General features: G+C 68.7%; 54 protein-coding genes and 1 pseudogene (1 of these 55 cut by a window edge). 29 read left to right on the top strand and 26 right to left on the bottom strand.

Annotation, left to right across the window (positions count from 1 at the left end; genetic code table 11):
- Positions 1-81: 81 nt before the first annotated feature.
- The 5 genes from gap to AR539_RS14170 all read left to right on the top strand — a co-directional run bounded on the left by gap (position 82) and on the right by AR539_RS14170 (position 4,031).
- Complete coding sequence (gene gap, locus AR539_RS14190; protein WP_066438138.1) at positions 82-1,092, top strand: type I glyceraldehyde-3-phosphate dehydrogenase; 1,011 nt, start codon at positions 82-84, stop codon at positions 1,090-1,092.
- A gap of 10 nt (positions 1,093-1,102) precedes the next feature.
- Positions 1,103-2,329, top strand: coding sequence for a phosphoglycerate kinase (locus AR539_RS14185; RefSeq protein ID WP_066438135.1), 1,227 nt, complete (start codon positions 1,103-1,105; stop codon positions 2,327-2,329).
- Positions 2,330-2,411: 82 nt separating this feature from the next.
- Complete coding sequence (gene tpiA / locus AR539_RS14180; protein ID WP_066438133.1) at positions 2,412-3,227, top strand: triose-phosphate isomerase; 816 nt, start codon at positions 2,412-2,414, stop codon at positions 3,225-3,227.
- A 48-nt stretch (positions 3,228-3,275) separates the two neighbouring features.
- Positions 3,276-3,533 (top strand): preprotein translocase subunit SecG, encoded by a 258-nt coding sequence (secG, locus tag AR539_RS14175; protein ID WP_066438132.1) that lies wholly within the window; start codon positions 3,276-3,278, stop codon positions 3,531-3,533.
- A gap of 117 nt (positions 3,534-3,650) precedes the next feature.
- Entirely contained in the window at positions 3,651-4,031 is a 381-nt protein-coding gene (locus AR539_RS14170; protein WP_066438131.1) for an RNA polymerase-binding protein RbpA, read from the top strand.
- Between the two features lie 51 nt (positions 4,032-4,082).
- Here the strand turns inward: AR539_RS14170 and pgl are convergent, their stop codons facing one another.
- From pgl to tkt, 6 genes are all read right to left on the bottom strand, one after another.
- Positions 4,083-4,889, bottom strand: a complete 807-nt coding sequence (gene pgl, locus AR539_RS14165) for a 6-phosphogluconolactonase (RefSeq protein WP_066438128.1) — start codon at positions 4,887-4,889, stop codon at positions 4,083-4,085.
- Entirely contained in the window at positions 4,879-5,820 is a 942-nt protein-coding gene (locus AR539_RS14160) for a glucose-6-phosphate dehydrogenase assembly protein OpcA (protein ID WP_066438124.1), read from the bottom strand. The genes pgl and AR539_RS14160 overlap by 11 nt, the downstream gene beginning before the upstream one ends.
- Entirely contained in the window at positions 5,817-7,391 is a 1,575-nt protein-coding gene (gene zwf / locus AR539_RS14155) for a glucose-6-phosphate dehydrogenase (RefSeq protein WP_066438121.1), read from the bottom strand. Before zwf ends, AR539_RS14160 begins: the two co-directional genes overlap by 4 nt.
- A 15-nt stretch (positions 7,392-7,406) precedes the next feature.
- The gene (locus tag AR539_RS14150) at positions 7,407-9,041 is read right to left on the bottom strand and encodes a glucose-6-phosphate isomerase (RefSeq protein ID WP_066438118.1); all 1,635 of its coding nucleotides are present in this window, start codon (positions 9,039-9,041) and stop codon (positions 7,407-7,409) included.
- 5 nt (positions 9,042-9,046) lie between these two features.
- Entirely contained in the window at positions 9,047-10,177 is a 1,131-nt protein-coding gene (gene tal, locus AR539_RS14145) for a transaldolase (RefSeq protein WP_066438110.1), read from the bottom strand.
- A 67-nt stretch (positions 10,178-10,244) separates the two neighbouring features.
- Positions 10,245-12,362: a transketolase gene (gene tkt / locus AR539_RS14140; RefSeq protein WP_066438109.1), complete on the bottom strand. Its 2,118-nt coding sequence runs from the start codon at positions 12,360-12,362 to the stop codon at positions 10,245-10,247.
- A gap of 591 nt (positions 12,363-12,953) precedes the next feature.
- Between tkt and AR539_RS14135 the strand changes: the two genes are divergently transcribed.
- On the top strand, positions 12,954-13,916 hold the full coding sequence (locus AR539_RS14135) for a heme o synthase (protein ID WP_066438108.1): 963 nt from the start codon (positions 12,954-12,956) through the stop codon (positions 13,914-13,916).
- 630 nt (positions 13,917-14,546) lie between these two features.
- On the opposite strand, the gene AR539_RS14130 is transcribed toward AR539_RS14135, so the two are convergent.
- The 3 genes from AR539_RS14130 to AR539_RS14120 are packed head-to-tail and all read right to left on the bottom strand — an operon-like array spanning position 14,547 to position 17,273.
- Entirely contained in the window at positions 14,547-15,491 is a 945-nt protein-coding gene (locus AR539_RS14130; protein WP_066438106.1) for a COX15/CtaA family protein, read from the bottom strand.
- A gap of 7 nt (positions 15,492-15,498) precedes the next feature.
- A complete protein-coding gene (locus AR539_RS14125; protein WP_082699373.1) occupies positions 15,499-16,308 on the bottom strand; it encodes an ABC transporter permease in 810 nt (269 codons plus the stop codon).
- Positions 16,305-17,273 carry an ABC transporter ATP-binding protein gene (locus AR539_RS14120; protein WP_066438105.1) on the bottom strand — a complete coding sequence of 323 codons (969 nt, stop codon included), beginning with the start codon at positions 17,271-17,273 and terminating at the stop codon, positions 16,305-16,307. Before AR539_RS14120 ends, AR539_RS14125 begins: the two co-directional genes overlap by 4 nt.
- Positions 17,274-17,546: 273 nt before the next feature.
- On the opposite strand from AR539_RS14120, the gene AR539_RS14115 reads away from it, so the two are divergent.
- The 6 genes from AR539_RS14115 (at position 17,547) to AR539_RS14090 (ending at position 22,673) form a co-directional block, all read left to right on the top strand.
- Positions 17,547-18,299 (top strand): helix-turn-helix transcriptional regulator, encoded by a 753-nt coding sequence (locus tag AR539_RS14115; protein WP_231728661.1) that lies wholly within the window; start codon positions 17,547-17,549, stop codon positions 18,297-18,299.
- Positions 18,299-19,762, top strand: a complete 1,464-nt coding sequence (gene sufB, locus AR539_RS14110) for a Fe-S cluster assembly protein SufB (protein WP_066438098.1) — start codon at positions 18,299-18,301, stop codon at positions 19,760-19,762. Before AR539_RS14115 ends, sufB begins: the two co-directional genes overlap by 1 nt.
- Complete coding sequence (gene sufD, locus AR539_RS14105) at positions 19,762-21,048, top strand: Fe-S cluster assembly protein SufD (RefSeq protein WP_066438095.1); 1,287 nt, start codon at positions 19,762-19,764, stop codon at positions 21,046-21,048. The genes sufB and sufD overlap by 1 nt, the downstream gene beginning before the upstream one ends.
- A gap of 32 nt (positions 21,049-21,080) precedes the next feature.
- The gene (locus AR539_RS14100) at positions 21,081-21,440 is read left to right on the top strand and encodes a non-heme iron oxygenase ferredoxin subunit (RefSeq protein ID WP_066438092.1); all 360 of its coding nucleotides are present in this window, start codon (positions 21,081-21,083) and stop codon (positions 21,438-21,440) included.
- 89 nt (positions 21,441-21,529) lie between these two features.
- On the top strand, positions 21,530-22,327 hold the full coding sequence (sufC, locus tag AR539_RS14095) for a Fe-S cluster assembly ATPase SufC (RefSeq protein ID WP_066438090.1): 798 nt from the start codon (positions 21,530-21,532) through the stop codon (positions 22,325-22,327).
- Between the two features lie 13 nt (positions 22,328-22,340).
- Positions 22,341-22,673, top strand: a complete 333-nt coding sequence (locus AR539_RS14090) for a metal-sulfur cluster assembly factor (protein WP_066438088.1) — start codon at positions 22,341-22,343, stop codon at positions 22,671-22,673.
- 42 nt (positions 22,674-22,715) lie between these two features.
- On the opposite strand, the pseudogene ypfJ reads toward AR539_RS14090, so the two are convergent.
- A pseudogene (gene ypfJ, locus AR539_RS19090) lies at positions 22,716-23,588 on the bottom strand (KPN_02809 family neutral zinc metallopeptidase); the annotation flags it as partial.
- A 58-nt stretch (positions 23,589-23,646) separates the two neighbouring features.
- On the opposite strand from ypfJ, the gene AR539_RS14080 reads away from it, so the two are divergent.
- On the top strand, positions 23,647-25,071 hold the full coding sequence (locus AR539_RS14080) for a class I adenylate-forming enzyme family protein (RefSeq protein WP_066439999.1): 1,425 nt from the start codon (positions 23,647-23,649) through the stop codon (positions 25,069-25,071).
- 25 nt (positions 25,072-25,096) lie between these two features.
- Entirely contained in the window at positions 25,097-26,299 is a 1,203-nt protein-coding gene (locus tag AR539_RS14075; RefSeq protein ID WP_066439997.1) for a thiolase family protein, read from the top strand.
- Between the two features lie 232 nt (positions 26,300-26,531).
- On the opposite strand, the gene AR539_RS14070 is transcribed toward AR539_RS14075, so the two are convergent.
- From AR539_RS14070 to AR539_RS14060, 3 genes are read right to left on the bottom strand one after another with little or no spacing between them, the layout of a single operon-like run.
- Positions 26,532-27,155, bottom strand: a complete 624-nt coding sequence (locus tag AR539_RS14070) for an energy-coupling factor transporter transmembrane component T family protein (protein WP_066438083.1) — start codon at positions 27,153-27,155, stop codon at positions 26,532-26,534.
- Complete coding sequence (locus tag AR539_RS14065; protein WP_442854414.1) at positions 27,152-27,883, bottom strand: energy-coupling factor ABC transporter ATP-binding protein; 732 nt, start codon at positions 27,881-27,883, stop codon at positions 27,152-27,154. The genes AR539_RS14070 and AR539_RS14065 overlap by 4 nt, the downstream gene beginning before the upstream one ends.
- A gap of 26 nt (positions 27,884-27,909) precedes the next feature.
- Entirely contained in the window at positions 27,910-28,602 is a 693-nt protein-coding gene (locus AR539_RS14060; RefSeq protein ID WP_066438074.1) for a biotin transporter BioY, read from the bottom strand.
- 326 nt (positions 28,603-28,928) lie between these two features.
- Between AR539_RS14060 and AR539_RS14055 the strand changes: the two genes are divergently transcribed.
- On the top strand, positions 28,929-30,527 hold the full coding sequence (locus tag AR539_RS14055) for an ABC-F family ATP-binding cassette domain-containing protein (RefSeq protein WP_066438073.1): 1,599 nt from the start codon (positions 28,929-28,931) through the stop codon (positions 30,525-30,527).
- Positions 30,528-30,659: 132 nt separating this feature from the next.
- Here the strand turns inward: AR539_RS14055 and AR539_RS14050 are convergent, their stop codons facing one another.
- Genes AR539_RS14050 through AR539_RS14035 form a run of 4 tightly spaced genes read right to left on the bottom strand, consistent with a single transcriptional unit; the run spans position 30,660 to position 32,750 of the window.
- Positions 30,660-31,139, bottom strand: a complete 480-nt coding sequence (locus tag AR539_RS14050; protein ID WP_066438072.1) for a YbaK/EbsC family protein — start codon at positions 31,137-31,139, stop codon at positions 30,660-30,662.
- Between the two features lies 1 nt (position 31,140).
- On the bottom strand, positions 31,141-32,025 hold the full coding sequence (locus tag AR539_RS14045; RefSeq protein WP_066438070.1) for an SURF1 family cytochrome oxidase biogenesis protein: 885 nt from the start codon (positions 32,023-32,025) through the stop codon (positions 31,141-31,143).
- Positions 32,026-32,274 carry a hypothetical protein gene (locus AR539_RS14040; protein ID WP_066438068.1) on the bottom strand — a complete coding sequence of 83 codons (249 nt, stop codon included), beginning with the start codon at positions 32,272-32,274 and terminating at the stop codon, positions 32,026-32,028.
- A complete protein-coding gene (locus tag AR539_RS14035) occupies positions 32,271-32,750 on the bottom strand; it encodes a DUF3099 domain-containing protein (protein WP_066438067.1) in 480 nt (159 codons plus the stop codon). The genes AR539_RS14040 and AR539_RS14035 overlap by 4 nt, the downstream gene beginning before the upstream one ends.
- A 150-nt stretch (positions 32,751-32,900) precedes the next feature.
- On the opposite strand from AR539_RS14035, the gene AR539_RS14030 reads away from it, so the two are divergent.
- On the top strand, positions 32,901-33,626 hold the full coding sequence (locus AR539_RS14030) for a beta-ketoacyl-ACP reductase (protein ID WP_066438065.1): 726 nt from the start codon (positions 32,901-32,903) through the stop codon (positions 33,624-33,626).
- A gap of 95 nt (positions 33,627-33,721) precedes the next feature.
- Positions 33,722-34,141, top strand: a complete 420-nt coding sequence (locus AR539_RS14025; protein ID WP_066438061.1) for an Hsp20/alpha crystallin family protein — start codon at positions 33,722-33,724, stop codon at positions 34,139-34,141.
- 81 nt (positions 34,142-34,222) lie between these two features.
- On the opposite strand, the gene AR539_RS14020 is transcribed toward AR539_RS14025, so the two are convergent.
- Positions 34,223-34,588: a DUF5655 domain-containing protein gene (locus AR539_RS14020; RefSeq protein WP_231728618.1), complete on the bottom strand. Its 366-nt coding sequence runs from the start codon at positions 34,586-34,588 to the stop codon at positions 34,223-34,225.
- Between the two features lie 201 nt (positions 34,589-34,789).
- Here AR539_RS14020 and AR539_RS14015 point away from each other — a divergent pair, with 201 nt between their 5' ends.
- A complete protein-coding gene (locus AR539_RS14015) occupies positions 34,790-35,542 on the top strand; it encodes an SDR family oxidoreductase (protein ID WP_066438058.1) in 753 nt (250 codons plus the stop codon).
- A 116-nt stretch (positions 35,543-35,658) separates the two neighbouring features.
- Here the strand turns inward: AR539_RS14015 and serB are convergent, their stop codons facing one another.
- Positions 35,659-36,564 (bottom strand): phosphoserine phosphatase SerB, encoded by a 906-nt coding sequence (gene serB, locus AR539_RS14010; protein WP_066438052.1) that lies wholly within the window; start codon positions 36,562-36,564, stop codon positions 35,659-35,661.
- 166 nt (positions 36,565-36,730) lie between these two features.
- Here serB and AR539_RS14005 point away from each other — a divergent pair, with 166 nt between their 5' ends.
- The 5 genes from AR539_RS14005 to AR539_RS13985 all read left to right on the top strand — a co-directional run bounded on the left by AR539_RS14005 (position 36,731) and on the right by AR539_RS13985 (position 40,817).
- Positions 36,731-37,516 carry an ABC transporter ATP-binding protein gene (locus AR539_RS14005; protein ID WP_066438049.1) on the top strand — a complete coding sequence of 262 codons (786 nt, stop codon included), beginning with the start codon at positions 36,731-36,733 and terminating at the stop codon, positions 37,514-37,516.
- An 18-nt stretch (positions 37,517-37,534) separates the two neighbouring features.
- Entirely contained in the window at positions 37,535-38,320 is a 786-nt protein-coding gene (locus tag AR539_RS14000) for a sulfite exporter TauE/SafE family protein (protein WP_066438047.1), read from the top strand.
- A 25-nt stretch (positions 38,321-38,345) separates the two neighbouring features.
- The gene (locus AR539_RS13995; RefSeq protein ID WP_066438046.1) at positions 38,346-39,155 is read left to right on the top strand and encodes a TrmH family RNA methyltransferase; all 810 of its coding nucleotides are present in this window, start codon (positions 38,346-38,348) and stop codon (positions 39,153-39,155) included.
- A gap of 178 nt (positions 39,156-39,333) precedes the next feature.
- A complete protein-coding gene (locus tag AR539_RS13990; protein ID WP_024365679.1) occupies positions 39,334-39,591 on the top strand; it encodes a type B 50S ribosomal protein L31 in 258 nt (85 codons plus the stop codon).
- A gap of 119 nt (positions 39,592-39,710) precedes the next feature.
- Entirely contained in the window at positions 39,711-40,817 is a 1,107-nt protein-coding gene (locus AR539_RS13985; RefSeq protein ID WP_066438043.1) for a lipoate--protein ligase family protein, read from the top strand.
- 36 nt (positions 40,818-40,853) lie between these two features.
- On the opposite strand, the gene pepN is transcribed toward AR539_RS13985, so the two are convergent.
- Both pepN and AR539_RS13975 read right to left on the bottom strand, forming a co-directional pair.
- Entirely contained in the window at positions 40,854-43,484 is a 2,631-nt protein-coding gene (gene pepN / locus AR539_RS13980; RefSeq protein WP_066438040.1) for an aminopeptidase N, read from the bottom strand.
- A gap of 4 nt (positions 43,485-43,488) precedes the next feature.
- Entirely contained in the window at positions 43,489-44,490 is a 1,002-nt protein-coding gene (locus AR539_RS13975) for a YeiH family protein (protein WP_066438038.1), read from the bottom strand.
- 174 nt (positions 44,491-44,664) lie between these two features.
- Here AR539_RS13975 and AR539_RS13970 point away from each other — a divergent pair, with 174 nt between their 5' ends.
- From AR539_RS13970 to AR539_RS13960, 3 genes are all read left to right on the top strand, one after another.
- Positions 44,665-46,221: a circularly permuted type 2 ATP-grasp protein gene (locus tag AR539_RS13970; protein WP_066438036.1), complete on the top strand. Its 1,557-nt coding sequence runs from the start codon at positions 44,665-44,667 to the stop codon at positions 46,219-46,221.
- 75 nt (positions 46,222-46,296) lie between these two features.
- Entirely contained in the window at positions 46,297-47,223 is a 927-nt protein-coding gene (locus tag AR539_RS13965; RefSeq protein WP_024366688.1) for an alpha-E domain-containing protein, read from the top strand.
- Positions 47,220-48,071, top strand: a complete 852-nt coding sequence (locus AR539_RS13960) for a transglutaminase family protein (RefSeq protein ID WP_066438034.1) — start codon at positions 47,220-47,222, stop codon at positions 48,069-48,071. The genes AR539_RS13965 and AR539_RS13960 overlap by 4 nt, the downstream gene beginning before the upstream one ends.
- Positions 48,072-48,091: 20 nt before the next feature.
- Here the strand turns inward: AR539_RS13960 and AR539_RS13955 are convergent, their stop codons facing one another.
- Entirely contained in the window at positions 48,092-48,580 is a 489-nt protein-coding gene (locus AR539_RS13955) for a pyridoxamine 5'-phosphate oxidase family protein (RefSeq protein WP_066438032.1), read from the bottom strand.
- 169 nt (positions 48,581-48,749) lie between these two features.
- Between AR539_RS13955 and AR539_RS13950 the strand changes: the two genes are divergently transcribed.
- Complete coding sequence (locus AR539_RS13950; RefSeq protein WP_066438029.1) at positions 48,750-50,447, top strand: GAF domain-containing sensor histidine kinase; 1,698 nt, start codon at positions 48,750-48,752, stop codon at positions 50,445-50,447.
- Between the two features lie 22 nt (positions 50,448-50,469).
- Here AR539_RS13950 and AR539_RS13945 read toward each other — a convergent pair whose 3' ends face one another.
- A complete protein-coding gene (locus AR539_RS13945; RefSeq protein ID WP_066438025.1) occupies positions 50,470-51,198 on the bottom strand; it encodes a response regulator in 729 nt (242 codons plus the stop codon).
- A 387-nt stretch (positions 51,199-51,585) separates the two neighbouring features.
- Here AR539_RS13945 and AR539_RS13940 point away from each other — a divergent pair, with 387 nt between their 5' ends.
- Entirely contained in the window at positions 51,586-52,074 is a 489-nt protein-coding gene (locus AR539_RS13940) for a universal stress protein (RefSeq protein WP_066438022.1), read from the top strand.
- Between the two features lie 36 nt (positions 52,075-52,110).
- On the opposite strand, the gene AR539_RS13935 is transcribed toward AR539_RS13940, so the two are convergent.
- The 3 genes from AR539_RS13935 to glgC all read right to left on the bottom strand — a co-directional run bounded on the left by AR539_RS13935 (position 52,111) and on the right by glgC (position 55,610).
- Positions 52,111-52,581 (bottom strand): pyridoxamine 5'-phosphate oxidase family protein, encoded by a 471-nt coding sequence (locus tag AR539_RS13935; protein ID WP_066438019.1) that lies wholly within the window; start codon positions 52,579-52,581, stop codon positions 52,111-52,113.
- An 85-nt stretch (positions 52,582-52,666) separates the two neighbouring features.
- Positions 52,667-54,130 (bottom strand): SDR family oxidoreductase, encoded by a 1,464-nt coding sequence (locus AR539_RS13930; RefSeq protein WP_066438018.1) that lies wholly within the window; start codon positions 54,128-54,130, stop codon positions 52,667-52,669.
- A gap of 70 nt (positions 54,131-54,200) precedes the next feature.
- Entirely contained in the window at positions 54,201-55,610 is a 1,410-nt protein-coding gene (glgC, locus tag AR539_RS13925; protein ID WP_066438015.1) for a glucose-1-phosphate adenylyltransferase, read from the bottom strand.
- A 102-nt stretch (positions 55,611-55,712) separates the two neighbouring features.
- Here glgC and glgA point away from each other — a divergent pair, with 102 nt between their 5' ends.
- Positions 55,713-56,616, top strand: the 5' portion of a protein-coding gene (glgA, locus tag AR539_RS13920) for a glycogen synthase (protein ID WP_066438012.1). Its footprint extends 302 nt past the window's final position; only the first 904 of its 1,206 coding nucleotides appear in the window; its start codon is at positions 55,713-55,715; its stop codon lies off the right edge, out of view.

The following is a 56,616-nucleotide window of genomic DNA, read 5'->3' as shown; positions in this document are numbered from 1 at the left end:
CCAATGGCGTGCGGGATCTGTTAGTTGGCTTGAGCGCCTTCAACTAGTCGTGCTCGCGAGAGCACCAAGGAGACTGAAAACGTGACCACCCGTATTGGTATCAACGGCTTCGGCCGTATCGGCCGCAACTACTTCCGCGCCGCACTTGCCCAGGGGGCAGACCTCGAGATCGTCGCCGTCAACGACCTCACCAGCCCGGAAGCCCTGGCCCACCTCTTCAAGTACGACTCCGTGGGCGGGCGCCTGCAGGAGAAGATCGAGGTCAAGGACGGCAACATCGTCGTCGACGGCAAGACCATCAAGGTCCTCGCCGAGCGCGACCCGGCCAAGCTGCCCTGGGGCGAGCTGGGCGTCGACATCGTGATCGAATCCACCGGCTTCTTCACCAAGGCCGCCGATGCGCAGAAGCACATCGACGCCGGCGCCAAGAAGGTCCTGATCTCCGCACCGGCCTCGGATGAGGACATCACGATCGTGATGGGCGTCAACGACGGCCTCTACGACCCGGCAGCCCACCACATCATCTCCAACGCCTCCTGCACCACCAACTGCCTCGGCCCGCTGGCCAAGGTGGTCAACGACGCCTTCGGCATCGAGCGCGGCCTGATGACCACGGTCCACGCCTACACCGCCGACCAGAACCTCCAGGACGGCCCGCACAAGGACCTCCGCCGCGCCCGCGCCGCCGCCATCAACATGGTGCCGACCTCCACGGGTGCCGCGAAGGCTATCGGCCTGGTCCTGCCGGAACTCAAGGGCAAGCTTGACGGCTACGCCATCCGCGTACCGGTCCCCACCGGCTCCGCCACGGACCTCACCGTCACCGTCTCCCGCGAGACCACGGTCGAGGAAGTCAACGCCGCCCTCAAGGCAGCCTCCGAGACCCCCGAGCTCAAGGGCCTCCTGACCTACACGGACGAGCCGATCGTGTCCTCGGACATCGTCGGGGACCCGGCGTCGTCCATCTTCGACTCCGGCCTGACCAAGGTGATCGGCAACCAGGTCAAGGTTGTTTCCTGGTATGACAACGAATGGGGCTACTCGAACCGCCTCGTCGACCTCACGGAGCTTGTCGCAGCCAAGCTGGGCTAGGGTAAGACACATGACATTCCACACCCTCAACGAACTGATCGCTGATGGTGTCCGCGGGCGGTACGTTCTGGTCAGAAGCGACCTGAACGTGCCGCTCGACGGCTCTACAGTGACTGACGACGGCCGCATCAAGGCCTCCCTGCCAGTGCTGTCGAAGCTCACGGACGCCGGTGCCCGCGTGCTGGTGACAGCACACCTTGGCCGCCCCAAGGGCGCGCCCGAGGACAAGTACTCGCTCAAGCCCGCCGTGGCGCGGCTCGCCGAGCTGGCCTCCTTCAAGGTTTCCCTGGCCGATGACACTGTCGGCCAGTCCGCAGCCGCGGCCGCCGGCGCGCTGCAGGACGGCGAAGCCCTCGTCCTGGAGAACGTGCGCTTCGACGCCCGGGAGACGTCCAAGGACGACGCCGAACGCGGCGCGTTTGCCGACGAGCTCGTGGCCCTGACCGGGGACAACGGCGCATTTGTGGATGACGCCTTCGGCGCCGTGCACCGCAAGCACGCCAGCGTGTACGACGTCGCCCGGCGCCTGCCGTCGTACCAGGGTGACCTGGTCCGCACGGAGGTCGAGGTGCTGCGCAAGCTCACCACCGACACGCAGCGGCCGTACGTTGTGGTCCTCGGCGGATCCAAGGTCTCGGACAAGCTCGCGGTCATCGACAACCTGATCGGCAAAGCGGACACGATCCTGGTCGGCGGCGGCATGCTGTTCACCTTCCTCGCGGCCGCAGGCCACAAGGTCGGCGGAAGCCTGCTCGAGGAGGACCAGATCCCCGTCGTGCAGGACTACCTGAAGCGCGCCGCGGAGGCCGGAACCGAGTTCGTGGTCCCCACCGACGTCGTCGTGGCTGCCAAGTTCGCCGCCGACGCGGAGCACGAGACTGTGCGCGCCGACACGATCGAGGACAGCAGCTTCGGTGCCGCGGGCATTGGCCTGGACATCGGACCGGAAACGTCCAAGGCCTTCGCCGAGCGGATCGCCGGCGCCAAGACCGTGTTCTGGAACGGGCCAATGGGCGTCTTCGAGTTCCCGGCTTTCGCCGCAGGCACCCGGGCCGTCGCCCAGGCACTGACCGACACCGGCGCATTCACCGTGGTGGGCGGCGGCGACTCCGCCGCGGCGGTCCGGACCCTCGGCTTCGCCGACGACCAGTTCGGGCACATCTCCACCGGCGGCGGCGCCAGCCTCGAGTACCTCGAAGGCAAGGACCTTCCCGGCCTCAGCGTCCTGGACCGCTAGAACCTCCGGCCGGCAGGGCGCATCTTCCCCGGAACGGGGCGCCCTGCCGGCTGTTCCACTGCTACGACCTTTTGGAGACCACGTGACTACGTCAACCAACGGCACCTTCGACCGCACGCCCTTGATCGCAGGCAACTGGAAGATGAACATGGACCACGTCCAGGGCATCACCCTCCTGCAGAAACTCGCGTGGACCCTGTCCGACGCCAAGCACGACTACAGCCGAACCGAGGTTGCGGTCTTCCCGGCGTTCACCGGCCTCCGCGGCGTCCAGACCCTGGTCCAGGGCGACGAACTGAAGATCGTGTACGGCGGCCAGGACCTCTCCCCGAACGACTCCGGCGCCTTCACGGGCGACATCTCGGGGCAGTTCCTCGCCAAACTGGGCTGCAGCTACGTCCTGGTCGGCCACAGCGAACGCCGCACCATCCACCACGAGACCGACGACGTGCTGAACGCCAAGACCAAGGCGGCTTTCCGGCACGGCCTCACCCCCGTGCTCTGCGTCGGCGAAGGGTTGGAGATCCGCCAGGCCGGAACCCACGTGGACCACACGCTCGCCCAGCTGCGCGCCGGCGTCGAGGGACTGACTCCTGAGCAGGCCGCCGAACTGGTGGTCGCCTATGAGCCGGTGTGGGCCATCGGGACCGGCGAGGTCGCGGGACCCGACGACGCCCAGGAAATGTGCGCCGCCATCCGCGCCGAGCTGTCCACCCTCTTCGGCGCCGACGTCGCCGGCAAGACGCGCCTCCTCTACGGCGGCTCGGTCAAGGCCAACAACGCTGCCGCGATCCTCAAGGAACGCGACGTGGACGGACTGCTGGTCGGCGGTGCCAGCCTGGACGCCGCCGAGTTTGCTAATATTGTCAGGTTCGAGAGTCACCTGCTGACGGATTAGTCCGGACACCGTCGTGGCCCCCGCAATCCCCTCTTCTGAAAGGCCGTCGTGGACGTTCTTCATGTCATCCTGCAGGTCCTCCTGGGCATCACCAGCCTCCTGCTGACCCTGCTCATCCTGCTCCACAAGGGCCGTGGCGGCGGTCTGTCCGACATGTTCGGCGGCGGCATGAGTTCCGGACTGAGCTCCTCCGGCGTGGCCGAGCGGAACCTGAACCGATTCACGATCATCCTCGGCATCACCTGGGGCGTGGTCATTGTCGGCCTCGGCCTGATGATGCGGTTCACCGGCGGCGGCGACTCCTAACCGGTCCCCGGCACAATTTCATAGGGGTCCTAGGACCCTCCCCGGCATCGGGAACTCCGACCTACACTGTGGCTGATTGCACGCGCTTTCCGTCCGCCAAGTAGCCAGGAGTTCCCGATGTTGCATTCTGCCTCCGGTTTCCGGGGCATCCGCGTAGGAGCCACCGAAGGGGCCGCGCCGCGCCACGAGCCGCTCGACGGCTCCGCCGTCCGCACGCCCCGCATCCGCGTCACCTACCAGTGCGCCAAGGGCCATGAGACCGCGCTGGTCTTTGCCCAGCTGCCTGACGAACAGATCCCCGGTGTCTGGGACTGCCGGCGCTGCGGCGGGACCGCCACCCGGGACGAGGCACAGTTCGCCCTCGAGGAAGCCCCCGTGGAAGGGTTCAAGAGCCACCTGGAATACGTTAAAGAGCGGCGCTCCAGCCAGGATGCCGAAGACGTGCTGGCCGGAGCGCTGGAGCGGCTGCGGTCCCGGCGGGGTGCCCCGCCCGCCTAGCGCGGCCGGCCCGGGACCGGGCCGGCCGCCCGCTAACTAAGTCTCGCTGGATCAGCCCTTGCGGACCAGCTGCTGCGGGACCCGTGCCGCCGCGTTCTCGTCGATCAGCCAGAGGGTTTCCTTCCGTCCCCGCGGGCCGGCGGCGGGCACCTGCACCGGATTGGCGCCGGCGAGGGCCAGCCCCACGGCGCCTGCCTTGTCGTCCCCGGCCACCACCATCCAGATTTCCGCGGCAGTGTTGATGGCGGGCAGCGTGAGGGACACCCGCAGCGGCGGCGGCTTGGGTGAGTTCCGGACCCCCACCACCGGGAGGGTTTTCTCCCGGATCCCGGCCTGCTCCGGGAAGAGGGACGCGACGTGGGCGTCGGGTCCCACCCCGAGCAGCACGATGTCGAAGCGGGGGAGCGCGGCCGGGTTCTCCGGACGGTCATCGGACATGTCCGCGGCGTGTTCCGCCGCCGCTGCCTCGCCGAGCCGGCGGGCATAGTCGGCGGCCGCTTCCTCGGGCGTGTCAAAGTCGTCGGTGGAGCCGGGCTCGTGGATCCGCGCGGGGTCCGCGGGGATCCGCGAGAGCAGCGCCTCGCGCGCCTGGAGGGCGTTGCGCTCCGGGTCGTTGGCTGCGAGGAACCGCTCGTCCCCCCACCAGAAGTTGACCTTGGACCAGTCGACGGCGGGGGACGCCGGCGATTCCGCCACGGCCTTGAGCGAGCCGATGCCCATCGACCCGCCGGTAAGCACCACCGTGGCCTCGTCGTGTTTGTCCTGGATGTCCACCAGTTTCGTGATCAGCCGGGCCGCGATCGCGGCCATAAGGACGGTCGAGTCAGGATGGATGCTTACTCTGGGATCAGCGCTCACTGGGACGGACACTCCTTAGATTGGTACGGGGCAGTCCAATAGTAATCACTTCGCCGAACACTTCGTCCGGATCGAGGCGGCGCAGCTCCTCGGCCAGGCAGTCCTTCAGGCTGCGGCGCGGCAGCGAAATGCGCTGCGCCGGCTGGCCGGGCTGCGTCAGTTCCGCCACGGTGAGCCCGGGCCGGAACAGCTGGACGTCGCCGCCCGTCCGGGTCAGCCGCACCCGCCGAATGCCCGTTCCCGCGGGGTCCGCCACGATTGTCACGGGGGCATCGAGGGCCAGGGTGAGCCACGCCGCCAGCAGGATAGTGCTGGGCGAGTCGGAGGCGCCCTCGACAGCGACGGCGGTGACCGGTGAGTCGTCCACCTGGTCCAGGGCCGCCGCCAGCTGGATCCGCCAGTTGGTGAGGCGGGTCCAGGCGAGGTCGGTGTCGCCCGCCTTGTAGGTGCGGCGGATGTTCTCCAACGCGCCCTGCGGGTCGGATTCGTTGGCGGAGTCCGTGATGCGGCGGTGCGCGATCTGTCCGATCGACGTCTCGCAGGCGTTTCTCGGTGCCCCGTGCGGCCACCAGGCCACTATCGGCGCGTCCGGGAGGAGCAGGGCCGCCACGAGGGATTCGCTTTCCTCCGCGAGTTCGCCGTAGCCGCGCAGCAGGATCACCTCGGAGGCGCCGGCGTCGCCGCCCACGCGGATCTGCGCATCCAGCCGGGTCGGGGCTTCGGCCCCGGCGTCGGCGAGGACGATGATCCGGCAGGGATGCTCACGGCTGGCCTCGTTGGCCGCCTCAATGGCTTCCTCTTCCAGGCCGGACTTGGTGACGACCACCAGGGTCAGCACCCGGCCAAGGGCTATCACGCCGCCCTGCTCGCGCAGGGCCATGATCTTCTTGGAGATCTTAGAGGTAGTGGTGTCGGGAAGATCTACGATCATGGCCTTCTCCAGGTTCGTCCGTCACGGGCAAGGAGTTCGACGGCGGAGGCGGGGCCCCAGCTTCCGGGGAGGTACGGATCGGGCTGCTCGTCCAGGGACGCCCAGTACTCCTCGAACGGGTCGAGGATCTTCCAGGACAGCTCCACCTCGGCGTGCCGGGGGAACAGCGGCGGCTCGCCGAGCAGCACATCCAGGATGAGCCGTTCGTAGGCCTCGGGGCTGGACTCCGTGAAGGAGTGGCCGTAGCCGAAATCCATGGTGACGTCGCGGACTTCCATCTGCGTTCCGGGGACCTTGGACCCGAAGCGGATGGTGGCACCCTCGTCGGGCTGGACCCGGATCACCACGGCGTTCTGGCCGAAGTCATCCTCACCATGGTCGGTGAAGAGCAGGTTGGGGGCGCGTTTGAGGACGACGGCGATCTCGGTCACCCGGCGGCCCAGGCGCTTGCCGGCGCGAAGGTAGAACGGCACGCCGGCCCAGCGGCGGGTGTTGATGTCCACCCGGATGGCAGCGAACGTCTCCGTCTTGGAGTCAGCGGGGATACCCTCTTCCTCCAGGTAGCCCACCACTTTCTCGCCGCCCTGCCAGCCGCCGGTGAACTGCCCGCGCGCCGAATGGGTGGACAGGTCCTGGGGGAGCCGGACGGCGGCGAGGACCTTCTCCTTCTCGGCGCGGAGGTCGTCGGCGTTGAAGGAGATGGGCTCCTCCATCGCGGTCAGCGCCAGCAGCTGCAGCAGGTGGTTCTGGATCACGTCGCGGGCAGCGCCCACGCCGTCGTAATACCCTGCCCGGCCCCCGGTGCCGATGTCTTCGGCCATGGTGATCTGGACGTGGTCCACATAGTTGGCGTTCCACAGCGGCTCGAACAGCTGGTTGGCGAAGCGCAGCGCCAGGATGTTCTGCACCGTCTCCTTGCCCAGGTAGTGGTCGATCCGGAACACCGCATCCTGCGGGAAGACGGACTCCACAATGTCGTTGAGCTGGCGCGCCGACTCCAGGTTGTGGCCGAACGGCTTCTCGATCACCACGCGCCGCCACTTGTCGCCCTCAGCCTGGGCCAGCCCGTGCTTGGACAACTGGGTGCAGACCAGCTCGAACGCGTTCGGCGGAATGGAGAGGTAGAACGCGTGGTTCCCGCGGGTGCCGCGCTGTTCGTCCAGTTCGTCGATGGTCTCGCTCAGGCGCTTGAAAGCGTCGTCGTCGTCGAACTCGCCCTGCACGAAGCGGATGCCCTCGGAGAGCTGCTTCCACACCGTCTCGTCGAACGGGGTGCGTGCGTAGGCCTTGACGGCCTCCTTCACCTCGGCGGAGAAGTCCTCGTTCTCCCAGTTCCGCCGGGCGAAGCCCACCAGCGCGAAGCTCGGCGGCAGCAGCCCCCGGTTCGCGAGGTCGTACACAGCCGGCATCAGCTTCTTGCGGGCGAGGTCCCCCGTGACCCCGAACAGGACCAGCGACGACGGTCCGGCGATTCGGTTCAGGCGCCGGTCCCGCGGGTCCCGGAGCGGATTGCGGCCAGAGCGTCCCGAACGCGTCGGGGACGTGCGGCCGCCGTTGTGTGTTTCTGGCATGGTTGCGTGGGTGCCTTAGCTTTCGGTGGAGGGGACTGCCTGGCCGGCCAAGGCCGAGACGAGGTCCTGCAGCTGGCGGACGCCGGCGGCGCGGTCCGTGAGGTGGAGCCGGAGGACCGGGCGGCCGTGGTCCGAAAGGACCTGGGCGTCGCCGGCGGCCTGGGCCGCGATGAGTTCGCCGAAGCTGAACGGGCGGTCCGGGATGCCCAGGTCCCCGGCGGCCGCAGCCGTCACCTGCAGGAACACGCCGATTGCAGGGCCGCCCTTGTGGAACTGCCCGGTGGAGTGCAGAAAGCGCGGGCCCCAGCCGAAGGTCACGGGACGGCCGCTGACGGCTGCCAGCTGGTCGCGCACACCCTCCAGCGGCGCGTAGGCGATCCGGTCGAAGTAGGCCTGCACGCTCAGGTAGCTGTCCGGGCCGAGTTCGCCCAGCAGTGCCCGGACGGCCGCTTCCGCGGTGTCCGCGCCGCCGAGCCAGTCGCCGCCGCGGACCTCAATGGCACCGTCGGTGAAGGCGGCAGGCGTCGGCTCCGGCTGGGCGTCGAGGAGGCCGCGCGCGGCCACCTTGGCGGCTTCGACGTCGGGCTGGTCGTACGGGTTGATGCCCAGCAGGCGCCCGGCCACCGCGGTGGCGAACTCCCACGTCATCATCTGGGTGGGCAGGCCTCCGCCGATCGCGACCTCGTTCGCGCCGAGTTCGACGTCGGCGTCCGCGGCGACGAGCCGCACCACCAGGACGTCGTCGGCGCCCAGGCGGGCCTCCGGCGACGCGGGCCCGGCGACCACCGGCAGGACGCCGGTGCCGAGCTTGCCGGTGGATTCGGCGATCAGCTGTTCGGCCCAGTCGGCGAAGCCCCTGATGCCGGAGCCGTCCTCGGCGATGACGATCTTGTCGCGCAGCGGGCTGGTGCCGCCCAGGGCCGCGCCCAAGGCCAGGCCGATGTTCTCCTCGCCGTCCTCGTTGAGGACCTCGGCGGCTTCCTCGGCCTCGTCCAGGAAGGCCTGGATGTCGACGCCGGCCAGGCCGCAGGGGACCATCCCGAACGCGGTGAGCGCCGAGTAGCGCCCGCCGACGTTGGGGTCGGCGTTGAAGACCGCCCGGTAGCCGGCCTCGCGGGCTGACTTGTCCAGCGGTGACCCCGGATCCGTGACGATGATGATGCGGCTCTTCGCGTCGAGCCCGGCCTCGGTGAAGGCGTGCTCGAAGATCCGCCGCTGGGAATCGGTCTCCAGGGTGGAGCCGGACTTGGAGGAGACCACAATCGCGGTCTCACCCAGGCGGTCGGCCAGGGCGGCGGCCACCTGCTCCGGGTCGGTGCTGTCCAGCACCGTCAGCTCGACGCCGGCGGTTCCGGCGATGACCTCGGGGGCCAGGGAGGAGCCGCCCATGCCGCAGAGCACAATCCGGCTGACACCCTCGGCGCGCAGGGCGTCCCGGAGGGCCAGGATGTCCGCGACCAGCGGCTGGGAGACGGTGGCCGCCTCAACCCAGCCGAGCCGGACGGACGCCTCGGCCTCCGCGTCGGGGCCCCACAGGGTGGAGTCCTTGGCGAAGATCCGGGTGGCGACCTTGTCCTCCAGCAGGGCAGGCAGGTGCTGTTCGTGGGCCAGGCGGGCGGCGCCCGTGGCGTCGTAGCTGAGAGTGGTCATGGGGACTATGCGTCCTTCCGTGCAGCGGCGAGGGCGCCCTCGACGTCGGCCAGCAGATCCTTCCAGCTTGCCACGAATTTGTCGAGGCCTTCTGACTCCAGCAGCGCAACGACCTCGTTGTAGGAGACGCCGAGGGCGTCGAGGGCGTTCAGGGTGGCGTTGGCGTCGTCGTAGCCGCGGCTGATGGTGTTGCCCGTGACGGTGCCGTGGTCGAACGTGGCGTCGAGCGTCTTCTCTGGCATGGTGTTCACGACGCCGGGGGCGACGAGTTCCGTGACGTAGAGGGTGTCCGGGTACGCCGGGTCCTTGACGCCGGTGGAGGCCCACAGCGGGCGCTGCGGAAGGGCCCCGGCGTCGGCCAGCAGGTCCCAGCGTTCGGTGGAGAACAGCTCCTCGTAGACCTGGTAGGCCAGGCGGGCGTTGGCGACGCCGGCCTTGCCCTTGAGGGCGCGCGCCTCGTCCGTGCCGATCGCGTCGAGGCGCTTGTCGATTTCGCTGTCCACGCGGGAGACGAAGAAGGACGCCACGGAGTGGATCTTGGAGAGGTCGTGGCCGTTGTCCTTGGCCTGCTCCAGGCCGGACTGGAAGGCGTTGATGACGGCGCGGTAGCGCTCCAGCGAGAAGATCAGGGTGACGTTCACGCTGATGCCCTCGGCCAGGGTGGCCGTGATGGCCTCGAGGCCTTCAAGGGTGGCCGGGATCTTGATGAGGACGTTGTCCTTGTTGACCTTCTTGTACAGGTGCTTGGCCTCGGCGATGGTGCCGGCGGTGTCCCAGGCGAGGCGGGGGTCCACCTCGATGGACACGCGGCCGTCGACACCGCGGGTGGCGGCGGCGACGGGGGCGAACAGGTCGCAGGCGTCGGCCACGTCGGTGGTGGTGATTGCGAAGACGGTCTCCTCGACGGTGGCGCCGGCGGCGGCCTGCTCCGCGATGACGGCGTCGTAGTCGTGGCCGGCGGTGATGGCTGCGTGGAAGATGGACGGGTTGGTGGTGACACCAACCACGTTCTTCTCTTCGATCAGCTTGCGCAGGGTGCCGGTGGCCAGGCGTCCGCGGGAGAGGTCGTCGAGCCAGATGGAGACGCCGGCGTCAGAAAGCATCTGCGTGGGAGTAGCGGTGGGGGTGGTGTTCATGGGAACTCCTGAAGCTTGGGGGCCGCCGCCGTTGGTGGGCGGCGGCCCGGAAAACGGAAAGTGCGGATCAGGCCGTGAGGCCTGCGAGGGAATCCTTCGCGGCGGCGGCAACGGCCTCCGCGGTGATGCCGAACTCCTGGAAGAGGCGCTTGTAGTCCGCGGACGCACCGAAGTGCTCAAGGGAGATGGAACGGCCGGCGTCGCCGACGAATTCCTTCCAGCCCAGGGCGAGCCCGGCTTCGACGGAGACGCGGGCCTTGACTGCTGCCGGGAGCACCGCCTCGCGGTAGGCGGCGTCCTGCTTGGTGAACCACTCCACGCAGGGCATGGACACAACGCGGGTGGGGATGCCCTCGGCCTGCAGCGCCTCGCGGGCCTGGACGGCCAGCTGCACCTCGGAGCCGGTGCCGATCAGGATGACCTGCGGGGCAACGGTGGCGCCGTTGGCCGACGCCTCGGCAAGGACGTAGCCGCCCTTCGCGACGCCGGCGGTGGAACCGAACGTGTCGCCGTCGGCGTCGCCGGTGCCGCGGGCGTAGGTGGGAATGTTCTGGCGGGTCAGCACAATGCCGGCCGGGTTCTCGTGGTTTTCGAGCATCGTCTTCCAGGCCGCCGCGACCTCGTTGGCGTCGCCCGGGCGGACGACGTCGAGGCCCGGGATGGCGCGCAGTGACGCGAGCTGCTCCACCGGCTGGTGGGTGGGTCCGTCTTCGCCGAGGCCGATCGAGTCGTGCGTCCAGACGTACAGCGACGGGACGCCCATCAGGGCGCCGAGGCGGATCGCCGGGCGCTGGTAGTCGCTGAAGATCAGGAAGGTGCCGGAGAAGGCGCGGGTGCGGCCGTGCAGGCTGATGCCGTTGACGATCGACGCGGCGGCGTGCTCGCGGATGCCGAAGTGCAGCACCCGGCCGTAGGGGTTGCCCTTCCAGGCGTCCGTGGAACGGGACACCGGGATGAACGACGGCGATCCCTCGATGGTGGTGTTGTTGGACTCCGCGAGGTCGGCCGAGCCGCCCCACAGTTCCGGCATGACCGGACCGATCGCGTTCAGGACCTTGCCGGAGGCGGCACGGGTGGAGACGTCCTTGCCGGCTTCGAAGACCGGGAGGGCCGCGTCGAGTTCGGCGGGGAGCTTCTTCGCCTCGACGCGCTCCAGGAGGGCGGCGGCCTCGGGGTTGCCGGACTGCCACGCCTCAAAGGCTTCCTGCCATTCGCTGCGCGCGGCCGCGCCGCGGTCCACGGCCTGGCGGGCGTGGGCGAGGACGTCGTCGTCGACCTGGAAGGCGCGTTCCGGGTCGAAGCCGAGGACCTTCTTCAGGGCTGCGACTTCCTCGGATCCGAGGGCGGAGCCGTGGATCTTGCCGGTGTTCTGCTTCTTCGGTGCCGGGTACCCGATGATGGTGCGCAGCGAGACGATGGAGGGCTTGCCGGTCTCGGCCTTGGCGGCCAGCAGGGCGGCGTGCAGTTCCTGCACGTCTTCCTTGTACTCTCCGGTGCGGGTCCAGTCGACGCGCTGGACGTGCCAGCCGTAGGCCTCGTAGCGCTTCAGGACGTCCTCGGTGAAGGCGATGTCGGTGTCGTCCTCGATGGAGATGTGGTTCTCGTCGTAGATCACCACGAGGTTGCCGAGCTCCTGGTGGCCGGCCAGCGAGGAGGCCTCGGACGTGACGCCTTCCTGCAGGTCGCCGTCGGAGGCGATGACCCAGACGGTGTGGTCGAACGGGCTGGTGCCGGGGGCGGCATCGGCGTCGAACAGTCCGCGCTGGCGGCGCTGGGAGTAGGCGAACCCGACGGCGGAGGCGAGGCCCTGGCCCAGCGGGCCGGTGGTGATTTCGACGCCCTTGGTGTGCTTGTATTCCGGGTGGCCCGGGGTCAGCGAACCCCAGGTGCGCAGCGCCTCCAGGTCCTTCAGCTCCAGGCCGTAGCCGGAGAGGAAGAGCTGGATGTACAGCGTCAGGGAGGTGTGGCCGGGGGAGAGGATGAACCGGTCGCGCCCCAGCCAGTCGGGGTTCTGCGGGTCGTGGCGCATCAGTTTCTGGAAGAGAAGGTAAGCGGCCGGAGCCAGGCTCATCGCGGTGCCGGGGTGGCCGTTACCGACCTTCTCCACAGCGTCGGCGGCCAGGACGCGGACGGTGTCCACGGCGCGCTGGTCCAAGCTGGTCCATGACAGTTCTTGCTCTTCCAAATGTGGCACGAAAACCGGGCCCCTCTCTGTGCTGACGGCGGAAGGTATGGTCAGTCCCGCCCGGGGCACAGTTCGGTGCCCGCTGCGGTACGTACCAGCCGTTCACCATCGAAACGTTGATCTATCATTCAGTCGCGTGCGCAAACGCACATCTGCAGGAGCTCCAGAAGCGCGGGGACGGCCGTGTTCGGCAGAGGCCCGTGCACGCTGATCTTGCTGACAGCTTAGCCCCATTCCGCCCGCCGGGGGCTTTATATCTCACTAAATGGACCGGATTTCCGCTTATGTGAATCACCGCCGCCCGCACCGGCTGTGAGTCCGCGTTAATCTCCCCGAATCATGGGGAGACTGCTGCAGCGCCGCCGGACCCGCCCCCGGACCGTCCGGGGTGACCCGTCCGGGGGCCTGCCCGTGTGTGCCCGCACGGTATGATGGTGGGTGGCTACCAACGGGGGCGGGTGACTTGCCCGCGCCATACCTGTGCACCGGGCCTTCTCTAAACACGGGCCTTGCCTGTGCACTGCGACGGACCCATCCTGTATGCAACCCGCGTTGCGGAACCAGCCGGACTGAACAGCCAGACAGAACAGAGTGACTGCCACCGTGAGCACAACAGATACGCCGCTGACCGCTTCGCCCATCCGCGGAAGGGTCGGCTTCGCCCGCAAAGCCAAGGCCTATCTGGCGCTGACCAAACCCCGCGTCATCGAACTGCTGCTGGTCAGCACGCTGCCCACCATGATCTATGCGGAGCGCGGCTTCCCCTCGATCGGACTGATCCTGGCGACCCTCGTGGGCGGTGCCTTCGCCGCCGGCAGCGCGGGCGCGTTCAACTGCTACATTGACCGCGACATCGACAAGCTCATGCACCGCACGGAGAACCGGCCGCTCGTCACGGGCGAGGTGACCCCGCGCGAGGCGCTGGTCTTCTCCTGGCTCCTGGGCGCGGCGGCCATCGCCATCCTGTGGTTCGGGGCCAACCCGCTGTCGGCCTGGCTGGGCCTCGGCGCCATCGTATTCTACGTGGTCATTTACACGATGATCCTCAAGCGCCGCACGGCGCAGAACATTGTCTGGGGCGGGGCGGCCGGGTGCTTCCCCGTGCTCATCGCCTGGGCCGCGGTGACCAACACCGTCGAGTGGCCCGCCATTGTGCTCTTTATGGTCATCTTCCTCTGGACCCCGCCGCACTACTGGCCGCTGTCCATGCGCTACGGCGAGGACTACCGCAACGCCAACGTGCCCATGCTGGGCGCCATCGCCGGGGCCAAGGTGGTCTCGGTCCAAGTGGTCCTGTACGCGTGGGCCATGGTGGCGTGCTCGCTGCTGCTGATCCCGGTGGGCGGCGCCGGCTGGGTCTACACCGTCACCGCTGTTCTCGCCGGGGCCTGGTTCCTGTACGAATCCCACGCCCTGTACAACCGGGCGCAGGCAGGGGACGTGTCCAACAAGGGCGCCATGAAGGTCTTCCACGGCTCCATCAGCTACCTGACCCTGCTCTTCATCGCCCTCGCCGTCGACCCGTTCGTCGGCTCCGCCCTCATGGGCGGCTGACCGGGAAACCGGCCCCCAGCCGCTGCGCCGGAGACAAACAACGCGGGGTCAGATACCGTCCCTCCGGATACCCGGAACGGACCGTATCTGACCCCGCGTTTTTTGATGCCCTGACGGACCGGCTGCCCGGGACTCCTGCCGCACTCGGGGGGCACTTTGGCGCGGACACGCCGTTACGTTTGGGCCCGACGTCGGAAATCGTCGCCAAAGTGCCCCCGGACAGCAACACCCGGGCGCAAGAACGCCCCAGCCGACAACAACTCCCGGACCCCTGGGCCCGGGCCACTCCGATGCGGCTTCAGCCGACAACAGCTTCCGGACTCCTGCCGCACTCGGGGGGGCACTTTGGCGCGGACACGCCGTCACCTTGGGGCCCGACGTCGGAAATTGCCGCCACAGCGCCCCCGGACGGCAGCACCCAGGCGCAAGAACGCCCCAGCCGACAACAACTCCCGGACCCCTGGGCCCGGGCCAACTCCGATGCGGCTTCAGCCCACAACAGCTCAAAGACCACTACCGCCGGCACTCGGGGGCACTTTGGCGCGGACACGCCGTTACGTTTGAGCCCGACGTGGGAAATCGTCGCCAAAGTGCCCCCGGGCGGAACGGCGTGCCGGAACCGCTGCTGCCCTAGGCGACCGGGCTGCTACGGGCCAGGTCGGCCGCGTTGGTGGCCGTGCTCATCAGCAGGGCGGCTGCCAGCATGTGCGCCCCCACCAGGAGCGCCGGGATCCCGTTGTAGTACTGCGTGAACCCGATGACGGCCTGCAGCACGGTGATGCCCAGCAGCAGCACGACGGCGGTGCGGAACGGGCCCGTGATCCGGCCGCGGACCACGAGGTACAGCGCGACGAGCGTACCGGCGGTCACCAGGTAGGCGGGCACGGCATGGATGTGCGAGAACAGGTCCCAGTCCAGGTTGTTGCGCGGGGCGTCGGCGTCGCCGGCGTGCGGGCCGGCGCCGGTGACCACAACGCCGAGGCAGACCGCCACAGCGGCGAACACCGCGACGGCGGTCATCAGGGGACGCGCGATGCCCGGCAGTGCCACGAGGTCCAGTGTCCGGAACTTCCCCGTCCGCCCGTAGGCCCGGTTGACCAGGAGGGTCGCCACCACCACGAGGGCCATGGAGACCAGGAAGTGCAGCCCCACCACCCACGGGTTCAGCTGGGTGAGCACCGTGATGCCGCCGATCACGGCCTGGGCCGGGATGCTGGCGAGCAGGCCCAGGGCCAGCAGGAACAGGTCGCGGCGTTCCTTGCGGAGGTTCCACAGGTAGACGAGCATCGCCAGGGCGATGGCGGCCAGGGCGAAGGTCAGGAGGCGGTTGCCGAATTCGATGATGCCGTGGATCCCCATTTCCGGGGTGTTCACGAGCGAGGCCTCCGTGCAGCGGGGCCAGGTGGGGCAGCCCAGGCCGGAGGCCGTGAGGCGGACGGCCCCGCCGGTCACGATCAGCATGGTCTGGCCGATCAGGGACAGCACCGCCAGCCGCCTCACCGTCTTGTCAACGGTGACGGGCAGCCAGGAGATGGTCCGGGTCGCGGTCCGGGGAGTGCGGGAGGCCGTGCTCACAGTTTTCTCAATTCCATTTGAACCAACGGGTGGCTGCGCCGCCGGCGATCGCCGTCCAGAGCAGCAGGACAAGTACGGAGGCTGGGTTGACGCTGCCGGCCAGGAACGCTTCCCGCATGCCTGCGCCCAGGGCGCCGGAAGGCAGGAAGTGCACTACCGCCTGCAGGGCGGCCGGCAGCCGCTCCGCGGGGATCACAATGCCGCCGAGGGCGCCCAGAAGGATCCACAGCAGGTTGGTGATGGCGAGGGTCGCCTCGGGGCGGACAGTGCCGGCCACCAGCAGGCCCAGGGCGGTGAACGCCGCGGCGCCCAGCACCAGCAGTCCCAGGCCCGGGGCCCAGCCCTGCGGGTCCGGCTGCCAGCCCAGCGGCAGGGCCACGGCCGTGACCACCAAGACCTGCAGTGCCAGGACCGCCAGCACGGCCAGGACTTTTCCGGCGATCAGTCCGGTCCGTCCCAGCGGCGTGGTGGACAGGAACCGCAGCACACCGTAGCGGCGGTCGAAGCCGGTGGAGATGCCCTGCCCGGTGAACGCGGTGGACATGGCGCACAGGGCGAGGATGCCCGGCACGGCCACGTTGATCCGGCTCGCGCCGAAGCCGTCCAGCAGGGGCGTCACGGTCAGGCCCACCATGGCCAGCAGGGGCAGCACGATCGCCAGGATCAGCTGTTCGCCGTTCCGCAGCATGGTGATGGTCTCGTACCTGCCCTGCAGCACTATGCGGCGCAGCAGGGAGGCCGGTGCGCCGCCCAGGGGGCGGGCCGGGTGGGTGCTGCCCGCAGGCGCGCTCCCCAGCGCGGCACTGTCGCGGGTCATCGGATCTCCCTTCCGGAGATGTCGAGGAACACGTCCTCCAGGCTGCGGGCCTCCAGGCTCAACGAGCGGGGCATGATGCCGCGGGCGGCCCACCAGGCGGTGATCGCGGCGAGGTCGGCGGGTGTGAGGGCGCCGGTGGCGGCGTAGCTGCCGGCCCGCGCTTCGGTGACGTCGACGCCGTCGGGCAGCACCCCGGTGAAGTCCAGCCCCGGGTCCGCCTCGAACAGCAGGGTGCGGATGTGCTGCTCGCCCGCGCCCGGCGGCAGGGGGTGCTCCAGCAGCTGCGCAACCGTGCCCTCGGCGACGTTGCGCCCGGCGTCGATGATGTACACGTAATCGGCCAGCCGCTGGGCGTCATCCATCAGGTGGGTGGTCAGGATGATCCCCATGCCCCGGTTCCGGAGTTCGGAGATGAGCCCGAACACCAGGTGGCGCGACTGCGGGTCCAGGCCGGCGCTCGGTTCATCGAGGAAGAGCACCTCGGGGTTGCCGACCAGCGCCGCCGCAAGCGCGAGCCGCTGCTTCTGCCCGCCGGAAAGCCGCCGCACGGAGGTGCGGCTGAACGCGTCGATCCCCAGCCGCTCAATGAGCTCCCCGACCGGCCAGGGGTCCTTGTACATCCCGGCGATGTGCCGGAGCAGGGGGATGGGCCGGGCCGACGGCGGGAGCCCGCCGTCCTGCAGCATCACCCCGATGCGGGACCGCAGCCCGGCGCCGGCCGTGTCAGGGTCTTCACCCAGGAGGCTGATGCTGCCGTGGGTGCGCTTCTGCAGCCCCTGGGCGCATTCGATGGTGGTGGTCTTGCCGGCTCCGTTGGCGCCGAGGAGGGCCGTGACCTGGCCGCGTTCGGCGACGAGGGAAAGGCCGCTGACCACCCGCAGCATCTTGCCGTCAAGGGTGGGCAGCGGCCCAACATCCTTGACTAGCCCGCTGATGGAGAGGACGGGGGATTGGGGGGATCGCACCACAGCATTCTACGGGATGTAGTACGCCACGGTCCGGCGGGCGGCCGTGCGCCCGGGCGGTCCGAGGATAGCCATGCCTTACTGGATCGGGGGAGTAAATTACGACATGATTGTGTTGTGTATTCCGTGAGCTCGCCCAGTTCTGTCGCCCCCGCCGGGCGCAGTCGCGCCCGCGCGGTGTCCGGGGCAGTCGCTGGAACGCCGTCTGCTGCCCCGTCCGGGGCAGGTGGACCGGGAGCCCATGGACCCCGGGCGGCACAGTCAGCGCCCGTCCTGCCGGCGGCCGACGCCGACGAGCGCACCAGGGACCGCGTCCTGAATGCCGTTCTGGAACATGGCCCCATCAGCGCCGCTGAACTCGGCGACCTGCTCGGGTTCACGCCGGCGGCCGTCCGCCGCCACCTGGACCATCTCTCGCGGAACGGCGTGATCGAGGTCAAGCGGGCCGCCCGCGCCGGCGCCGGGGCAGGACGCCCCGCCCGGCGGTACGTGCTCAGCTCGCAGGGCCAGTCCTCGCTCGGCAACGACTACCTCGACATCGCCACCCTGGCGCTGCAGCGCCTGGGTGAGATGGCGGGGCCCGACGCCGTGCGGCAGTTCGCCGTCGAGCGCTTCGGCGACATGGAACGCCGCTACGCGCCGGAGATCAACGCGGCCGGCCCGGACATCACCGCCCGCGCGCAGGCGCTGTCCGAGGCGCTGAGCCGCGACGGGTTCGTAGCCTCCACGGCATCGATCGAGGCCAAGGCGCCGCTGCCGGCCGCACTGTCCAGCGTCCAGCTGTGCCAGGGGCACTGCCCCATCCAGCAGCTGGCAGCGCAGTTCACCGTGTTCTGCGACGTCGAGACCGACGTGTTCTCCCGCCTGGTCGGGGTCGATGTGCGCCGGCTTTCCACGCTGGCGCGCGGCGGCCACGTCTGCACCACCCACATACCTACAGGCCGTCCGGCCGCTTCCGGGGCCGCCAGTCCCGGAGCTTCGGCCGGCCTGGACGAAGAATCCAACCATCTGCAAGAAAGGCCGTGATGACGGACCAACTATCAGAGAAGAAGGTTGCTGAATCCACTGTGATTTCGGAGATTCTTGAAAAGAATCCCGAGCTCCACGGAATCGGTACCTATGAGTACGGCTGGTCCGACAAGAACGATGTCGGCGCCAACGCCCGCCGCGGCATCGACGAGGACGTTGTCCGGGACATTTCGGCCAAGAAGAACGAGCCGGAGTGGATGCTGGACCTGCGCCTCAAGGGCCTGAAGTACTTCGACCGCAAGCCCATGCCCACCTGGGGCGCGGACCTCTCCGGCATCGACTTCGACAACATCAAGTACTTCGTGCGGTCCACGGAAAAGCAGGCCGCCACGTGGGAAGACCTTCCCGAGGACATCCGGAACACCTACGAGAAGCTGGGCATCCCGGAAGCTGAGCGCAGCCGCCTCGTCTCCGGCGTCGCCGCCCAGTACGAGTCCGAGGTGGTCTACCACCAGATCCGCGAGGACCTCGAGGCCCAGGGCGTCATCTTCCTGGACACCGACACGGCACTGCGCGAGCACCCGGAGATCTTCCAGGAGTACTTCGGCACCATCATTCCCGTGGGCGACAACAAGTTCGCGTCGCTGAACACGGCCGTGTGGTCCGGCGGTTCGTTCGTGTACGTGCCCAAGGGCGTTCACGTGGACATCCCGCTGCAGGCCTACTTCCGCATCAACACGGAAAACATGGGCCAGTTCGAGCGCACGCTGATCATCGCCGACGAGGACTCCTACGTCCACTACATCGAAGGCTGCACCGCCCCGATCTACACCTCGGACTCGCTGCACTCCGCCGTCGTTGAGATCGTTGTGAAGAAGGGCGCCCGCGTCCGCTACACCACCATCCAGAACTGGTCCACCAACGTGTACAACCTGGTGACCAAGCGCGCCATCTGCGAAGAGGGCGCCACCATGGAGTGGGTCGACGGCAACATCGGCTCCAAGGTCACCATGAAGTACCCGGCCGTCTACCTCGTGGGCGAGGGTGCCAAGGGCGAGACCCTATCCATCGCGTTCGCCGGTGAGGGCCAGCACCAGGACACCGGCTCGAAGATGGTCCACATCGCGCCGAACACCAAGAGCTCCATCATCTCCAAGTCCGTGGCCCGCGGCGGCGGCCGCGCCGCCTACCGCGGTCTGGTCCAGGTCCGCGAGGGCGCCAAGCACTCGGCCAACACGGTGCGCTGTGACGCGCTCCTGGTGGACACGATCAGCCGCTCGGACACCTACCCGTACATCGACATCCGCGAGGATGACGTCACCATGGGCCACGAGGCCACCGTTTCGCGGGTCAGCGAAGAGCAGCTGTTCTACCTGATGTCCCGCGGCATGCGTGAAGACGAGGCCATGGCGATGATCGTCCGCGGCTTCATCGAGCCCATCGCCCGCGAGCTGCCGATGGAATACGCGCTCGAGCTGAACCGCCTGATTGAACTGCAGATGGAAGGATCGGTCGGTTAATGACTGACATCACTACTGAAAAGGCACGCATCGGCGCGCCGTCAGCCCAGCCGTTCATTGACGGGTTCACGGAGGAAGGCGAGAGCCTGTCGCCGCTGAACGCGACGGAATCCAAGTCGCCGCTGGCCGGCGACGCCGTCAAGAGCCACTCGCACGGCGGCGGCGTCGGCGTTCCGGACAGCTCACGCGCCGGCCGCCTGACCTCCTACAAGCTGGCCGACTTCAAGCCGCTGACCGGCATGGAGGAGGACTGGCGGTTCACCCCGCTCAAGCGCCTCCGCGGCCTGCACACCGCAGCCCTGGACGGCAACGCCACCACCGTGGACGTCTCCGCTCCCGGCAACGTCCGGGTGGAAACCGTCGGCCGCGACGACCGCCGGATCGGCTCCGCCGCCATCCCGGAGGACCGCGTCTCCGCCAACGCCTGGGAGAACTTCAGCCAGGCCACCGTCATCACGGTCCCCGCCGACGTCCAGGCCGACGGCGAAGTGACCGTGCGGATCACCGGCACCGGCACCGAGGCGTCCGCCCAGCACATCGTGATCGTGGCGGAACGCTTCTCCAAGTCCGTGGTGGTCCTGGACCACCAGGGCACCGCGGTGCTCTCGGAGAACGTCGAAATCCTCGTCGAGGACGGCGCGCAGCTCACCGTCATCTCGCTCCAGGAATGGAACGACGACGCGGTGCACGCCTCGTCGCAGCAGGCCAAACTGGGCCGCGACGCCAAGTTCAAGCACATCGTCGTCTCCCTCGGCGGAGACCTGGTGCGCGTCACGCCGTCGGCACGGTTCACCGCGCCGGGCGCCGAAGCGGAAATGTTCGGCCTGTACTTCGCCGACGCCGGCCAGCACCTGGAACAGCGCCTGTTCGTTGACCACGCGGTACCCAACTGCAAGTCCAACGTCCTCTACAAGGGCGCCCTGCAGGGCCGGAACGCGCACACCGTCTGGGTGGGCGACGTCCTGATCCGGAAGGAAGCCGAAGGCACCGACACGTACGAGGCCAACCGCAACCTGGTCCTCACCGACGGCGCCCGCGCCGACTCCGTGCCGAACCTCGAGATCGAAACCGGCCTCATCGAAGGTGCCGGCCACGCCAGCGCCACCGGCCGTTTCGACGACGAGCACCTGTTCTACCTCATGGCCCGCGGCATCCCCGAGGATGTCGCCCGCCGGCTGGTGGTCCGCGGGTTCCTCAACGAGATCATCCAGCAGATCCGGGTTCCGGCCATCGAGGAACGCCTGACGGACGCCGTCGAGCGTGAACTCGCGGCGACGAACCACTAGCGCACGGCATCCAAGGACAGGAACGGGCATCAATGACTGAACAGCCAAAGGGCGAGCTGGTCTGCAACGCCAGCGAGATTCAACTCAAGCAGGCGTTGCGGATCCTGATCGACGACTTCCCGGTCGCGATCGTCAAGGACTCCATGGGCGAAATCCACGCCATCGGGGACACCTGCTCGCATGCGGACATCTCGCTGTCCGAAGGCGAGGTGGAAGGCTGCAAGATCGAGTGCTGGGGCCACGGCTCCCAGTTCGACCTGCGCAGCGGTGAGCCGCTCCAGCTGCCGGCCTACGATCCCGTTCCCGTCTTTGCCGTGACCGTCCAGGACGACAAGGTCTACGTTGACTTCACCAACGTCCTGAACGGCGCCGAGGCCCCGAACTTCAGCTAGCTGCCAGCAGCCGGCAACCCGCACCACAGAACTTATCGACAAGAAACCGCACCGGGCCGGAGGGCACGGTGCAGAGGAGAACAAGGCACATGTCTACTCTTGAGATCAAGGACCTGCACGTCAGCATCGACACCGAGCAGGGCACGAAGGAAATCCTGAAGGGCGTCAGCCTGACCATCCGGACCGGCGAGACCCACGCCATCATGGGCCCCAACGGTTCCGGCAAGTCCACCCTGGCGTCCACCATCGCCGGGCACCCCCGCTACAACGTCACCTCCGGCACCATCACGCTGGACGGCGAGGATGTCCTGGCCATGAGCGTCGACGAGCGCGCCCGCGCCGGCGTCTTCCTGGCCATGCAGTATCCCGTGGAGGTGCCGGGCGTCACCATGACGAACTTCCTGCGCACCGCCAAGACCGCGATCGACGGCGAAGCCCCCAAGCTGCGCACGTGGACCAAGGACGTCAAGGCCGCCATGGAGCAGCTGCGCATCGACGCCGACTTCGCCCAGCGCAACGTCAACGAGGGCTTCTCCGGTGGCGAGAAGAAGCGCGTGGAGATCCTGCAGCTGGAACTCTTCAAGCCGAAGTTCGCTGTCCTGGACGAGACCGACTCCGGCCTGGACGTCGACGCGCTGAAGGTTGTCTCGGAGGGCGTCAACCGCGCCCACGCCGAAGGCAACATGGGCACCCTGCTCATCACCCACTACACGCGTATCCTGCGCTACATCAAGCCGGACTTCGTCCACGTGTTCGTTGACGGCCAGGTTGTGGAAGAAGGCGGCCCGGAGCTCGCCGACCGCCTCGAAGAAGAAGGCTACGACCGCTACGCCACCGGCGCCGGCGCAGCCACCATCGCTGCGGCGGACGCCGCGGCACAGGCCTAGTAAGGACATGACGATGACCGAACTCAATGTGGCCCGCACGGCCCTCGAGGATGTCGAAGAGGCACTCAAGGATGTGATCGACCCGGAACTGGGTGTGAACATCGTTGACCTCGGGCTGCTCTACGGCCTGAAGTACTCCGACGACGACGGCGCCCTGCTCATCGACATGACGCTGACCACCGCTGCCTGCCCGCTCACCGACGTGATCGAGGAGCAGGTGGGCAAGGCCCTGGACGGTGTGGTTGACGAATGGCGCCTCAACTGGGTGTGGATGCCGCCATGGGGTCCGGAACGGATCACCGAGGACGGCCGCGACCAGATGCGCGCCCTCGGCTTCAACATTTAGAACCCGGAACATCTGAAGCCCAGCCCCGCTGGGAACAACGACGGCGAACGTGTCGCACTGGTTGATGTCGCCGGTCGAGTAGCCCTGGTAGAACCACTTCTGCCGCTGGGCGCTGGAGCCGTGCGTCCAGGCCTCCGGGGAGACCCGGCCCGTGGCCGCCTGCTGGATGCGGTCATCACCGACGGCCGACGCGGCGGAGAGGGCATCCTGCAGGTCCCGCTCGGTGAGCGGCTCCAGGAACGGCACCCCGGTGTTGGGATCCTCCTGGGTGGTGGCGTAGCGCACCCACAGGCCGGCGTAGCAGTCAGCCTGCAGTTCCACCCGGACAGCGCCGGATTCCGGGCCCTGCGGGTCCTGCTGGGCCCGGTCCAGGTTGCCCAGCACGTTCTGGATGTGGTGGCCGAATTCGTGGGCCACCACGTACTCCTGCGCCAGGGGTCCGCCGGAGGAACCGAAGCGGTCCACGAGTTCCTGGAAGAAGCCCGGGTCGAAGTATGCGGTGGAATCCGCCGGGCAGTAGAACGGGCCCACCTCGGAGGTTGCCGAGCCGCAGCCGGTGTTGGTGGCGACGTCGAAGATCACCGTGCCGGGCTGCGGGTACTGCCTGTTGTACTGGGCCAGGTAGGCGGGCCAGAAGGCGTTCAGGCTGTTGACCGTCCCGGTGATCCGGCAGTCGAGCCGGGCATCGGCGTCGGCGCCGGTCTCGCAGGCCGGGGCGGTGCCCTGGCTTTGCGAGCCGGGATCCTGGGTGCCGGCGCCCAGGCCTTCCAGCAGGCTCGGATTGATGCCGAACAGGGCCGCGATCAGCAGGATGATGCCGCCGCCGATCCCGCCCCCGACTTTGGCGCCGCGGCCCATGCCGCGCCGGTCCTGGACCTGCGAGGGGTCCAGTTGGACGTTGTCATTGAAACTCATGCTGTCACAATATCGCGTGCCGGCGCCCCGGCCGCCCCCGGCCGGTAAAGTTGGTCTGATGCCTTTCCTCGACAGACTCCAGCGCTGGGCCGACGACCGCCCCGACGCGACCGCCGTCGTCGTGGCCGGGCAGCGCCTTAGCTGGGAAGAGCTGCGCGATGCGGCCGCGGCCCTGGTGCCGGGCGCGCCCGCGGTGACCGTTCTGTCGGAGGAGAACTCGCTGCACTTCGCCGCCGCGTTCGCGGCCGCCGTCGCGGGGGAGCGGCAGTGCGCCGTGCTGGATCCGGCCTGGCCGCAGCAGCTGCAGGACGGGATCCGGGACCGGATCGGCAGCCTTCCGGCAACGTCAGCCGGGGCGGGCGTGCAATCCGAACGCTTGACCGGGCCGGACCTGGCCGACGGGCCCCCTGACACCCCCTTCCTGATCGGCCTGACCTCCGGCACGACGTCCGTCCCGAAGGCCTTCACCCGTTCGCGCCGGTCCTGGCAGCTGTCCTTCGACGCGTCCATCGAGTTCTTTGGCCTGGCCGCGGACGACCGGACGCTGGCGCCCGGGCCCCTCGCGGCCAGCCTGAACCTCTATGCCCTGGCCGAATGCCTGTACGCCGGTTCGGAGTTCCACACCCTGGCCCGGTTCGACGTCGGGGACGCCCATGCAGCGGTCAGCCATGACGGAATCACGCGGCTGGTCCTGGTTCCCACCATGCTCCGGCTCCTCAGCGAACGCGGACTGAGCGGCGGCGTGGACGCCTCAGGCATCCGCAGCATCATCTGCGCCGGCTCCAAGCTCGACGCGCGGACCCTGGAAGCCGCCCGCCGCTGGGCACCCAACGCCACCATCTTCGAGTACTACGGCGCCTCGGAGCTCAGCTTCGTCTCCGGCGCCGGCCTCCCGCCCGGGCAGCTGCCGGAGCAGCGCGGCACCGGGATCGGGAAGCCGTTTCCCGGCGTCGAAATCCGCATCCTCGACGACGGCGGGGTACCGCTGCCCGACGGCGCCGACGGCAACATCTGCGTCCGCAGCGGCATGGTCAGTGACGGCTACCTGTGGGGCGACGACGGCCAGGCGCTGCAAAGCTTTGACGGCTGGCACACGGTGGGGGACCAGGGCTACCTCGACGCCGGGACGCTGCACATGCTGGGCCGCCGCTCGGACATGATCATCACCGCCGGCACCAACGTCTACCCGCACGAGGTGGAGCTGGCACTGGCGTCGGTACCCGGCGTGGCCGCCGCCGTGGCCGCCGGCCTCCCCGACGATCTGCGCGGCCAGAAGGTGGTGGCCGGCATCGTCCCGTCGCACGGCGGGGTCACCGCCACCCAGCTGCGGGCCGGCGTGGAGGATGCGCTGGCCCGCAACAAACGGCCCTTGGAATACTTCGCCCTGGCCGAACTCCCCCTGACGGACCGCGGCAAGCTCAGCCGCGACCTGCTGCTCGACTGGATTGCCCTGAACGACCCGCGGGTCCGGCGCCTTGGCTGACCGGCAGCCCCCGCGGACCGCGCATGTGGCTTCCCTCCCCGCGGAACGGCAGCCGGTGATCCTTGCCGCCCGTCGCACCCCGATCTGCCGGGCGAACGCCGCCCTCAAAACCGTCCAGGCCCACCACCTGCTGGCTCCCGTGCTCCGCAGCCTGCTGGCCGAAACCGGGGCGGCGCCGGAATTGGTGGCGGACGTGGTGATCGGCAATGCTGTGGGCGGCGGCGGGAACGTGGCGCGGCTGGCGGCGCTGGAGGCAGGCCTGCCCGTCAGCGTGCCCGGGCTGACCGTGGACCGGCAGTGCGGCTCCGGGCTCGACGCGATTGTGCTGGCGTCCCGCCTGGTGGCCGCCGGCGGCGGCCTCCACGGTGGTCTCTACCTGGCCGGCGGCGTGGAAAGCATCAGTACGGCTCCTTTGCGGGCCCGCCGCACTTCCCATGGTGACCCCGAGTTCTTCTCCCGTGCGCAGTTCGCGCCGGAACGGCTCGGCGATCCGGACATGGGGGTGGCCGCGGAAAACGTGGCCGCACAGTCCGGCATCAGCCGCGAACGGCAGGACGAGCTGGCCCTCCGCAGCCACCGGCGCGCCCTCGCGGCCGCCGCCGCGGGACACTTTGATGCCGAGATGGTGGCGCTGCCCGGCGGTCCTGGGCCCGGCGGTTCGGGCGGCACAGTCGCCTCCGACGACGGCCCGCGCCGGGGCCTCACGGAGGCTGTACTGGCCCGGTTCCCTCCCGCGTTTGTGGAGGGCGGCACGGTCACGGCGGGCAACTCCTGCTTTGACGCGGACGGTGCGGCCGCGGTGGTGGTCACGTCACTGGAACACGCCCGCGAACTGGGCGCCGCCGACGGGTTGCTGGTCCGCGGCACGGACACGGCCGGCGTGGAGCCGGGGCTGCTGGGTATGGGGGCGGCCGCCGCGGCCGAACGCCTGCTCGGCCGGTGTGGTGTGCCGGCCGCCGCGGTGGGGCTGGTGGAGTTCAACGAGGCGTTCGCCTCCCAGACCCTCGCGTGCCTGGACCGGCTGGGCATCCCGCCGGAACGCGCCAACCTCGACGGCGGCGCCCTGGCCCTGGGGCACGCCTACGGGGCCTCCGGCGCGGTACTGGTCACCCGGCTGCTGGCGCAGGCCCGCCGCAACCCGGTCGAGGGGCAGCTGGCCCTGGCCTTGATCAGCATCGCCGGTGGCATGGGCACCGCCGCCCTGCTGGAATACCGCAGCTTCGCCTAGCCGCTGCTCCATACCCCGCCCCTCCGGGGGACATGCCCATTCTTCAGCGCGGCGCGTGAGCATAGTGGCCTTATGTCCGGTGGTCCGGGCCAGGGGAGGGCATGCGCTGCGTGGCCGGGGTGCGGGGCTGGTGTTCTCCGGGGGGACATGCCCATTTTTCAGCGCGGCGCGTGAGCATAGTGGCCTTATGTCCGCTGGTCCGGGCCAGGGGAGGGCATGTCCCGGGGAGTGGCTAGTCCTCGGCCTCGCCCAGGCCCCGGGCTGCGAGGGCGTCGCCTGTCTGCCGGGCAAATGCGACCGTGGTGATGAAGACCGGCAGGACCAGGGCCCGGGGGTTGCGCTCCAGCCCGCGGGCTCGGGCGGAATCGCGGACGTCGCTGTAGGCGCCCGCAATGAACGGGATGCTGCGCAGCATGATGGCGATGGTCAGCGCGAACCGCTCCGGATCCGCCCCGAAGCGCCGGAACGGCGTGGCCAGGGACGCAACCCCGTCCAGCAGCCGCTGCACCGGTGTGGTGGCGGTGAGGATCGACGCCGCCACGATGCAGACCAGCACGTTGAGCACAATCCGCGCCGCCGTGGGCCCGCCCAGCTGCCACCACTGGAACAGGCCGATCGCAGCCAGCACCGGCAGCACCGGCCGGACAGCGCGGAACAGCCTCAGCAGCCCCGCGCCGCTCAGCAGGAACAAGCCGCACATCAGCACCAGCACAGCGGCCGCCACGGCCCAGTCAACGATCCGGAACGACGCCATGCCGCAGGCCAGCACCAGCACAAACTTCAGCCACAGCGGCGCCCGGTGCAGCAGGGAGTCGCCGGGCACGTAATTGGCCAGCAGGAACCCGTGGCTGCTCACAGCTGCTCCACGCGCGGCGATTCCGGCCCCGCACCGCTGGCTGCCCCGGCATCCGGAGCCACGGCGCACAGCGCCCGGTAGTGGTCGACGGCGGCTGCCGGGCCGCCGTCGAACACCACAGCCCCGGCGTCGACGACGAGGACCCGCTCCAGGTCCATGGCCAGTTCAAGGTCGTGGGTGGAGAGGATGACCTGCTGGCGGAGCCCGGCCAGGGTGCGCCGCAGCAGCTCCCGGTTGCGCAGGTCCAGGAGGGTTGACGGCTCGTCCAGCACCAGCACGGCCGGGTCCACGGCGAGGACCGCCGCGAGGGCCAGCAGCTGCCGTTCCCCGCCGGAGAGCTCGTAAATGCTCTGGTCGGCCAGCGGAAGCAGGCCGAAGCGGTCCAGGGTGGCCTCCGCCTGGCTGCTGCGCTCCCGGGAATTCCGGACCGAGCGCCGGAGGGACAGCTCAACATCCTCCCGCCCGGTCGGCATGACCAGCTGCGACAGCGGATCCGTGAACACGAAACCGACGCGCCGCCGCACCTCCCGCACCTCCCGGACAGTGTCGGCGCCGTCCACCGTGACGGTGCCGCTGCTCGGGGCGACGAGCCCGTTGAGGAGCCGCAGCAGGGTGGACTTGCCGGAACCGTTGGCGCCGATCACGCCGATCCGCTGCTCGGTGAGCTGCAGGCTCAGCTCTTTGAGCAGGGTCTTGGGTACGGGCCGGCCGTCGACGGCGACCCGCACCGCGGCCCGGTCCAGGACGATGGTGCTCACGGCCGGCTGTCCGCCCCGGCGCCGGCGGCCTGCGGCGCAGCATTGGTGCGGGCGGCGGCCGTTACGGACCGGCGGACGAGGAGGTCCGGGAAGGCCTTGTGGAGCGCCAGGGCAATGGTCACGGCCAGCACGTTCTTGATCACGTCCCCGGGGTAGAAGGCCAGGTCGGCCAGGAAAGCCTTGGAGAAGTCCAGCTTCGCGTTGAGCATCATCCCGAGGATGCCCAGGCCGTGGACGAAGATGATGCTGCTCAGCATCGCGGCGGCGAACAGGAGGGCGGCGCGGAACCTGCGGAGTCGGCCCGCAGTGCGGCGGAACACGACGACGGCCAGCCAGCCCACCGCCGTGGCCGCAAACACGAAGCCCACGATGTACCCGGCCGACGGGCCGGCGAGGACCCCGAGTCCGCTGCGTCCGCCGCTGAAGATCGGCAGCCCGGCGAGGCCCAGAAGGACATACAGCCCGACGGCGGCGAAGGCGCGGCCGGGGCCCAGCGCCAGGCCGGTGAGCATCACGGCGAGGGTCTGCAGGGTGATGGGGACCCCGAGGCCCCCCACGGGGATGGCGGCGATCAGGGCGGAACCGGCCACCAGCGCCGCGAAGACCGCGATGAGCCCCAGGTCGGTGGCGTTCCAGCGGGCGCGCCGCCGGACGGGGAGAGCAGCGGCGGGGGCGTCGGACTGTGTCATGGGAGTACCTCTTCACGCGTGGATCGGGGGACATGCTTCTCTGCTTTCTGACTGTACGAGCATGGCGGGAGGTGTTTTTTGTAGAGGCCCCACTAAGCGGCGGCCCGGTTGCTGGAGGGCGGCGCCAAAGACCGTCCCGGCCGCCGTCCCAAGCGTTGCCAGAGGCTGCCGGTCCGTCGCCGGTTCCGTTGCCAGGGCCGATGTCACTGGGCTGGGGGCGGGCCGGTAGACTTGAAGGGGCCGTTCTCTCGGCCCTCCTGTCCCGGCACGCCTCCAGTTCCACCGGTGTGCCGCGGCGTTCCCTGTTGTGAAAGGCCTTATCTGCATTGATTACCGTCCAGGATCTCGAACTGCGCGCCGGCGCCCGCCTCCTCATGGACCAGGTGAGCTTCCGGATCGACAAGGGAGACAAGATCGGCCTGGTCGGCCGTAACGGTGCAGGCAAGACCACGCTCACCCGGGTGCTCGCGGGCGAAGGCCTGCCCGCCGCCGGGAAAGTGACCCGCAGCGGCGAAATCGGCTACCTGCCGCAGGATCCGCGCACCCCGGACATGGAGCAGCTCGCCCGGGACCGGATTCTGTCCGTCCGCGGCCTGGACATCGCCGTCGGCAAGCTCCGCCTGGCCCACGAGGAAATGGCCAGCGAGGACGCCGCGGTCCAGAAGAAGGCGATGAACCGGTACGACCGCCTGGAATCCGAGTTCCTGGCCGCCGGCGGCTACGCGGCCGAGGCCGAGGCCGCCGCGATCTGCTCGAACCTCGCCCTGCCGGACCGCCTGCTGAACCAGCCGCTCAAGACCCTCTCCGGCGGCCAGCGCCGCCGCGTGGAGCTCGCGCGCATCCTGTACTCCGACGCCGAGACCATGCTCCTCGACGAACCCACCAACCACCTCGACGCCGACTCCATCGCCTGGCTCCGTGAGTTCCTCAAGAACCACCAGGGCGGCCTGATCGTGATCAGCCACGACACCGAACTGCTTGAAGCGACCGTCAACAAGGTGTTCCTGCTGGACGCCAACCGCGCGCAGATCGACTTCTACAACATGGACTGGAAGCGGTACCTGACGCAGCGCGAAACGGACGAGCGCGCCCGCAAGCGCGAACGCGCCAACGCGGAAAAGAAGGCCCAGGTCCTGATGGACCAGGCCAACAAGATGCGCGCCAAGGCCACCAAGGCCGTCGCCGCGCAGAACATGGCCAAGCGCGCCGAACGCCTCCTGGGCGGGCTCGAGGCGGTCCGCGAAAACGACCGCGTGGCAGCACTGCGCTTCCCGGACCCGTCGCCCTGCGGCAAGACCCCGCTGACGGCGGACGGCCTGAGCAAGTCCTACGGCTCTCTGGAGATCTTCACCGACGTGGACCTCGCGATCGACCGCGGCTCCAAGGTGGTCATCCTGGGCCTCAACGGCGCCGGCAAGACAACGCTGCTGCGCATGCTGGCCGGCGTCGACAAGCCGGACACCGGCGAGATCATCCCCGGCCATGGCCTGAAGGTGGGCTACTACGCCCAGGAACACGAGACGCTCGACGTCGACCGCACGGTCCTGCAGAACATGCGCTCGTCCGCCCCGGACATGAACGACTCGGAAGTCCGCGGCATCCTGGGCTCGTTCCTGTTCTCGGGGGACGACGTCGACAAGCCCGCCGGTGTCCTCTCCGGCGGCGAAAAGACCCGCCTGGCCCTGGCCACCATCGTGGCGTCGAGCGCGAACGTGCTCCTGCTGGACGAGCCCACCAACAACCTGGACCCGGCCAGCCGCACCGAAATCCTCGGCGCGCTGCGCAACTACACCGGCGCCGTGGTGCTTGTCAGCCACGATGAGGGTGCTGTGGAGGCGCTCAATCCGGAGCGTGTGGTCCTGCTGCCCGACGGCGTGGAAGACCACTGGAACGAGGACTACCTCGACCTGATCACGCTGGCCTAGGCCGCGGTAACCTTCGCGCCTCGGCGCGGCCGATTTGCCGCGTGCTCGCTCGTCCCTCGCTTAGACGCACGCTACACAAATCGACCGCGCCGCTGCGCTCGTGCGTTTGGCGCCACTCCGCGTGGTCAGTTTCTACCGGACGGGCATTTCCCGGGCGTCGGTGATGCGCTGGAGTTCGCTGTAGCTGATGGAGAACATCGAGTGGTGGTCGCCGGCGCCCGCCCACAGCACAGAGTGGACTGCGAGGGACTCATCCAGCAGGGTGCGGATCTTTTCCGGGTGGCCCACCGGGGCTACTCCGCCCACTTCCTGGCCGGTGTGTGCCAGCACGAACCCGGGGGAGGCGCGGCGGATCCGTCCCGTGCCCAGCCGGTCGGCGACCTTCCCGACGTCCACCCGGGCCGCGCCGCTGGCCAGGATCAGCAGCGGGGCACCGTCCAGGTCGAACACGAGGCTGTTGGTGATGGCCGCGACGTCGCAGCCCAGGGCGGCGGCCGCCGCTGCCGCCGTCGGGACCTGGGACTCAAGCACCGTGACGGTGTCCCTGGCCCCGAGCGCGCCCAGCGCGTGCTTCACCCGGGCCACGGGCTCCGGAAAGATTCCTTCCGCCATATCAGAATCCCTGGGCATCCAGGATGGCGTCTTCCTCTTCCTCCGCGGTCGGGTTCTTCCGCTTCCGTGCGACTGGACGGCGGCGGGCCACCGGACCGCTGGAATGCATCACGCCGCCGTCCGGGTCCGCGCCCTGCGCCTCGGCATCCTCCGCGTCGATGGCGGCGTTCCGGGCCTGCTGCCGGGCGGCGTAGCCAAAGCCGATGAACATCAGCACACCGAACGCGAACCACTGCAGCGAGTAGGACAGGTGGGTGCCCTCGTCGGTGGACGGCTTCGGGAACGGGAACGGCATGTCCGACGCCGCCGGGCTTTCGGACGCCAGCTGCCCGTAGGCGCCCGTCAGCACCGGATAGCCGAGCTGGCGTGAATAGGCGGCGAGGTCGATCGAGGCCAGCTGCCCGTCGGGGGCGCCGCGCTGGAGGTCGGGCTCGGCGGGCCTGAGGCGGGCGACCACGGTCACGGTGCCCTGGGGCGGGGCCGGGACCGAGTCCGGGCGGCCCGGGTTGTTGTTGCCGATCGGCAGCCAGCCGCGGTCAATCACCACGGTCTCGCCGGTTTCCACCCGGAACGGGACCACCACTTCGTAGCCGGGCTGGCCGTTAAGCGGCCGGTTGCGGACAATACGCTGCCCGTCGACGTCGTAACTGCCCCTCAGCTCCACCTGCGTCCACTCACGGTCCGCGGCGAGGGCCCTGAACTGGTCCTTGACCTCGGCGAACGGGACAGGCGTGGCGGAATAGTTGGAGGTGACGCGGTTGATCTCGGCGAGGGTCTCCGCGCGGCGGTCCATCTGCCACCGGCCCAGCCCGACGCAGGCGGCCGCAAAAATCGCGGCCAGCAACAGGTACCCCAGCCATTTGCTGGAGAAGAGAAAACGGTACATTCAGCGTGCCTTGCCTGCCTGGTCCAGTGCCAACGTTTCTTTCCAGAGCCCGCGGGTCTGGAGGTAGTCCTCGAGCCAGGACCGGTGCTCTCCGCAGGCCAGCCAGATTTTGCGCCGCTCCGGGGTGTGGATCTTGGGGTTGTTCCAGAGCAGCTGCCATTCGGCGCCGTTCCGGCATGCCTTGCGGGAGCACACGGCCCCGGCGGGTCCGGCCGTTCCGCCGTTCCCGGTGAGGTCAAAGAGATTCATGATGCCGCCCGTTTGTGGCCGTCGCCGGTGCCGGAGTCTCCCGGGGCGGAGCCCGGGCCGTCCTCCGGGGCCTCCTCGTCGTCGACGAGTTCGCCCTGCAGCAGCGTCATCGACGGGTCTTCCGGCTGCGGGGCAGCCGGCGCGGCCGGCGCGTCGAGTTGGGCCAGCGGCGCGTAGTCCAGCAGCGAGTCGGCGTGGACCTCCGCCTGGTCACTGCCGTTGGCAATGATGACAGCGATCCAGGGCAGGAACACGGCGCCGAGGACCGGCAGGACTTTGAACCAGCCGTCCACCACAAAAATCAGGACCAGGCACACCATGCGGATACCCATCGCCACGGCGTACTTGATCATCCGCTGGCGCATCTCTTCGGAATGCGCCGTGGCGGCGTCCGTGATGCTGTGAACCTCCGGATTTCCGGACGGAACGTCCGGGTTCCCGGGCACAGGCGCACCGGATCGGTTTTTGAGTGTCACGGCTGTCAGATCACGCTCCCAAGGCTTAACGCAATTCTCTCACCATCGGCAGGGCCGCCCAAACGCGGGCCGGCCGGGCGCTAAGATCGGAGGCAGGAAAATCCCGCCCCCACCGCGGCGCCGTCCGCCGCAGAATTCCGGAGCCCCACCATGTCTGAAACAGCAACCACCGGCCGCAGTGTCCTGATCACCGGCGGAAACCGCGGAATCGGCCTCGCCATCGCCGAGGCCTTCCTTGCCAACGGTGACAAGGTGGCCGTCACCTACCGCAGCGAATCGGCGCTCCCCGAGGGCATCCTCGGCGTCAAGGCGGATGTCACGGACGAAGCCTCGGTGGATGCGGCGTTCACCGAAGTGGAAGCCGCCCACGGCCCCGTGGAGGTGCTGGTGGCGAACGCCGGCATCACCAAGGACACCCTCCTGATGCGCATGAGCGAAGACGATTTCACCTCGGTCATCGACACCAACCTCACCGGCGCGTTCCGGGTGATCAAACGCGCCTCCAAAGGCATGATCCGTGCCCGCAAGGGCCGCGTGGTCCTGATCTCCTCCGTCTCGGGCCTCTACGGCGCCCCGGGCCAGATCAACTACTCGGCGTCCAAGGCCGGTCTGGTCGGGATCGCCCGCTCCCTGACCCGCGAACTCGGCGGCCGCGGCATCACCGCCAACGTGGTGGCGCCCGGGTTCATCAACACCGACATGACCGCCGAACTGCCGGAGGCAACCCAGAAGGACTACCTGTCCAAGGTCCCCGCCGGCCGTTTCGCCGAAGCCGCCGAGGTGGCCGGTGTGGTCCGCTGGATCGCCAGCGATGAGGCCGCCTACATCTCCGGCGCCGTCATCCCGGTGGACGGCGGCCTTGGGATGGGCCACTAGGACTTTTTGCCCTAAGTATTGTCCGGCCCCGGGTGTGTAATGGGCCTACAACCCCTGACCATTCCGGGCAGGGCCGTGGATCCGGGAGGACAATCGTGGCTGAACTTAACAAGTGGGTGCCGTCGGACGTACTGGAACCGATCAAGCGTTTCCTTGACGGGGACCTCACCATGACGCCGTCCATCAAAGTCGAGCAGTTCGTGGACGGCAGCACGCTGGTGGTGCGTGCCGAGGTGCCGGGGATCGACCCTGACAAGGATGTGGACGTCTCCGTGAGTGAAGGCATGCTGCACATCCGGGCTGAACGTGAGGAGAAGTCCGAGCACAAGGGCAAGGACGGCTACCGCTCGGAATTCCGGTACGGATCCTTCACCCGCAGTGTTGCGCTGCCCCCGGGGGCCAGGGAAGAGGACATCACCGCCACCTACAAGGACGGTGTCCTCGAGGTGCGCGCCCCCGCGCCCGTGGCCGCCCCGGACGCGACGGCCAAGAAGATCCGGATCGACCACACGTAGCCGGCCACCAACAACGCACGCGCAACGGGGCGGGCGGACGTCACCGGTCCGCCCGCCCCGTTTGCGTGCCGGCTGCCGTCCTCAGCCTGCCGCCGCCTGCGCCTCCCGCAGCCAGGCCAGGACGTCAGCGTCCAGCTCGTCCGCGGTGCGCAGTTCCAGGTGGTGCATCCAGACCCCGGGGGACGGGTTGACCACTTCCTTGAACCTGTCGGAATCGATGTGCCGCGGCAGCGCGATCGACAGGACGGCGGGAACGTCGGAATCCACATAGCGGCCGGGCCACCAGAGGTAGGCGAAGCCGCGCCGGGCGCGGAACGCCACCTGGCTTTTGGTGGCCCGGATTGCCGCCGGCGGGTTCCCTGCCAGCAGCTCCTGCACCGCGTGGAACAGCTCCAGGCCGCGGGGTGAGCCACTGAAGACCTCCTCCGGCGTCGACTCCGCGCTCACTCTCCGCTCACTTCCTCAGGCACGGAACCCCCCGGCGCCCTGCGGCCGGCATCCCATGCGCGTGAGCCTACGCCCGGGGGCGGTTCCGTAACAGCCTGCCGCAGCTTCTTTGTGGGACCCGGACAACTGAAAACACCGGGGCCGCTGGCATGATTGAGTGCAGACCCACCGTTTTTGGACGTTTGGAACAAAGGAGCTCGTATGGGACTGCTGGATAACAAGACCGCGATCGTCACCGGTTCATCGAGGGGCATTGGTGCTGAAGTCGCCAAGCTCCTGGCCGCCGAGGGTGCTGCCGTCGTCGTGAACTACCGCCAGAAGGCGCCGCGCGCCAACAAGGTGGTCGCGGAGATCGAGGCGGCCGGCGGCCGCGCTGCCGCCGTCGGCGCGGACCTCACCACCCAGGAAGGCGTGCAGGCCCTGGCCAGCGCCGCCATGGAGAACTTCGGCTCGCTCGATGTCCTGGTCCTCAACGCATCCGGTGGAATGGAATCCGGCATGGAGGAGGGCTACGCCCTCAAGCTCAACCGCGACGCGCAGGTGAACATGCTCAACGCCGCCGTGCCGCTGATGGCCGAGGGATCGCGGGTTGTCTTCGTAACCAGCCACCAGGCCCACTTCATCAACTCTGTTCCCACCATGGAGAACTACGAGCCCGTTGCCCGCAGCAAGCGCGCCGGCGAGGACGCACTGCGCGAACTCGTGCCGGACCTGGCCGCCAAGGGCATCTCCCTCGTTGTCGTCTCCGGCGACATGATCGAGGGCACGGTCACGGCCACCCTGCTGGACCGCTCCAACCCGGGTGCCATCGAGGCGCGCCGCGCCGAGGCCGGGAAGCTGTACTCCGTGACGGAGTTCGCCGCTGAGGTCGCCAAGATGGCCACCGCCGACGTCGAGACCGGCCACACCGAGTACGTCGGCGGATCCGACTACTTCACCAAGGGCGCCAACTAGGCACCCGCGGATCCAGGGGAAACCCGGGGATCGGATACGAAAGAAGGCCGGGGCGGCTGCCCCGGCCTTCCGTTTACCCGGCCGCTGCCGGTCTCTAATACGGTGTTGAGTGCACGTCAGACGCCGGCGATGTGCCGCACGGCGTCCAGGTACGGCAGGTTCACCGCGGCGTCGGCTGCGGCCCGGACCGCCGGTTTGGCGTTAAACGCCACCCCGATGCCCGCGGCGCCCAGCATGTCCAGGTCGTTGGCACCGTCGCCTACGGCAATGGTGTGCTCCATCGGAATGCCTTCCTTGGCCGCCCAGGCGCGCAGATACCGTTCCTTCGCTGCCCTGTCGACGACGTCGCCGATCACCTTCCCAGTCAGCGCCCCGTCAACGATTTCGAGCTCATTGGCGATCCAGTAGTCCAGCCCCAGGTCCTCCGCGATGGGGCCGAGGATCTGGTTGAAGCCGCCGGACACCACGGCCACCACGTGCCCGGCAGCCTGGAAGGCGGCCACAAGCTCAGCGGCTCCGAGGCTCAGCCTGACCTCGGCGCGGACGGAATCAACGACGTCGGCCGGCAGCCCGGCGAGCACCGCCACCCGGGCGTGCAGGCTCTGGGCGAAGTCCAACTCGCCGCGCATGGCCGCCTCCGTCACGGCCGTAACTTCCTCTTTCTTGCCGGCATAGGCGGCAAGCAGTTCAATGACCTCCTGCTGGATCAGCGTGGAGTCCACGTCCATGATGAGGAACTTCCGCTGCGCGCGGCGCAGCGACGCGGGGACGATCGCCAGGTCCCCGCCGGCAGGTCCGGCGGCCGCAACGGCCCGGCGCAGTCCGGCCAGCGCAGCCTCCTGGCCGGGGCCGGCGGCAGGGGCGAAGCTGCCGTCCGCCGTGTAGACCTCGAACCGGGTGTCTCCGGTGGTGGTTCCCTCCTCCAGAGCCACACCGGAGGCGGCAAGCACCGTACGGAGCCGCTGCACCTCCGGAGCGGTCAGTTTCGGGGCATAGCTGACTGCGGTCACGAACAGGTTCATGCCTGCAATCCTAGCGATCGCGCGAAGGAGGGCCCGAATTCGTTGCGCACCGGTGACGCGCCGGCGGCCGGACGCCGCGCCGCAGGCGCGCCGCAGGTGGGAGAGCAGTTCAGGCCCGGCGTTCCGGTTATCAGTCGTCCGCTTTTATGTCCTAGTGTCTACTCCTATGAGTGATGTTCTTGAATTGGCCGCCGTCAGCGTTGTCCGTGGGGCAAAAACCCTCCTGGACAAGGTCGACTGGCAGGTCCGGGAAGGCGAACGCTGGGTGATCCTTGGCCCCAACGGCGCCGGCAAGACCACACTGCTGCAGATCGCCGCGGCACGCATCCACCCCACCAGCGGCATGGCCGGTGTCCTCGAGGAGATCCTCGGCGCCGTCGACGTCTTTGAACTCCGGCCCCGGATCGGCCTGTCCTCCGCTGCCCTGGCCAACCAGATCCCGGAGCAGGAAAAGGTCCTCAACGTCGTCGTGACCGCCGCCTACGGCGTCACCGGCCGGTGGCGCGAGGGCTACGAGAAGGACGACGAACGCCGCGCCTTCGCCCTGCTGAACGAATGGGGCATGGGCCCGCTGCTCAACCGGCCGTTCTCCTCCCTCTCGGAGGGGGAGCGCAAGCGCGTCCAGATCGCCCGGGCCCTGATGACGGATCCGGAGCTGCTGCTCCTGGACGAGCCCGGCGCCGGGCTGGACCTGGCCGGCCGCGAGGACCTGGTCTACCGGCTGAGCGCCCTGGCGCGTGACGAGGACGCCCCGGTCATTGTGCTGGTGACCCACCACCTCGAAGAAGTCCCGCCGGGCTTTACGCACGCCCTGCTGATGCGTGACGGCGGCGTGGTGGCCCAGGGCCCGATCGACAGCGTCCTCACCGCGGAAAACCTGAGCGAAACGTTCGGCATGCCGCTGGACGTCAGTGTCACCGCCGGCCGGTACACGGCCACCGCCCGCCGCTGAGCGGGCCTCTGACCGCGCGTGGAGTACCTTAACAGCGTCTTCATTTTCTTCGCCGGGCTCTGGGCCGGAACCATCAACAGTGTGGTGGGTTCCGGCACCCTGGTGACCTTCCCGGTGCTGATCGCCCTGGGCTACGCACCCGTCACCGCCTCCATCAGCAACGCGATGGGCCTGGTTGCCGGTAACGCCGCGGGCGCCTGGGGTTACCGCAAGGAACTCACCGGACGCGGCGGGCAGCTGCTGAAGCTGCTCCCCGCCTCGCTGCTGGGCGGCATCACCGGGGCTTACCTGCTGCTGCACCTGCCGGAACAGGTCTTCCACTACGCCGCCCCTGTGCTGATTGTGCTGGCGCTGCTGATGGTGGCGTTCCAGCCCCGGCTGCAGCAGTGGGTCCGGAACCGGGAACAGAACCCCGAACACGCCATCCGCGACCGCAGCCATGGCGTGCTCCTGGTGGTCCTCGTATACCTCGCCGGCGTGTACGGCGGATACTTCGTCGCCGCCCAGGGCATCTTGCTGGTCGGCATCCTCGGCGTCTTTATGACAGGCACCATCCAGAACGCCAACGCCATGAAGAACATCCTGGTCCTGGGCGTCAACGTGGTGGCCGCAGCCTCGTACCTGCTGTTCGCCTTCGGCCGGATCGACTGGACCGTCGTGGGCCTGATCGCCGTCAGCTCGCTGATTGGCGGCGTGATCGGGTCCAAGGTGGGGCGCAAGCTGTCCCCGGTGGTCCTGCGCGGCGTGATTTTCGTCCTGGGCCTCGTTGCCCTCGGGTTTATGGTCGCGAACCTCTTCCAGTGATCCTCCCGACTGAAACGGCCCGCCAGTGACCTTCCACCACCTCGACTCCGCCGACGACCCGCGCGTCTCGGACTACACGCAGCTCACGGATGTGCACCTGCGCAAGCTCCGGGAGCCCGTCGAGGGCATGTACATCGCCGAGTCCTCCCGGGTGCTCCGCCGCGCCCTCGCCGCGGGACACCGGCCGCGTTCCTTCTTCCTCGCCGAGAAGTGGGTCGAGGACCTCGCGGACGTCTTCGAGCAGTACCCGGATGTGCCCGCCTATATCGGCTCCGCCGCGCTCCTGGAGGCCATCACCGGGTTCCACCTCCACCGCGGCGCCATGGCCGCGATGCAGCGTCCGGCACCGGTGCCGCTGCCGGAACTCCTCGCGGGCGCACGGCGGGTGGCCGTCCTGGAGGACATCGTGGACCACACCAACGTCGGCGCGATCTTCCGTTCCGCCGCCGCGCTGGGGATCGACGCCGTCCTGGTGTCCCCGCGCTGCGGGGACCCGCTGTACCGCCGCAGTGTCCGGGTGAGCATGGGAACGGTGTTCCAGGTGCCGTGGGCCCGGCTGGAGGACTGGCCGGGGGACCTGCGGGTGCTGCAGGACCACGGTTTCACCGTCGCGGCGCTGGAGCTCACCGGCGACGCCGTCGACGTCGATGACCTGGCGGCCCGCCGGCCGGACAAACTGGCCCTGGTCCTCGGCACCGAGGGCGCCGGGATGAGCGACGCCACCCTGGCCGCCGTCGATCTCGCCGTCAAGATCCCCATGCGCGCCGGCGTGGACTCGCTCAACGTCGCGGCGGCGTCCGCCGTCGCATTCTGGGAGCTGCGGTCCAGGGACTGACCGGACCGCCGGGGCGCCGCTGACGTGCGGCAAGGATGCTCCGGCAGGGCCGGCGGGCGTTCGTCAGCCCGGCGGCGATCGGCTATGATGGATAGCTGGCCGTCCGGTCACTTCCGCCGGCCATCCCATTCATACCTGGCAGCTGGCAAAATCCAGTTGCGTGAACAAAGGTCCCATTATGAAGTCTGATACCCACCCGAAGTACGAAGCTGTTGTTTTCAACGACCTGGCTTCCGGCGTCAAGTTCCTGACCAAGTCCACCGTGTCTTCCAAGAAGACCATCGAGTGGGAAGACGGAAACACCTACCCGGTCATCGACGTCGAAATCTCCTCCGAGTCCCACCCGTTCTACACGGGCAAGCAGCGCATCATGGACTCCGCAGGCCGCGTCGAGCGCTTCAACGCTCGCTTCAAGGGCTTCGGCGGCAAGAAGTAATACTTCTCCCCAAGGTCTTGTAAAAGCCCGCACCGGCAACGGTGCGGGCTTTTTGCGTCCTGGCGTCCGTAGTGTCCCTGTGTCTGTAGTGCCGTGCGCCGCGTGGCAGGATTAACGGCATGACTTCCCTGAACATCGTGCCCGGCCCCAGCAGCGCTGACGACGGCGGGACCCGCCGCCACGGGGAGTACAAGGTTCCCGGGGGCAAACTCGTGGTGGCCGATTTCGACATCGCCGGCGGGGTCCTCGCGAACGTCTCGCTCAGCGGGGACTTCTTCCTGGAGCCGGACGAGGCGCTGCCGGCGATCAACCAGGCGCTCACCGGCCTCCCCGCCGAGTCCTCCGCCGCGGACATCTCCGCCGCTGTGGCGGCGGCCCTGCCCACCGATGCGGTGCTCTTTGGATTCTCCGCCGACGCCGTGGCCGTTACCGTCCGCCGTGCCCTAGCCAAAGCGACCGCCTGGGCCGACCACCAGTGGGACATCATCGCGCCCTCCGTGCTGCCCACCCACATCAACGTGGCCCTCGACGAAGTCCTCACCGAGGAGGTGGGCGCGGGCCGCCGCAACCCGACGCTGCGTTTCTGGGACTGGGAGGAACCGTCCGTGGTGATCGGCAGCTTCCAGTCCGTCCGGAACGAACTGGATCCGGCCGGCGTCGAGCGCCACGGCATCAGCGTGGTCCGCCGCATCAGCGGCGGGGGAGCCATGTTCATGGAGGCGGGCAACTGCATCACCTATTCGCTGTACCTGCCGCAGACCCTGGTGGACGGCATCAGTTTCGCCGACTCCTACGGCTTCCTCGACGCCTGGGTGATGGCGGCGCTCGAGAAGATCGGCGTCAGCGCCTTCTACGTGCCGCTCAACGACATCGCCACTGAGCAGGGGAAGATCGGGGGAGCGGCGCAGAAGCGGCTCGCGAACGGCGGCATGCTGCACCACGTCACCATGAGCTACGACATCGACGCAGACAAGATGGTGGAGGTCCTGCGGATCGGCAAGGAGAAGCTCTCCGACAAGGGCACCCGGAGCGCCAAGAAGCGGGTGGACCCGCTCCGCCGGCAGACCGGACTGGCGCGGGCGGAGATTGTCGCGGCCATGATGGACGTCTTTGCGGAACGCTACTCGGCAACACCGTCGGAACTCACCGACGCGGACCTCGCCGCCGCGCAGCAGCGGGTGGAAGCCAAGTTCGGCACGCCGGAGTGGCTGCACCGCGTCCCGTAAGGCCCGGCCCTCCCGTACCTCCGGGAGCTCGTCGGATTAGCCGGCGGCCTGCGCGGTGAGGGCGCGGTGCAGGTGGCTGCGCTGTTCGATGATGATGCGGCGCAGCGCGCGCGGTGCCTCCGGGTGCGCGGCAAGCCATGCGTCCGTTTGGACAATCACGGGGTGGGTGTCCGGCGTGGCTCCCGACCCCTGCCCGTCCGGATCCTGCCCGTCCAGATCCTGCCCCGTCGGGTAGAGCCCGCGGACGATCCGGCTGGCGATTTCAATGCTGCGCCCGGCCCACACCTCCTCCAGGCACGCAAAGTACCGGTCAATGAAGCCGCGCAGCTGGGCTGCCGGGGCCGTGTTGAAACCCGCGATTGTGGCGCTCAGCAGCTGGTTGGACAGCGAGGTGCCGTGCACCGCCTCCTGCCAGGCGGCCTCTTTAACGCCGGCGTCGGGCCGGGCCGCGAGGGCGGTGGCGTGCCCCGCCCTGCCGGCTGCGGTGTTGTCCCGGGCCAGTTCCGTCTCGAGCTGTTCCGCGGTGGCTTCGCCGTGGGCCGCCACGGCGTGCCAGAAGTTCCAGCGCAGCTCGGCGTCGACGGAGAGACCCTCGATGACCGTGCTGCCGTCAAGGATGCCGCGGAGCAGGTCCAGTTCGCTGCCGTCGTACCGGCTGGCCGCGGCCACCGTGCGGGCCCAAGCCAGCTGCTGGTCTGAACCCGGTACGGCCCGCTGCAGCTGGTCGGCGGCGAAGGACAGGAAACCGCGGCGCGCGGCCGGCCGGGTGGCCGCCGGCACGTAACGTTCGATCGCCGTGGACGCGTTGCCCAGGACGGCCAGCAGCACGCCGATCCCGGATTCGGCGGGGCCGAAGCGCTCGACGGCGTCGACGTACAGGGATGCCGGAGTGGCGGCGTCCCGGGCCGAGTCCCACAGCGCGGTCCAGCACAGGGCCCGGGCCATCGGATCAGTGAGCGCGCCGAGCGAGCTGCGGACCGTCGCTTCGGACTGCGGGTCCAGCCGGACCTTGGCGTAGCTGAGGTCCTCGTCGTTGACCAGCAGCAGGGCGGGCCGCGACCGGCCCGCGAGCGCGGGCACCTCGGTGCGGGCGCCGGCGACGTCGGTTTCGACGCTCCCGGTGCGGACCAGGGCCCCGGCCTCGTCCAGGTCGTACAGGCCGATGCGCAGCCGGTGCGGCCGCGGCTCCTGCCGGCCCGTCGTCGGATCCTCGGCGTCCTGGTGCAGGGTCACGGTGCCCAGCACGCCGTCGTGCTCCTCGATCCCGGCCGTGAGGGTGGAGATGCCGGAGGTCTGCAGCCACTGGCGGGCCCAGTCCGCGAGGTCCCGGCCCGAGGCGGTGCTGAGCGCGGCCAGCAGGTCAGCCAGGGTGGTGTTGCCGTAGGCGTGCTCTTTGAAGTACCGGCGCGACCCGTCGATGAACGCGTCGAAGCCCACGTAGGCCACCAGCTGTTTGAGCACCGAGGCGCCCTTGGCGTAGGTGATGCCGTCGAAGTTCTGCTTGGCAGCTTCCAGGTCGGGGATGTCGGCGACGATCGGGTGCGTGGTGGGCAGCTGGTCCTGCACGTAGGCCCAGGCCTTGCGGTTGTTGGCAAAATTCACCCAGGCGGTGTCCCAGGCCGTGGTGCGGTCCACGCCGAGGGTTCCCATGTAGTCCGCGAAGGACTCCTTCAGCCACAGGTCGTCCCACCACTGCATGGTGACCAGGTCGCCGAACCACATGTGCGCCATCTCGTGCAGCAGCGTGTTCGCTCGGGCCTGGTACTGGGAGTCGGCCGCCCGGGAGGTGAAGACGTAGCTTTCCGTGAACGTCACGAGGCCGGGGTTCTCCATGGCGCCGAGGTTGTATTCCGGCACGAAGGCCTGCTCGTACTTGCCCCACGGGTACGGGAAGTCAAAGAGGCGGTTGAAGAAGTCCAGGCCGTTCTTGGTGAGGTCCATCAGTGCGGCGGTGTCAAAGGACGGCGCCATCGAGGCACGGCAGTACAGCGCCAGCGGCACCTCCAGGGTGGTGCCGTCGTCGAGCGTTCCGCACCAGGAATCCTCGGCCTTGAAGTACGGGCCCGCCAGGACGGTGGTGATGTACGTGGACATCCGCCGGGTGGGGGCGAAGTCCCAGCAACTGGTGCCCGGCCGGTCCGTCAGCGGCGTCCGCCGGGTTTCGGTTCCGTTGGAGGAGACCTGCCACGCGGACGGTGCCAGCACATGGAAGGTGAATTCTGCCTTGAGGTCCGGCTGTTCGAAGTTGGCGAACACCCGGCGCGCGTCCGCGGGCTCGTATTGGGTGTAGAGGTAGCACTGGCCGTCGGCCGGGTCGAAGAAGCGGTGCATGCCTTCCCCGGATGTGCTGTACCGCGCCGTGGCCATCACAGTCACCTGGTTCTCCGCCTGGAGGTTGTCCAGCCGGATCCGGGCGCCGTCCACGACGTCGGCCACCGGAAGGTCCGCGCCGTTGAGGACGACGCTGTGCACGTCGCTGCCGATGAAGTCCAGAAACGTGGAGGCGCCGGGGCGGGCAGCGGAGAAGGTGATCACGCTGCGGCTCGGGTAGCCGGCGACGTCCGGATCGGCAGCCTGCCGGACGTCCAGGGTGACGTCATAGCTGTGGGTGGTGATCAGGGCAGAGCGGGTTGCGGCTTCATCGCGGCGCAGGTTCTGGTTCGGCACCCAGCTATCTAATCATGAGGAACGCGGCGCCCAGGCCCAGTGCGGCGATCAGCAGCCAGGACGCCAGGGCGGCCAGCAGCGCCCGTGTCCCGGTGTGCAGCAGCTGGCCCACGCGCACCGCCGAGCCCAGTCCGAACAGGGCCATTCCGAGGGCGATGTCCTGCAGCACGGCGGCGGCGTCGAGGGCTGCGGGGGAGAGCCACCCGGTGGAGCGCAGGGCCGCGAAGGCGACGAACCCGAGCACGAACAGCGGGACAATCGGCGGACGCTTCATGCCTTCGCCGGCGCCGGCGGTGCTGCGGTGGTGCAGCCCCGCGGCGGCGGTGATGGGCGCCAGCAGGATCACGCGGGTGAGTTTGACGACGACGGCGACCGCCAGCGCCGAGGCCCCTGCGGTCTGGGCGGTGGCCACCACCTGGCCGACGTCGTGCACGGAAGCGCCGGCCCACGCGCCGAAGACCTCCGGGCTGAGGCCCAGCGGCCGGATAAGCAGCGGCAGCACCCCGATGGCCAGGGTGCCGCACAGGGTGACCAGAGCCACCGGAAGGACGGTGTCGGCCTGGCGGATCCGGCGCACGGCCGCCATGGCCCCGATGGCAGATGCCCCGCAGATGGAAAACCCGGTGGCAACCAGCAGCGAGACATGCGGCGGCAGCCGGAACAGCCGGCCGATGCCGTACGTCCCGGCGAAGGCGGCGAGCACCACGCCCGTGATCAGCAGCAGCGATTCCCAGCCGAGCCCGAGCACGTCCCCCAGGCTGACTTTCAGGCCCAGGATCACGATGCCGGCGCGCATCAGGTGCTTGCCGGCGAAGTCCAGGCCCGCCCGTCCCCGCCCTGCTGTCCAGCCGGAGAGCCCGGGGATGTTAGCGGCGAGCAGCCCGAACGCCACGGCCAGCGTCATGGCCGGAAGGACCGGAACCAGGATGTGGACGGCCAGGGCCAGGACGACGGCGGCCGCGGCGGCCAGCAGGCCGGGTACCGTGGCCGCAACCGGGCCGGGCAACGGTCCCGGTAACGGTCGGGGCGGCGGAGTGGCGCCGGGCCGCGGTGAAGAAGGAAAGACAGGCACGCACCTACCTTGCCTCAACCGGGCGGAAATGCCGCTACCGGCACAGCGGGCGCCCCGCGCGGGCGGCCGGAAATGATTTCGCAACAAAAAAGTGATTGTCTAGGAACCATGTCTGACCTATTCCAGGATTACTCCGTGGCCGCCGACCGCACCGGCGCCTACGACGAGATGTTCACCCCCGGGCAGCAGGCCCGGAAGTCGTACGGCCAGGTCGCTGGAGCCCTGCGTGAACTGTCGCTTGCCGACGTCACCGCCCGCGCCGATTCCATGGCGCGGACCTTCCTGGACCGCGGCGTCACCTTCGACTTCGCGGGGGAGGAGCGTCCCTTCCCGCTCGACATCGTGCCCCGGGTCATCCCGGCCGACGAGTGGACGGTCCTGGAGAAGGGTGTGGCGCAGCGCGTGCGCGCCCTCGAGGCGTTCCTCAACGACGTCTACGACAAGATGGCCGTGGTGTCCGACGGTGTCATCCCGCGCCAGCTCGTCACCACCAGCGCGCATTTCCACCGCCAGGTGCACGGCTTCGAACCCGCCGGCGGGGTGCGTGTGCACATCTCGGGAATCGACGTCGTCCGTGACGCCGCCGGGACCTTCCGGGTCCTGGAGGACAACGTGCGCGTCCCCTCCGGCGTCAGCTACGTCCTGGAAAACCGCCGCGCCATGGCCAAGGGCCTGCCCGAGGCCTTCGGCCAGCAGCTGATCCGCCCGGTCGAAGAGTACCCCCGGCGGCTCTTGTCGGCCCTGCGCAAAACGGCACCGTCCGGCGTCGACGACCCCACTGTGGTGGTCCTGACCCCCGGCGTCTTCAACAGCGCCTACTTCGAGCACACCCTGCTCGCCGGCCTCATGGGCGTGGAACTGGTCGAGGGGCGTGACCTGATCTGCCGCGGCAACCGCGTCTACATGCGCACCACCGCCGGCGAACAGCGCGTGGACGTGATCTACAAGCGCATCGACGACGAATTCCTGGACCCGCTGCAGTTCCGCGCCGACTCCATGCTGGGCTGCCCCGGCCTTGTCAACGCGGCCCGCGCCGGAGGCGTGACCATCGCCAACGCCGTGGGCAACGGCGTCGCCGACGACAAGCTGGTCTACAGCTACGTCCCGGACCTGATCCGCTACTACCTCAGCGAAGAACCCGTGATCGCCAACGTGGACACCTTCCGGCTCGAAGAGAAGGAAGCCCGGGAAGAGGTCCTCGACCGGCTGGACGAACTGGTGGTCAAACCCGTGGACGGCTCCGGCGGCAAGGGCCTGGTCATCGGCCCGGATGCCTCCGCGGACGAACTCGAGGCGCTGCGCAAACGCATCGTCACGGACCCCCGGGGCTGGATCGCGCAGCCGGTGCTGCAGCTGTCCACCGTCCCCACGCTCAGCGGAGACAAGTTCGGCCCCCGCCACGTGGACCTGCGCCCGTTCGCCGTCAATGACGGCGACGACGTCTGGGTCCTGCCGGGCGGCCTCACCCGGGTGGCGCTCAAGGAGGGTTCACTGATTGTGAACTCCAGCCAGGGCGGCGGGTCCAAGGACACCTGGGTCCTGGCCGATTCCCCGGAGGTGCCGGTGGAGGCCCTGCCGCGCCCGGCCATCACGGTCCGCGAACGCGTCTCAGTGTGGCCCGTTGAAAGCAACTGGCGCGACAGCCAGAAGGAGCAGCAGCAATGAGCCGCAGCACCGTCGGGTGCGAAGTTCCGCTGTCCTGCCCTGTTCAGATTTCCCATGCGCTGGAGGTAACCGCGAATGCTTAGCCGGATCGCCGAATCACTGTTTTGGATCGGCCGCTACGTGGAGCGGGCCGACGGCACCGCCCGGATCCTTGACGTCCACCTGGAGCGGCTCAACCACCTGCCCATGGAGGAGCAGCGCAGCGTGGCGCAGGAACTCCTGGCCGTCATGGGCGCCCGCGCACAGAGCGAGGACTTCGGCCTGCCCGAACTGCTCAATGCCCTCGCGTACGACAAGCAGAGCGCAACGTCCATCGCCGGTTCCCTCGGCGCTGCGCGGGAGAACGCCCGCCGGGCCCGGGAGACTGTGTCCTCCGGGCTCTGGGAAAGCCTGAACACCACGTACTACGGGCTCAACCAGCACCGCAAGGACGTGGTGGGCACTTACCGTTTCTGCAACTGGGTCCTGGAACGCACGGCCATGGTCAGCGGCCTCGCGGACACCACCGTGAGCCACGACGAGAGCTGGCAGTTCCTGGTCCTGGGCCGCTCGCTGGAACGCGCCGACATGACCGCGCGGATGCTGTCCACCCGCGACGTGCTATCCGCGGGCATGTCCTGGGTGAACATGCTCCGCTGCGCCGGCGCCTACGAGTCGTTCCTGCGGACCCGCCGCGCGGCTTTCGGCGACCAGCACGCCGCCGAGTTCCTGCTGCTGGACCGGCTGTTCCCGCGCTCCATCGTGTACGCGCTGCGCGACGCCGACGAGTGCCTCGCCAAGCTGGATCCCTCGGCGCAGCGCGTCGGCTTCATCAATGACGCCCGCCGGATCGTGGGCCAGGCCCGCACATTCCTCGAGTTCCACCGCACCGACGACCTGATGTCCGAACTGCCGGAGCACATGGAGCGCGTGCAGAAGGCCGTCTCGCAGGCGTCGGACGCCATTTCCCGTAAGTACTTCAATCAGGCAGACGAACTGGCCTGGGTGGGAGAAGTTTCATGACCCGGCTGAGCATCACGCACAAGACCGCGTACAAGTACAACAAGCGGGTCACGCTGTCCTACAACGAGGCGCGCATGACGCCGCTGACGGATCCCCAGCAGGTGGTGCTGGAGTCCTCGCTGAAGGTCTCCCCGTCCCAGGCCGCGCTGAGCAGCTACCGCGACTACTGGGGCACCCGGGTCACGGCTTTTGACATGCAGATGCCGCACGAGCACCTGGAAGTCCTGTCCACCACCACGGTGGAGGTCCACCGGGTGGAACGCATCCCGGCGGAGTCGGACATTGTGGGCTGGGATGTCCTGGCGGCCCCGGAGACGCTCAACAGGTTCAGCGACTGGATCCCGCAGTCGCAGCTCACCGGGCCGGGCGCCGAAGTCCTCGCAATCGTTCCCGGCGTCGTCGAGGGCAAAAACCCGCACGACGCCGCCATGGCCATCTTTGAGTGGATGCGCGGCGAGATGACCTACATGAAGGGCTCTACCGGCGTCACCACCAACGCCGAGCAGGCCTGGAACCAGCGCCAGGGCGTCTGCCAGGACCTGGCGCACCTCGCCATCGCCGCCCTCCGCAGCCGCGGCATCCCGGCCCGCTACGTCTCCGGTTACCTGCACCCGCGCTCGTCGGCGGACATCGGCGAGACGGTCGCGGGCCAGTCGCACGCGTGGCTGGAATGGTGGGACGGGGAATGGCGCAGCTGGGACCCCACCAACCACAAGCCGGCCGGTGACTTCCACGTGACCGTGGCGCGGGGCCGGGATTACCGTGATGTGCCCCCGCTGAAGGGCATCCTCTCCGGCGGGGGCGGTTCCTCCCTCAATGTGACCGTGGAGATCACCCGGCTCGCCTGACGCGCGGGGCCGGGCCGGTCCTACTCGAACCCGGAACGGGTGGCGTCGTCCAGCGGCGTCCACCACGTCAGCGGCGGGACCACCTTGAACCGGCGTCCCGTCACGGTGTCCGGAGTGATCCGGACGAAGTGTTCCTTCTTGCCTGCCTGCCAGGGGAAGAGGAGGAGGCCCACGGTGTCGAGCACTTCCTGCTGGTTCTGCACGGGGGCCGCCTGGCCCTTGATGACCACGCTCCAGGCAATGCCGCTGTCCGCGTCGACCCCGTCGGCTTCGAGGGCCACGGGGGTGTCGCCGGTGGCGGACTGCAGCTTGGTGCCATCGGCCGTGCGAAACACCAGCGTTCCGTGGTCCACCTTGTAGTTGATGGGGAAGATGTCGGGATGGTCATCCACCCAGACCGCGAGCCTGCCCACGGAAACGCCGCGTAAAAGCCGCCAGCATTCGTGGTGGTCAAGGGTCTCAACTTCGTAGGCCTGCTGGTGTTTGCCCTGGTTCGCATCATCGCTCATGGCCTCGAGCGTACGCCAGGAGCCCGCCCGCGAGGTAGGGGAAAAGGTCACAATCGACGGGATTACTATGCCTGCCCCGGGCCTTTGGGCCCGCGACGGGGTATTCTGGCTTCACAATCGTCAGCGCCGACGATCGTTGTGTCCGTTGTAGTGAATTGGGGCCTTAAGCATGCAGACACTTGGGGGAGATCCGGACTACACCACGGAGCCGCAGCCCATGATAGATGGCGTGCTGAAGGGTTTCGTGTCCAGGGCCGAGGAACTGCTCCAGTCACAGGAACGGATGGCCGGCCTGCTCGAAGCTGTGGTCGCTGTTGCCGAGGACCTCAGCCTGGACGCTGTCCTGGAGCGCGTGGTGCAGTCCGCCTGCCGCCTTCTCCATGCCCGCTACGGCGCCCTGGGCGTCATCGGCGACAACCTCGCCCTCAGCCACTTCATTACCGTCGGCATCGACCAGGAACTCGCCCACCGCATCGGCCCGTTGCCTACAGGCCACGGCGTGCTGGGCCTGCTGATTTCCGAGCCGCGCCCCCTCCGACTGCACGACCTGCGCGAGCATCCCGAGTCGTTCGGCTTCCCGGCGAACCACCCGCCCATGAAGTCCTTCCTCGGCGTTCCGGTGCGGGTCCGCGACGTCGTCTTTGGCAATCTGTACCTGACGGAAAAGGAAGACGGCACTGACTTCACGGCCGAGGACGAAGGCCTGGCGGTGGCGCTGGCGGCCGCCGCGGGCGTGGCGATCGAGAACGCCCGCCTCTACGACGATGCCCGGCGCCGGGCCCGCTGGCTGGAGGCCTGCATGGACGTCTCCGGCCTGGTCCTTGGCAGCGACCGCGACTACACCTCGGGGGGACTGGATCCGGTTGCCAGCCGCGCGCTGCAGGAATCGGGATCCCGGCTGGCGCTGCTGGTGGCACCGGCCACAGGCGGTGCCAGCCACATTGTTGCCGGCGTCGCCGGCAAGGACGCCGCCTCGTTCTCGGGGCGCACGCTGGCCCTTGATTCGCCGCTGCTCGAAAGCGTCCTTGACGGCGGCGAACCTGTAGTCCTCGAGGATGCCTCCGCCGTGATCGGCGACGCCGACTGCGGCGCAGCCGGCCCCCTGCTGGCCGTGGCGCTCAGCACCCAGGGCGCGCACCACGGGCTCCTGCTGCTGCTCCGGGACCGCGAGGCACTGCCTTTCGCCCGGACGGACATAGAGATGGGCGCCGTGTTCGGGTCGCATGTCGCCCTGGCCCTGGAACTGTCCCGCGTGCACCGGCTCCGCGAAGAGCTCCTGGTGTTCACGGACCGGGACCGGATTGCCCGCGACCTCCATGACCTGGTCATCCAGCGGTTGTTCGCGGCCGGGCTGAGCGTGCAGAGCCTGACCCGTTTCACGAAGGACGAACTCGCCACCGAACGCATCCGCACCATCACCGGCGAGCTGGACGAGGCGATCCGCAGCCTCCGGGACACCATCTACTCACTCAAGAGCAGCAGCGGGGAAACGGAGCTGCTCAGCGGACGGATCCGGCGGGTGACCCGCAGTTCGGCGAAGTCCATGCCCTTCACCCCGCGGCTGACCATTACCGGCCCGGTGGACGCCGTCACCCCGGACAAGGCGGACAATGTGGTGGCGGTCGTGTCGGAGGGCCTCAGCAACGCCATCCGGCATTCCGGCGCTGATGCCATTTCCGTGTCGGTGGGCGTGATAAAGGGCAGGGTCACCGTGGTCATCACGGACAACGGCGCCGGCTTCGACGAACCCGAAAAGCGCCGGGGCCTGGCCAACCTTGAAGACCGCGCGCGGATGCTCGACGGCGAATGCATCATCACCAGCGCCCCGGAGGCCGGAACCAGCCTTGAGTGGTCGGTGCCGCTCTAGCTGACCTGCATGGGCAGAACAGCTAGCGGACGCTGTGTGAGCGGGATGCCTCGGGGTGGCCGGCGGGCTGTGCCGGCGCCGCCGGGCCGGCAATAAAAACTGCGGCCTGGGTGCGCCGTTCGAAGCCCAGCTTGGCCAGCAGCGAGGAGACGTAGTTCTTGACGGTCTTCTCGGCCAGGAACATTTCCGCGGCGATCTGGCGGTTGGTCAGTCCGCCGCCCACCAGTTCCAGCACCCGGCGTTCCTGGGGTGTCAGGGACGCCGTGCGGGGGTCCACTTCGTCGGTCTCCACGAGGCTTTCCACGATGCCCGCCGCGACCCCGTCCTCGAACAGCGATTCGCCCGCGGCGGCCCGGCGCAGCGCCCCGATCAGGTCCGTGCCCCCGATTTCCTTCAGGACGTAGCCGCTGGCGCCCGCCAGCACGGCGCCGCGGAGGGCCTGTTCGTCGTCGAAGCTGGTCAGGATGATGCAGTTCAGTGACGGGTCGATCGATCGCACGTCGCGGCAGACCTCGATTCCGGTCCCGTCCGGGAGCCGGGCGTCGAGGACGCAGACGTCGGGATGGAGGGCCGGTATGCGGCGGGTGGCCTCGACGGCGGAGCCGGAGCTGCCGACGACCTGGAAACCCTCACCCTCGAGGAGCTCCTGCAGGCCGCGCCTGACCAGCTCGTGGTCGTCGAGGATAAAGACGCGGATGACGGACTTTTCCCCGTCGGGTGCGCCGAGACCTGCGTCTGACCAGGCAATCATGATTCTCCCGTCCGGCGGCTTGCGCTGCCGTGTGTCGTGCGGCTCCCCAGCCCGTTCCGCAGACCGGGCCTGCGGGCCTGCTGTATCCATTGTCGCCGACGCGGGTCCCGCTGTCGCTGTTGCCCGTGCCGCCGTCGTCAGGAATCTTTTTTCCGTTCCCCCGCCGGGGCTGTTGTGCATTCCCGGCGACTGCCATTTTTCTCCCCGCGGAAGGCGAGGGCAAGGGTCCTTGGTCCCGCCGGGTTGCCACGCTTGCCGGGCCCATGACTTTTGGCCCTAGCAGGGACCGCGGACGGCCGACCAATGTAGGCTGGACGCGCCAGCTGTCCAATGTCAGCTGTCCATAGCCAGCTCTCCAACGCCAGCTCTCCAACGAAGGGATCTGCAATGACCGAAGCCAGTGACATCCGGACAATCGTGGTGGGAGTCGACGGTTCCGAGGCGTCGGTTGAGGCCTTGCGCCAGGCCCAGAACCTTGCCAAACCGCTCGCGGCCACGCTGGTGGCGCTGGCCAGCTGGGACGTCCCCCCGGTCTACGACGGGTACATTGCCATGGGCATTGACGACTTTGACGTCCGCGCCGGCGAGATCCTGCAGGAGACAGTGGAGAAGGCCTTCGGGGCGGAAACTCCGGCCAACGTCGAAACGCGGCTCGTGCAGGGCCACCCCCGGCACACCCTGATCGAGGCCAGCCGGGACGCCGACCTGCTGGTGGTGGGACGCCGCGGGCACGGGGGCTTCGGCGGGATGCTGATCGGATCCGTGAGCTCGGCGCTGGTGGCCCACGCGCACTGCCCCGTGCTGGTGGTCCATTCCCCGGAAGCAAAGAACGCGGAACCGAAGAAGGCGGAACAGAAGACAGCGAAGGCCGACTAGGCACCGCGACGGGGCGGCCCGAGGGCCCGGCGCCGCCTACTCGAAGGACGCCCGCCGCGGGTCGGCGAGGCGGGTGCTCCACAGGTCCGGCTTGATGACCTTGAAGCGGCGCCCGGTCAGGGCCTTGGGCGCCAGCCGCACGTAGAAGTCCTTGTCGCCCGGCTGCCACGGCTCCAGCAGCCGCGCGTCGACGGCTTCCTTCTCCTCCTGGCTCTCGATCAGCTGCACCTCGCCGCGGGCCACCACGCTCCAGGCCGCCTGTTCATGGGAGTCGTATCCGTCGATTTCGAATGCCACGGGCTTCGCTGTCATGGCGGCCCACAGCTTGGAGCCGCCGGCGGTGCGGAACACGATGGAGCGGCGGTCCAGCACGAAGTTCACCGGAAAAATCTCGGGATGCCCGTCGATGATCAGGGCGATCCGCCCCACGACTTCGGTGTCCAGCAATACCCAGCACTGGTCAAGGGACAGTCCGAAATCGGGCGCAGGCGTAGTCTCTGTGTTCATGTGGACCCACGTTACGGAGAGTCCCGGTGCCCCATTAGGGCCATAAGACCCCTGGCCCGCGCCGGCCGCCTGTGCTGGCCGCCGTCTACCAGGGGCTCGGCTTGTAGTCCTTCAGGAAGACGCCGTACTGGTCCTCGCCGGCCTCGCCCATCACAATCGGGTCGTAGACCCGGGCTGCCCCGTCCACAAGGTCCAGGGGAGCGTGGAAACCTTCCTCCATGAGGCGGACCTTCGTGTGGTGCGGCCGCTCATCGGTGATCCAGCCGGTGTCGACGGCGGTCATGAGGATGCCGTCGGCGTCCAGCATCTCCTGGGCGCTGGTCCTGGTCATCATGTTCAGCGCCGCTTTGGCCATGTTGGTGTGCGGGTGGCCGGGGCCCTTGTATGCGCGGGAGAACTGGCCTTCCATGGCGCTGACGTTCACGATGTACTTGCGCCGCGCCGTGGAGCGCTTCATGGCGCCCCGGAGGCGGCTGACCAGGAGGAACGGTGCCGTGACGTTGCAGAGTTGGACTTCGAGCATCTCCAGGGGGTCCACCTCGTCCACCACCTGGGTCCAGCTGTTGATGGCCGCGAGGTCCGGGACCAAGCCGCCGGCGTCGATGGCAGTACCGGCGGCAATGCGCTCCAGGGAAGCCGAGCCGGTGGACAGCGCCAGGGACGTGATGGCGTCGCCGGCCAGCACCGGGTGGTCCAGGACGCTGCTCGCCAGCGCCAGCGGGTGCTTGTCGTGGGCGTGGCCGAAGGTGACCAGTTCCGGGCCGCCGTTGGCCGCCTGCAGGGCCGCGGGCAGGGGCTCGTCCTCGGCGTCGACCAGGGGCTTGTAGGCGTTGCCGGAGCGGCGCACGGTCTGGGCCGCGTTGTTGATGATGATGTCGAGCGGTCCCGCCGCGTCCAGGGAATCGGTCAGCGCCATCACCTGGGAGGGGTCACGCAGGTCGATGCCGACAATCCGCAGCCGGTGCAGCCACTCGCCGCTGTCCTCCATGGCCCCGAACCGCCGGGCGGCGTCCTTGGGGAAGCGTGTGGTGATGGTGGTGTGCGCGCCGTCGCGGAGCAGGCGCAGGGCGATGTACATGCCGATCTTTGCCCGCCCGCCGGTGAGGAGGGCCCGGCGGCCGGTGAGGTCCGTCGTGGCGTCGCGCTTGCTGTGGCTGAAAGCCGCGCATTCCGGGCACAGCTGGTGGTAGAAGGCATCCACCTGGGTGTAGTGCTGTTTGCAGATGTAGCAGGGCCTGGACCTGATCAGGTGCCCGGCGATGCTCCCGGTGGTGGACGGGGCCAGTTTGTTCCCGCGGGTTTCATCGTCGATCCGGTCCGGGGCTGCCGTCGCGGTCTGGGCGATCACGGCACGGTCAGCCTCGGCGATCAGGTCGCGCTTGCTGACCCGGCGGTGCCGCTTGACGGCTTTGAACATCTTGCCGGTGGCGCGGCGGACCGAGAGGTAGTCCGGGTGCTCCTCGTCGTAGAGGTGGATGCTGTCCAGGACCTTGAGGCAGGTCTGGATTTCCTCGGCGGTCAGATCGGACGGCAGATCGGGGGAGCTCATTCCGTCAATTTTACAGCCTGCAGGGAGCCCGGCGGACGCTGCCGCCGGGCTCCCAGAGCTGCCGGAAGGGCTACGTGGCGCTGGAAGACTGCTGTCCGGTCACGCCGACGGCGGCCGCCTGCACTTCCGCCACCTTGTCCACGGACTCGCGCAGGGCGGGCCAGTTCTCGGTGGCGGCACGCACCGCATCCGGTACCAGGATCAGGTTGGCGGCTGACAGGGCACGCTCCTGCTCGCCGGGTTCCGGGACCACCTGTCCCTTGGACAGGACGGTGATGCCCGAATCGGTGACCTTGAAGCCGCGGGCCCGGTCCAGTTCGGAGTCGAGGCCGATCGCCGCGCCCGCCGGGACCTTGACGTTCTTGTCGATGATGGCGCGCTTGACCACGGCGCCTGCACCGATGGTCACCTTGTCCATGAGGACGGAGTCCAGCACGCGGCTGGAGGTGCCCACGTAGACGTCGTTGGAGAGGACGGAGCCTTCCACGATGCCGCCGGAGATCACCACGCCGCTGGCGACGATCGAATCCAGGGCCGTTCCCACCGTGTTCTTCTCGCCGCGGACGAACTTGGCCGGCGGGGAAATGCTCTGCCGGGTGTAAATCGGCCACTCGGAGTTGTACAGGTTGAACACCGGCACCGGCGAGATGAGGTCCATGTGCGCGTCATAGAACGAGTCGATGGTGCCCACGTCGCGCCAGTAGGTGCGGTCGCGTTCCGTGGAGCCGGGGATCTCGTTCAGCGTGAAGTCGTAGACCCCGGCCTCGCCCTTGTCGACGAAGTAGGGGATGATGTCGCCGCCCATGTCGTGCTTGGTGTCGAGCCGTTCGGCATCGACGTGCAGGGCCTCCACCAGGGCGTCGGCGTTGAAGACGTAATTTCCCATGGACGCGAGGAACTGGGTGGGGTCGGCGGCCAGTCCCGGGGTGGAGGACGGCTTCTCGACGAAGGCGGCAATCTTCTCCGGGTTGTTCGGGTCCACCTCGATGACACCGAACTGGTCTGCCATGTTCAGCGGCTGGCGGACCGCCGCGACAGTGGCCTTGGCGCCGCTTGCGATGTGCTGGTCCACCATCTGGGCAAAGTCCATCCGGTAGACGTGGTCCGCGCCCACGACGACGACGATGTCCGGGTTGGCGTCATGGATCAGGTTCAGGGACTGGTAGATGGCATTGGCGCTGCCGAGGAACCAGCTCTTGCCCACACGCTGCTGCGCGGGCACGGAGGCGATGTAGTTGCCCAGCTGGGTGGACATGCGCCACGTTTCGGAAATGTGGCGGTCCAGGCTGTGCGACTTGTACTGCGTCAGGACCACGATCTGCAGGTAGCGCGAATTGACCAGGTTGGACAGCGCGAAGTCGATAAGCCGGTAACTGCCGGCAAACGGCACGCCGGGCTTGGCCCGGTCCGCCGTCAGCGGCATAAGCCGGTTTCCCTCGCCGCCTGCGAGGACGATGGCCAAAACTTTCCTATTCGGCATGGTGAACGCTCCTGAACGCCGTTGTACTTCCCCAAAACAGTCCGGCACGCCCGAACGTCTTCACACTAGATCAGTTCCACCGTAACGACTACCTTGGGGTTTGTGCGTATAGACATTGTGACCAAAGAATTCCCGCCCGAAATCTACGGCGGCGCCGGGGTCCACGTGGCCGAGCTCAGCCGCGTTCTGGCCCAGCACGTCGATCTCCAGGTCCGGGCCTTTGGTGCGCCCCGGGAACCCGGCTATCACGGCGCGTCAGTGACCTCCTATGCCGTGCCCGAGGACCTGGCCGGCGCGAACGCCGCCGTGCAGACCCTGGGCGTGGACCTGCGGATCGTCCCGGACATCGCCGGCGCCGACCTGGTGCACTCCCACACGTGGTACGCCAACATGGCCGGGCACATCGCCTCGCTGCTTCACGGCATCCCGCACGTGCTCAGCGCCCACAGCCTGGAACCGCTGCGCCCGTGGAAGGCCGAGCAGCTCGGGGGCGGCTACGCCCTGTCCTCCTGGGTGGAAAAGACCGCGTACGAGGCGGCAGCCGCCATCATTGCCGTGTCCGAGGGCATGCGCCAGGACATCCTGCGCAGCTACCCCGAGGTGGATCCGGCCAAGGTCAAGGTGGTGCACAACGGCATCGACGTGAGCCTGTGGAACCGGGACGAGGGCGACGACGTCGTCCGCGGCCTGGGGATTGATCCGTCCCGGCCCAGCGTGGTCTTCGTGGGCCGCAACACCCGGCAGAAGGGTGTGCCGTACCTGCTGCGCGCCGCCGCCAAACTCCCGGCGGACGTCCAGCTGGTCCTGTGCCTCGGCGCGGCAGACACCCCCGAGCTGGCCGCCGAAACCGCCGTCCTCATCGAGGGCCTGCAGGCCCAGCGCGGCGGCGTGGTCCTGGTGGAGCGCATGCTGCCGCGGAACGAACTCATCCAGGTCCTCAGCCACGCCACGGCCTTCGCCTGCCCGTCCATCTACGAACCCCTCGGCATCGTCAACCTCGAAGCCA

The organism is Arthrobacter sp. EPSL27, assembly GCF_001512305.1.
Lineage (GTDB): Bacteria > Actinomycetota > Actinomycetes > Actinomycetales > Micrococcaceae > Arthrobacter.
The sequence above is the reverse complement of the archived record's forward strand: the minus strand, read 5'-3'. Positions and strand labels throughout refer to the sequence as shown.

Coding starts and splice junctions, on each gene's coding strand:
- AR539_RS14185 (WP_066438135.1), top strand. CDS start 1,103: ATGACATTCCACACCCTCAACGAACTGATCGCTGATGGTGTCCGCGGG.
- AR539_RS14170 (WP_066438131.1), top strand. CDS start 3,651: ATGTTGCATTCTGCCTCCGGTTTCCGGGGCATCCGCGTAGGAGCCACC.
- AR539_RS14160 (WP_066438124.1), bottom strand. CDS start 5,820: ATGATCGTAGATCTTCCCGACACCACTACCTCTAAGATCTCCAAGAAG.
- zwf (WP_066438121.1), bottom strand. CDS start 7,391: ATGCCAGAAACACACAACGGCGGCCGCACGTCCCCGACGCGTTCGGGA.
- AR539_RS14150 (WP_066438118.1), bottom strand. CDS start 9,041: ATGACCACTCTCAGCTACGACGCCACGGGCGCCGCCCGCCTGGCCCAC.
- tal (WP_066438110.1), bottom strand. CDS start 10,177: ATGAACACCACCCCCACCGCTACTCCCACGCAGATGCTTTCTGACGCC.
- AR539_RS14125 (WP_082699373.1), bottom strand. CDS start 16,308: ATGACCCGCGACAGTGCCGCGCTGGGGAGCGCGCCTGCGGGCAGCACC.
- sufB (WP_066438098.1), top strand. CDS start 18,299: ATGACGGACCAACTATCAGAGAAGAAGGTTGCTGAATCCACTGTGATT.
- sufD (WP_066438095.1), top strand. CDS start 19,762: ATGACTGACATCACTACTGAAAAGGCACGCATCGGCGCGCCGTCAGCC.
- AR539_RS14100 (WP_066438092.1), top strand. CDS start 21,081: ATGACTGAACAGCCAAAGGGCGAGCTGGTCTGCAACGCCAGCGAGATT.
- sufC (WP_066438090.1), top strand. CDS start 21,530: ATGTCTACTCTTGAGATCAAGGACCTGCACGTCAGCATCGACACCGAG.
- AR539_RS14090 (WP_066438088.1), top strand. CDS start 22,341: ATGACCGAACTCAATGTGGCCCGCACGGCCCTCGAGGATGTCGAAGAG.
- AR539_RS14080 (WP_066439999.1), top strand. CDS start 23,647: ATGCCTTTCCTCGACAGACTCCAGCGCTGGGCCGACGACCGCCCCGAC.
- AR539_RS14060 (WP_066438074.1), bottom strand. CDS start 28,602: ATGACACAGTCCGACGCCCCCGCCGCTGCTCTCCCCGTCCGGCGGCGC.
- AR539_RS14050 (WP_066438072.1), bottom strand. CDS start 31,139: ATGGCGGAAGGAATCTTTCCGGAGCCCGTGGCCCGGGTGAAGCACGCG.
- AR539_RS14045 (WP_066438070.1), bottom strand. CDS start 32,025: ATGTACCGTTTTCTCTTCTCCAGCAAATGGCTGGGGTACCTGTTGCTG.
- AR539_RS14040 (WP_066438068.1), bottom strand. CDS start 32,274: ATGAATCTCTTTGACCTCACCGGGAACGGCGGAACGGCCGGACCCGCC.
- AR539_RS14030 (WP_066438065.1), top strand. CDS start 32,901: ATGTCTGAAACAGCAACCACCGGCCGCAGTGTCCTGATCACCGGCGGA.
- AR539_RS14015 (WP_066438058.1), top strand. CDS start 34,790: ATGGGACTGCTGGATAACAAGACCGCGATCGTCACCGGTTCATCGAGG.
- serB (WP_066438052.1), bottom strand. CDS start 36,564: ATGAACCTGTTCGTGACCGCAGTCAGCTATGCCCCGAAACTGACCGCT.
- AR539_RS14005 (WP_066438049.1), top strand. CDS start 36,731: ATGAGTGATGTTCTTGAATTGGCCGCCGTCAGCGTTGTCCGTGGGGCA.
- AR539_RS13990 (WP_024365679.1), top strand. CDS start 39,334: ATGAAGTCTGATACCCACCCGAAGTACGAAGCTGTTGTTTTCAACGAC.
- AR539_RS13985 (WP_066438043.1), top strand. CDS start 39,711: ATGACTTCCCTGAACATCGTGCCCGGCCCCAGCAGCGCTGACGACGGC.
- AR539_RS13970 (WP_066438036.1), top strand. CDS start 44,665: ATGTCTGACCTATTCCAGGATTACTCCGTGGCCGCCGACCGCACCGGC.
- AR539_RS13965 (WP_024366688.1), top strand. CDS start 46,297: ATGCTTAGCCGGATCGCCGAATCACTGTTTTGGATCGGCCGCTACGTG.
- AR539_RS13960 (WP_066438034.1), top strand. CDS start 47,220: ATGACCCGGCTGAGCATCACGCACAAGACCGCGTACAAGTACAACAAG.
- AR539_RS13955 (WP_066438032.1), bottom strand. CDS start 48,580: ATGAGCGATGATGCGAACCAGGGCAAACACCAGCAGGCCTACGAAGTT.
- AR539_RS13950 (WP_066438029.1), top strand. CDS start 48,750: ATGCAGACACTTGGGGGAGATCCGGACTACACCACGGAGCCGCAGCCC.
- AR539_RS13945 (WP_066438025.1), bottom strand. CDS start 51,198: ATGATTGCCTGGTCAGACGCAGGTCTCGGCGCACCCGACGGGGAAAAG.
- AR539_RS13940 (WP_066438022.1), top strand. CDS start 51,586: ATGACCGAAGCCAGTGACATCCGGACAATCGTGGTGGGAGTCGACGGT.
- AR539_RS13935 (WP_066438019.1), bottom strand. CDS start 52,581: ATGAACACAGAGACTACGCCTGCGCCCGATTTCGGACTGTCCCTTGAC.
- AR539_RS13930 (WP_066438018.1), bottom strand. CDS start 54,130: ATGAGCTCCCCCGATCTGCCGTCCGATCTGACCGCCGAGGAAATCCAG.
- glgC (WP_066438015.1), bottom strand. CDS start 55,610: ATGCCGAATAGGAAAGTTTTGGCCATCGTCCTCGCAGGCGGCGAGGGA.